53 protein-coding genes and 1 pseudogene (1 of these 54 running past the window's edge) are annotated in these 57,671 nt (G+C 40.5%); 22 read left to right on the top strand and 32 right to left on the bottom strand.

What is annotated here, in order from left to right; genetic code table 11:
• Positions 1-1,078, top strand: partial view of a S8 family serine peptidase gene (locus CWB85_RS14755; RefSeq protein ID WP_138555303.1) — the 3' portion only. It extends 209 nt beyond the left edge of the window; only the last 1,078 of its 1,287 coding nucleotides appear in the window; the start codon falls outside the window, past its left edge; the stop codon is at positions 1,076-1,078.
• Here the strand turns inward: CWB85_RS14755 and CWB85_RS14750 are convergent.
• Together CWB85_RS14750 and CWB85_RS14745 are read right to left on the bottom strand one after the other, a co-directional pair.
• Positions 1,075-1,995 carry a surface lipoprotein assembly modifier gene (locus CWB85_RS14750; RefSeq protein ID WP_138555302.1) on the bottom strand — a complete coding sequence of 307 codons (921 nt, stop codon included), beginning with the start codon at positions 1,993-1,995 and terminating at the stop codon, positions 1,075-1,077. The genes CWB85_RS14755 and CWB85_RS14750 overlap by 4 nt on opposite strands.
• A gap of 46 nt (positions 1,996-2,041) precedes the next feature.
• On the bottom strand, positions 2,042-2,788 hold the full coding sequence (locus CWB85_RS14745) for a hypothetical protein (RefSeq protein ID WP_138555301.1): 747 nt from the start codon (positions 2,786-2,788) through the stop codon (positions 2,042-2,044).
• Between the two features lie 1,018 nt (positions 2,789-3,806).
• Between CWB85_RS14745 and CWB85_RS14740 the strand changes: the two genes are divergently transcribed.
• Together CWB85_RS14740 and CWB85_RS14735 are read left to right on the top strand one after the other, a co-directional pair.
• Positions 3,807-4,316: a DUF3859 domain-containing protein gene (locus tag CWB85_RS14740; protein ID WP_171039024.1), complete on the top strand. Its 510-nt coding sequence runs from the start codon at positions 3,807-3,809 to the stop codon at positions 4,314-4,316.
• A 402-nt stretch (positions 4,317-4,718) separates the two neighbouring features.
• Entirely contained in the window at positions 4,719-5,186 is a 468-nt protein-coding gene (locus tag CWB85_RS14735) for a nuclear transport factor 2 family protein (protein ID WP_016707605.1), read from the top strand.
• A 261-nt stretch (positions 5,187-5,447) separates the two neighbouring features.
• On the opposite strand, the gene CWB85_RS14730 is transcribed toward CWB85_RS14735, so the two are convergent.
• From CWB85_RS14730 to CWB85_RS14705, 6 genes are all read right to left on the bottom strand, one after another.
• The gene (locus CWB85_RS14730; protein ID WP_138555299.1) at positions 5,448-6,626 is read right to left on the bottom strand and encodes an alginate export family protein; all 1,179 of its coding nucleotides are present in this window, start codon (positions 6,624-6,626) and stop codon (positions 5,448-5,450) included.
• 40 nt (positions 6,627-6,666) lie between these two features.
• Positions 6,667-7,500: an ABC transporter ATP-binding protein gene (locus CWB85_RS14725; RefSeq protein ID WP_138555298.1), complete on the bottom strand. Its 834-nt coding sequence runs from the start codon at positions 7,498-7,500 to the stop codon at positions 6,667-6,669.
• A gap of 23 nt (positions 7,501-7,523) precedes the next feature.
• On the bottom strand, positions 7,524-8,480 hold the full coding sequence (locus CWB85_RS14720) for an ABC transporter permease (protein WP_249314882.1): 957 nt from the start codon (positions 8,478-8,480) through the stop codon (positions 7,524-7,526).
• Between the two features lie 100 nt (positions 8,481-8,580).
• Complete coding sequence (locus CWB85_RS14715) at positions 8,581-9,978, bottom strand: CmpA/NrtA family ABC transporter substrate-binding protein (RefSeq protein ID WP_212748237.1); 1,398 nt, start codon at positions 9,976-9,978, stop codon at positions 8,581-8,583.
• Between the two features lie 421 nt (positions 9,979-10,399).
• On the bottom strand, positions 10,400-11,461 hold the full coding sequence (locus tag CWB85_RS14710) for a CmpA/NrtA family ABC transporter substrate-binding protein (RefSeq protein ID WP_171039023.1): 1,062 nt from the start codon (positions 11,459-11,461) through the stop codon (positions 10,400-10,402).
• A 9-nt stretch (positions 11,462-11,470) separates the two neighbouring features.
• Entirely contained in the window at positions 11,471-12,100 is a 630-nt protein-coding gene (locus CWB85_RS14705) for an ANTAR domain-containing response regulator (protein ID WP_249314880.1), read from the bottom strand.
• A gap of 326 nt (positions 12,101-12,426) precedes the next feature.
• On the opposite strand from CWB85_RS14705, the gene CWB85_RS14700 reads away from it, so the two are divergent.
• Positions 12,427-13,431 carry a transposase gene (locus tag CWB85_RS14700; protein ID WP_171039022.1) on the top strand — a complete coding sequence of 335 codons (1,005 nt, stop codon included), beginning with the start codon at positions 12,427-12,429 and terminating at the stop codon, positions 13,429-13,431.
• 372 nt (positions 13,432-13,803) lie between these two features.
• Here CWB85_RS14700 and tyrS read toward each other — a convergent pair whose 3' ends face one another.
• The 3 genes and pseudogenes from tyrS to CWB85_RS14685 all read right to left on the bottom strand — a co-directional run bounded on the left by tyrS (position 13,804) and on the right by CWB85_RS14685 (position 16,975).
• A complete protein-coding gene (tyrS, locus tag CWB85_RS14695) occupies positions 13,804-15,060 on the bottom strand; it encodes a tyrosine--tRNA ligase (RefSeq protein WP_138555295.1) in 1,257 nt (418 codons plus the stop codon).
• A gap of 75 nt (positions 15,061-15,135) precedes the next feature.
• Positions 15,136-15,939: a LuxR family transcriptional regulator gene (locus tag CWB85_RS14690; protein ID WP_138555294.1), complete on the bottom strand. Its 804-nt coding sequence runs from the start codon at positions 15,937-15,939 to the stop codon at positions 15,136-15,138.
• Positions 15,940-16,079: 140 nt separating this feature from the next.
• A pseudogene (locus CWB85_RS14685) lies at positions 16,080-16,975 on the bottom strand (LysR family transcriptional regulator).
• A 116-nt stretch (positions 16,976-17,091) separates the two neighbouring features.
• Between CWB85_RS14685 and CWB85_RS14680 the strand changes: the two are divergent.
• The 4 genes from CWB85_RS14680 to CWB85_RS14665 all read left to right on the top strand — a co-directional run bounded on the left by CWB85_RS14680 (position 17,092) and on the right by CWB85_RS14665 (position 21,309).
• Positions 17,092-18,264 carry an MFS transporter gene (locus CWB85_RS14680; protein ID WP_138555311.1) on the top strand — a complete coding sequence of 391 codons (1,173 nt, stop codon included), beginning with the start codon at positions 17,092-17,094 and terminating at the stop codon, positions 18,262-18,264.
• A 168-nt stretch (positions 18,265-18,432) separates the two neighbouring features.
• Positions 18,433-19,251 carry a 2,5-didehydrogluconate reductase DkgB gene (dkgB, locus tag CWB85_RS14675; protein ID WP_016707592.1) on the top strand — a complete coding sequence of 273 codons (819 nt, stop codon included), beginning with the start codon at positions 18,433-18,435 and terminating at the stop codon, positions 19,249-19,251.
• 112 nt (positions 19,252-19,363) lie between these two features.
• Positions 19,364-19,876 carry a YdcF family protein gene (locus CWB85_RS14670; protein WP_016707591.1) on the top strand — a complete coding sequence of 171 codons (513 nt, stop codon included), beginning with the start codon at positions 19,364-19,366 and terminating at the stop codon, positions 19,874-19,876.
• 179 nt (positions 19,877-20,055) lie between these two features.
• Positions 20,056-21,309, top strand: coding sequence for a VCBS domain-containing protein (locus tag CWB85_RS14665; protein ID WP_138555293.1), 1,254 nt, complete (start codon positions 20,056-20,058; stop codon positions 21,307-21,309).
• 164 nt (positions 21,310-21,473) lie between these two features.
• Here CWB85_RS14665 and lipA read toward each other — a convergent pair whose 3' ends face one another.
• The 13 genes from lipA to leuS form a co-directional block, all read right to left on the bottom strand.
• Entirely contained in the window at positions 21,474-22,439 is a 966-nt protein-coding gene (gene lipA / locus CWB85_RS14660) for a lipoyl synthase (RefSeq protein ID WP_016707589.1), read from the bottom strand.
• Positions 22,436-23,089: a lipoyl(octanoyl) transferase LipB gene (lipB, locus tag CWB85_RS14655; protein WP_029216058.1), complete on the bottom strand. Its 654-nt coding sequence runs from the start codon at positions 23,087-23,089 to the stop codon at positions 22,436-22,438. Before lipB ends, lipA begins: the two co-directional genes overlap by 4 nt.
• A 19-nt stretch (positions 23,090-23,108) precedes the next feature.
• Positions 23,109-23,387, bottom strand: coding sequence for a DUF493 family protein YbeD (ybeD, locus tag CWB85_RS14650; protein ID WP_016707587.1), 279 nt, complete (start codon positions 23,385-23,387; stop codon positions 23,109-23,111).
• Between the two features lie 341 nt (positions 23,388-23,728).
• Positions 23,729-24,889, bottom strand: a complete 1,161-nt coding sequence (locus tag CWB85_RS14645) for a serine hydrolase (RefSeq protein ID WP_029216057.1) — start codon at positions 24,887-24,889, stop codon at positions 23,729-23,731.
• 117 nt (positions 24,890-25,006) lie between these two features.
• Positions 25,007-25,786 carry a septal ring lytic transglycosylase RlpA family protein gene (locus CWB85_RS14640; protein ID WP_016707584.1) on the bottom strand — a complete coding sequence of 260 codons (780 nt, stop codon included), beginning with the start codon at positions 25,784-25,786 and terminating at the stop codon, positions 25,007-25,009.
• A complete protein-coding gene (rodA, locus tag CWB85_RS14635; RefSeq protein ID WP_085999740.1) occupies positions 25,786-26,892 on the bottom strand; it encodes a rod shape-determining protein RodA in 1,107 nt (368 codons plus the stop codon). The genes CWB85_RS14640 and rodA overlap by 1 nt, the downstream gene beginning before the upstream one ends.
• Positions 26,889-28,769 (bottom strand): penicillin-binding protein 2, encoded by a 1,881-nt coding sequence (gene mrdA, locus CWB85_RS14630; RefSeq protein ID WP_138555292.1) that lies wholly within the window; start codon positions 28,767-28,769, stop codon positions 26,889-26,891. The genes rodA and mrdA overlap by 4 nt, the downstream gene beginning before the upstream one ends.
• Positions 28,770-28,778: 9 nt before the next feature.
• Complete coding sequence (rlmH, locus tag CWB85_RS14625) at positions 28,779-29,249, bottom strand: 23S rRNA (pseudouridine(1915)-N(3))-methyltransferase RlmH (protein WP_016707581.1); 471 nt, start codon at positions 29,247-29,249, stop codon at positions 28,779-28,781.
• Positions 29,250-29,290: 41 nt separating this feature from the next.
• A complete protein-coding gene (gene rsfS / locus CWB85_RS14620) occupies positions 29,291-29,608 on the bottom strand; it encodes a ribosome silencing factor (RefSeq protein WP_016707580.1) in 318 nt (105 codons plus the stop codon).
• 53 nt (positions 29,609-29,661) lie between these two features.
• A complete protein-coding gene (nadD, locus tag CWB85_RS14615; protein ID WP_138555310.1) occupies positions 29,662-30,297 on the bottom strand; it encodes a nicotinate-nucleotide adenylyltransferase in 636 nt (211 codons plus the stop codon).
• A 16-nt stretch (positions 30,298-30,313) separates the two neighbouring features.
• Positions 30,314-31,351 (bottom strand): DNA polymerase III subunit delta, encoded by a 1,038-nt coding sequence (holA, locus tag CWB85_RS14610; protein ID WP_138555291.1) that lies wholly within the window; start codon positions 31,349-31,351, stop codon positions 30,314-30,316.
• Positions 31,351-31,845 (bottom strand): LPS-assembly lipoprotein LptE, encoded by a 495-nt coding sequence (locus CWB85_RS14605; protein ID WP_016707577.1) that lies wholly within the window; start codon positions 31,843-31,845, stop codon positions 31,351-31,353. Before CWB85_RS14605 ends, holA begins: the two co-directional genes overlap by 1 nt.
• Before the next feature lie 2 nt (positions 31,846-31,847).
• Positions 31,848-34,436 carry a leucine--tRNA ligase gene (leuS, locus tag CWB85_RS14600; protein WP_138555290.1) on the bottom strand — a complete coding sequence of 863 codons (2,589 nt, stop codon included), beginning with the start codon at positions 34,434-34,436 and terminating at the stop codon, positions 31,848-31,850.
• Between the two features lie 185 nt (positions 34,437-34,621).
• Here leuS and CWB85_RS14595 point away from each other — a divergent pair, with 185 nt between their 5' ends.
• The 4 genes from CWB85_RS14595 (at position 34,622) to CWB85_RS14580 (ending at position 38,436) form a co-directional block, all read left to right on the top strand.
• Positions 34,622-35,080 (top strand): zinc ribbon-containing protein, encoded by a 459-nt coding sequence (locus CWB85_RS14595; protein WP_016707575.1) that lies wholly within the window; start codon positions 34,622-34,624, stop codon positions 35,078-35,080.
• Between the two features lie 79 nt (positions 35,081-35,159).
• The gene (locus tag CWB85_RS14590) at positions 35,160-37,568 is read left to right on the top strand and encodes a Lon protease family protein (RefSeq protein WP_016707574.1); all 2,409 of its coding nucleotides are present in this window, start codon (positions 35,160-35,162) and stop codon (positions 37,566-37,568) included.
• Between the two features lie 2 nt (positions 37,569-37,570).
• Positions 37,571-38,047: a BamJ family beta-barrel-assembly machinery protein gene (gene bamJ, locus CWB85_RS14585; RefSeq protein WP_138555289.1), complete on the top strand. Its 477-nt coding sequence runs from the start codon at positions 37,571-37,573 to the stop codon at positions 38,045-38,047.
• Between the two features lie 23 nt (positions 38,048-38,070).
• Positions 38,071-38,436: a hypothetical protein gene (locus CWB85_RS14580; RefSeq protein ID WP_138555288.1), complete on the top strand. Its 366-nt coding sequence runs from the start codon at positions 38,071-38,073 to the stop codon at positions 38,434-38,436.
• 40 nt (positions 38,437-38,476) lie between these two features.
• Here CWB85_RS14580 and CWB85_RS14575 read toward each other — a convergent pair whose 3' ends face one another.
• Complete coding sequence (locus CWB85_RS14575) at positions 38,477-38,722, bottom strand: hypothetical protein (protein ID WP_171039021.1); 246 nt, start codon at positions 38,720-38,722, stop codon at positions 38,477-38,479.
• Between the two features lie 90 nt (positions 38,723-38,812).
• Between CWB85_RS14575 and CWB85_RS14570 the strand changes: the two genes are divergently transcribed.
• The gene (locus CWB85_RS14570; protein WP_138555287.1) at positions 38,813-39,337 is read left to right on the top strand and encodes a hypothetical protein; all 525 of its coding nucleotides are present in this window, start codon (positions 38,813-38,815) and stop codon (positions 39,335-39,337) included.
• A 129-nt stretch (positions 39,338-39,466) separates the two neighbouring features.
• Positions 39,467-42,706 (top strand): S41 family peptidase, encoded by a 3,240-nt coding sequence (locus CWB85_RS14565; RefSeq protein ID WP_502705317.1) that lies wholly within the window; start codon positions 39,467-39,469, stop codon positions 42,704-42,706.
• 85 nt (positions 42,707-42,791) lie between these two features.
• Here the strand turns inward: CWB85_RS14565 and CWB85_RS14560 are convergent, their stop codons facing one another.
• On the bottom strand, positions 42,792-43,442 hold the full coding sequence (locus CWB85_RS14560; protein ID WP_138555285.1) for an NAD(P)H-binding protein: 651 nt from the start codon (positions 43,440-43,442) through the stop codon (positions 42,792-42,794).
• Between the two features lie 212 nt (positions 43,443-43,654).
• Between CWB85_RS14560 and CWB85_RS14555 the strand changes: the two genes are divergently transcribed.
• Both CWB85_RS14555 and CWB85_RS14550 read left to right on the top strand, forming a co-directional pair.
• The gene (locus CWB85_RS14555) at positions 43,655-44,365 is read left to right on the top strand and encodes an enoyl-CoA hydratase/isomerase family protein (RefSeq protein WP_016707569.1); all 711 of its coding nucleotides are present in this window, start codon (positions 43,655-43,657) and stop codon (positions 44,363-44,365) included.
• 97 nt (positions 44,366-44,462) lie between these two features.
• Positions 44,463-45,038: a hypothetical protein gene (locus CWB85_RS14550; protein WP_138555284.1), complete on the top strand. Its 576-nt coding sequence runs from the start codon at positions 44,463-44,465 to the stop codon at positions 45,036-45,038.
• Positions 45,039-45,105: 67 nt separating this feature from the next.
• On the opposite strand, the gene CWB85_RS14545 is transcribed toward CWB85_RS14550, so the two are convergent.
• The 3 genes from CWB85_RS14545 to CWB85_RS14535 all read right to left on the bottom strand — a co-directional run bounded on the left by CWB85_RS14545 (position 45,106) and on the right by CWB85_RS14535 (position 47,989).
• Complete coding sequence (locus CWB85_RS14545) at positions 45,106-46,077, bottom strand: glutathione S-transferase family protein (RefSeq protein WP_138555283.1); 972 nt, start codon at positions 46,075-46,077, stop codon at positions 45,106-45,108.
• A 20-nt stretch (positions 46,078-46,097) separates the two neighbouring features.
• Complete coding sequence (locus tag CWB85_RS14540) at positions 46,098-46,940, bottom strand: pirin family protein (RefSeq protein WP_016707566.1); 843 nt, start codon at positions 46,938-46,940, stop codon at positions 46,098-46,100.
• Between the two features lie 71 nt (positions 46,941-47,011).
• Positions 47,012-47,989, bottom strand: coding sequence for a YihY/virulence factor BrkB family protein (locus tag CWB85_RS14535; RefSeq protein WP_138555282.1), 978 nt, complete (start codon positions 47,987-47,989; stop codon positions 47,012-47,014).
• 190 nt (positions 47,990-48,179) lie between these two features.
• Between CWB85_RS14535 and CWB85_RS14530 the strand changes: the two genes are divergently transcribed.
• Positions 48,180-49,271 (top strand): mechanosensitive ion channel family protein, encoded by a 1,092-nt coding sequence (locus CWB85_RS14530; protein ID WP_138555281.1) that lies wholly within the window; start codon positions 48,180-48,182, stop codon positions 49,269-49,271.
• A gap of 166 nt (positions 49,272-49,437) precedes the next feature.
• Entirely contained in the window at positions 49,438-50,310 is an 873-nt protein-coding gene (locus CWB85_RS14525) for an MYG1 family protein (protein WP_138555280.1), read from the top strand.
• Between the two features lie 74 nt (positions 50,311-50,384).
• Here the strand turns inward: CWB85_RS14525 and CWB85_RS14520 are convergent, their stop codons facing one another.
• Both CWB85_RS14520 and CWB85_RS14515 read right to left on the bottom strand, forming a co-directional pair.
• On the bottom strand, positions 50,385-51,902 hold the full coding sequence (locus CWB85_RS14520) for a DUF3360 family protein (RefSeq protein WP_138555279.1): 1,518 nt from the start codon (positions 51,900-51,902) through the stop codon (positions 50,385-50,387).
• A gap of 330 nt (positions 51,903-52,232) precedes the next feature.
• The gene (locus tag CWB85_RS14515; protein ID WP_138555278.1) at positions 52,233-52,631 is read right to left on the bottom strand and encodes a YkgJ family cysteine cluster protein; all 399 of its coding nucleotides are present in this window, start codon (positions 52,629-52,631) and stop codon (positions 52,233-52,235) included.
• A 688-nt stretch (positions 52,632-53,319) separates the two neighbouring features.
• Between CWB85_RS14515 and CWB85_RS14505 the strand changes: the two genes are divergently transcribed.
• From CWB85_RS14505 to CWB85_RS14490, 4 genes are read left to right on the top strand one after another with little or no spacing between them, the layout of a single operon-like run.
• The gene (locus CWB85_RS14505) at positions 53,320-53,736 is read left to right on the top strand and encodes a tetratricopeptide repeat protein (protein ID WP_138555277.1); all 417 of its coding nucleotides are present in this window, start codon (positions 53,320-53,322) and stop codon (positions 53,734-53,736) included.
• 36 nt (positions 53,737-53,772) lie between these two features.
• Positions 53,773-54,204 (top strand): GNAT family N-acetyltransferase, encoded by a 432-nt coding sequence (locus CWB85_RS14500; RefSeq protein WP_138555276.1) that lies wholly within the window; start codon positions 53,773-53,775, stop codon positions 54,202-54,204.
• Between the two features lie 16 nt (positions 54,205-54,220).
• Positions 54,221-54,439 carry a DUF6500 family protein gene (locus CWB85_RS14495; RefSeq protein WP_016707557.1) on the top strand — a complete coding sequence of 73 codons (219 nt, stop codon included), beginning with the start codon at positions 54,221-54,223 and terminating at the stop codon, positions 54,437-54,439.
• A gap of 2 nt (positions 54,440-54,441) precedes the next feature.
• The gene (locus CWB85_RS14490) at positions 54,442-55,005 is read left to right on the top strand and encodes a YgjV family protein (RefSeq protein WP_016707556.1); all 564 of its coding nucleotides are present in this window, start codon (positions 54,442-54,444) and stop codon (positions 55,003-55,005) included.
• 38 nt (positions 55,006-55,043) lie between these two features.
• Here the strand turns inward: CWB85_RS14490 and CWB85_RS14485 are convergent, their stop codons facing one another.
• Positions 55,044-57,026: a pectate lyase family protein gene (locus CWB85_RS14485; RefSeq protein WP_138555275.1), complete on the bottom strand. Its 1,983-nt coding sequence runs from the start codon at positions 57,024-57,026 to the stop codon at positions 55,044-55,046.
• Between the last annotated feature and the right edge of the window lie 645 nt (positions 57,027-57,671).

Genomic DNA, 57,671 nt, shown 5'->3' with positions numbered 1-57,671 from the left:
ACTGCCCATAGTAAATAAATTAAACGAGCTCGTATTCGTTGAGGTTGAAGTGGAACAGGGTTTTCGTGCGGTTGAAAGGCAGTGGGTGATATTGGCTGATCAACATCATCAGGCTAAGCTTGCCCAGATCGGTGCGCAAATAGTGAACCACAAACAATATGAAGGGTTAGGACTCACCTTAGTGAGTTTTGTTGTTCCGCCAAGCTATGACTCTAAAACAAAGTTGCAAGCGTTACTCTCACTTGATGAGTCAGCGTTACTTGATAGAAACCATATTTACCAAGCGCAAATGAGAGCTCAGCAAGGCTCTTTGACTAAGCCGCGCAAACCTTGGTGCGAGATCCCAGTAAAGGTCGGTATGATTGATAGCGCGGTTGATATGGAGCACCCTGGTTTTGCTGCAGCTCAGATAAAAACACAATCATTTTTACCAAACCAGTTGGCATCTCCAAGCCAGCACGGTACGGCTATTGCTGGCGTAATGGTTGGTAAGCATGCACAGTTAACCCCGCGATTAACCCAAGCTACTTTATACAGTGCAGCGGTGTTTTATCGTCAATCTGATTTATCGCAAGGGGCAACGTTAGCGGCGATTGTTGATGCATTGAACTGGCTGGTATCCAGTGGCGTGCCCGTTATAAATATGAGTTTTACCGGCCCTGATAATGCTATTTTAGCTGCGGCTATTGGTGTCACCACTGCTAAGCAAGTAACCTTAGTGGCTGCTGCGGGCAATGAAGGGCCTGCAGCTCGACCCCTTTATCCTGCGGCATATGAAAACGTCATTGCGGTGTCTGCGGTAAATAAAGAAGGGGCTATTTATCGTTGGGCAAATCAAGGTGATTACATTGATTTTACAGCGTTAGGTGTGAATGTATTGACCTTGCAAGCTGGAGAGGGACTTGGTCGTGAGTCGGGCACATCTATGGCTGCGCCGCATATTTCAGCGGCGGCTGCGTGTTTAGCTGCTAAGTCTAAAGCCCCCCCAGAAAGTATTTACGGGCAATTAGAACAACTTGCAAAAGACTTAGGAGAGCCAGGCAAAGATGCTGTGTTTGGCTATGGTTTGATTGATTAAAAGGTCGCTTTTAACGATACCGAAGCAATACTTTGAGTATAAGTGTTAGCAGCCAATTTTGATTGGTAGTCGCCGAACTCGGCTTCGGTGATAACACTAAGTGAGTCAAACAAGGCTAACTGCCAAAATGCTTGTATAACACTGCGCTTCTCATCTCTTGAAGCCTCACCCTCAGTGTCAGTGAGTAGTTGCTGTGCCAGTTCTTGATAATCTTTATCTTGATAGCGCCAGCCTATACCGGCCTTATTTTTTAGCTTAAATACATTGAAGCTGTGACTTAGACGTGTATTGAATGACCAACCTTGAAAATTAAATTGCTCAGCTGCGGCATCTTCTTTATCTAAGCTTGCCCCCAACATCAGCATGGTCGCCCCTTGGTTAATAAAATAATATAGGTTGACATCTAAGCCTAAGCCGTCTGCATCGCGCATCGACTGGGTGGCAAATTGTTTTTCAGCAGTGCGAATCGCGGTACGTAAGTAAGTGGTCGGATTGAGGTAGTGACTGATATACAGGCTTGCTTGATTTAAAGTTAAGAAGGCTTGCTGTGCAACTTTTGCAGACGCCCCGTCATATCGGATCCCGAAATCAGTGTTCGATAGTGTATATTTTGTGTCTAGGCTGTATTGATGCAATGCCAAGTCATATTGATCTAATTCATGGTAATTTGTTTGCTGGTATTGATAGCTGGGTGTGAACTTAAGGCTATCGGTGGCGTTTAGTTCAGCATTGAGGCCCGCTGCGAGCCTTGTTCCAGTGTCACTTTGTGAAGAAATAACATCCAGCTCTTTAATGGTTAAGTCTGAATTTGTGGTTAAGCCAACCTCTGCATTAGCATTAAAGGTTGCATCTGCAGCGAGTAGCTGAATGCTTGCCGTTAAAGTACTTAACGCTATGAGTGTGTTGAATGTTCGCATATTAACCTCCTCAAGGTGCGCCGGGTAAACCCGGCACGCTATTTTATTAAAGACCTAAATTCAGACTGTTTTGAATGTTATTAACAACTTCGGTGGTCGTTGCCGCAGTGACTTGTTCAGCAACTTGCTGATTAACGCTGTTGCTAACAGTTGATGAAATGGTTTGCTGAACACTACTTTGTACAGAACCCACTGCTGCTTGCTGCATGTTGCTTGTAAGCGCTGATTGCACACTATTGCTGAGCAGCGATGCTTGACTTATGCTCAGCCCATTTACATCACTCAACGCAGTTTGTGTTAATACATCTGTTTCTTGGTTCAGTTGACTTTGCACAGAGCTGGCTTCGTTTTCAGCTGTGTTTGAGGTTGTTGTATTGCTAACTAACGTTGTTGCAGTCTCTGACATAGGTTGCCCTGTTAGGCTTACTACATTCGTGGTATCTGATACAGCAGATACAGAATTAGCTAAAGCAAACTCTGACGGTGCTTGTGTAGCCTGTTCATTACTGCTTTGGGCCGCTGCTTGAGAGTTTGCATTAGCATTATTGCTATTTTCGGTATTGGCTGACAGTGATGGTTCTGACGTTGAAGCTGAGCCTGAAGCTTGGCTAGATAGCATCACATTTGTATTGGTGCCCACGGTTTGATTTGAGTCTGTAGAAACCTGACTATAATTAGCCGCTTGTTGTTCGCTTGCAACTGACAGTTGTGCGTTTGTAGCTGATGAAGCCGCTGAAAACCCTGTTGCAGTTACCACACAGATTGCAATTAATGATTGTTTAAAGTTTGTCATTGTCTTTTCCTCTTTTTGCCATTTGACATAGAGGTAACGAATCAAAGATAAACTTATTCCAAAAAATTCAATTTTAAGATAATTAGAAATGTAGCACTATTGCTCTACGTAGCATATGACTACGCTGTTTAAAAATATCCAACCCTACTGCAAGCTAAGTTTTTAATAAAGCCATGTACTTGTTCTTACTTCTATCGATGGCTCACTTTGGGGCAGAAACGAGTTACGCTTTAATGTCCGCTATTGGCACATAGCAGCCAATTAAACTTGGCAGTATTTTTATGTGGTTGGCTTCATAAAGCCTGTATTTGGTAACTTTATGCCATTATAAGCTTCAATATTATGCCAACTTACACTTCAATTGCTACGCTGTAGCCCAGTAAAAAGGTATGTTCTTATGCCAGTTTATGCTTCAAACAACATTTGGGTGTTGTACATTCCCATTTTTTACCCATCTAAAATTTACTAATACTAATTTCTTATAATACGCTTTCTGGTTAATCCTCATCAAAATTGTAATAGCATCTTTTTTAATCAAATAGGCATATTCTTTCATCATACTTTTGATGTAATACCAATCGACTTAAATATTTAACCATTTTAGCGGGCTAAATAAAGCGCAAACTGCGTTATAAATTTTTTGGGTCTAGAATCTGTATTACTCTTAAGCGCAGCGTCTCTGAACCTCTTTGTGAATAATTCAATTAAAGATCTTTTGCACAAAGAGAAGGGAATGAGAAGTAAATGAGAATGAACTTGAAGGCTAATATTGATATGTGAAAACACGATGAGCTAATAAAGGGTTAGCTGCTATCTCTGACAAATAAGCCACTCAAACACCTGTTATACCTTCTAAAATACCAATTAAAGCAACAGCAAATGCTCTTTTTATATTTTACGTAAAGTCAGTTGTCGATTGAATCAAAATAGGAACTCGGCTATGGTTAATGCATCAATAAAAATAAATTAAAAACGAGTTATGCTTCAGGCTCGTTATTGCTTCAAGAAGGAGTGTAATTTGAAATTTAATGTAGTTTTTGGACTTTTTTTTCTTTTAATCAGTATGTTTACTTGCGCAGTAACAGTAGATCAAAGCACTATCAAATCCCAAGTTTTAGATTATGCTTACGTAGCCAAAATAGGAGGAAAGCTGGTTCAAGATAATACTAGGGTTTCTAACTTTGTAAATAAAGATTACGAAATTAAGGTCTTAAAAAAAACGTGGGTCATTCCTGCAAAATTAGGCACTGGTTTTTATATAGTTGTTGGCTTTGGTTATATTCCTTCTAGCGTTCAACACTTTGATCTTCAAATAAACTACCCAGAAATTACCTTACCATCAGGTGAAAAGAAATCATCTATTTATAGGCAAATTGATGTTAGTGGACACGATGGAACCTTTGTTTGGCCTTTTGATTACTATTTTGATCTAGACTACGAAGTTGTGCCGGGAAAATGGGATATAAGAGTTTTTTCTGAAGGTAACTTAATTCATTCATCCGGTTTCACGGTAATAGATAGTGAATAAAGTGGCTATAACACATATGAGCCTAACTATATCAATAGTTACCAGTATCCTTTTTGAGCGTTTTTATAAATGGACGGTCCATTCAAAATTAACTCTAATTCAATAAGCAAATTCGTTTACTTCGTCTTTCGATGTGGTTGTTAAGTAAGTAGCTTACATTACTAGCACTGCATTTGTTTATTTTCCTCTTAAGCGCAGCGTCTCTTAACCTCTTTGTGAATAATTCAATTAAAGATCTTTTGCACAAAGAGAAGAGAATGAGAAGTAAATGAGAATGAACTTGAAGGCTAATACCGGAGTTTTTCAAGTCAGTTGTCGATTGAATCAAAATAGGAACTCGGCTATGGTTAATGCACCAATAAAAATAAATTAAAAACGAGTAATTTAAGGCAAGGAGTACCAATGAAAAAATGTTTATCAATTTTAACTATCTTAATTTCTGTTATTTCAACAGCGACTTTAGCCAGTAGCGATGAATTTGATTACGATAACTTTGTTAAAAATTATCATCAAGCTATGACAAACACACAAAAACCTAATGCATCTAAAGATGATTTAGAACAGTATTTGTCACTATTAACTGATGATGTTGGTAACCAACATTTTCCAAATGCGCCTGATGACTCTAGAGAGCCAGACGGCAAAGAACTAATGCGTAAAGGAATGTCTCGTTATTTAGGTGTACATACAGAATACAAAGGTAAAATAATAGAGTATATCGTTGGTTATAACGTGGTAGCCCTTAAACATGCGTTCTCTGCAAAAGGCTTACGTTCTGACGGTTCAGAGTTTAGTTATAGCAAAGAAGTTTTAGATGTTTTAGAGCTTGAAGATGGTAAGGTATCTGTAATTCGTAGATACGGGCAATAGTTCACATCACATATATGAGCCTAACTCTATCAAGAGTTACCAGTATTTTTGACCGTTTTTATAAATTAAATTATAAAATAGGACAGGCACAATTTTTTGCAACATTCACTAAGAAGCAAAATAGCAAAAATATATGCCTTGTCCTTATTGCCTTTTTATCTTCTTCACTTTACCGAGCGTAGCCACTAAACCCGATTATGGTAATTTATACACCAAGTAGTTCATCAGCTTAAAGAGGCTACTTATTTAATACACACGGTATTAAAATTTAGCGCCCAGCCACAACCAAATTTTATCAGTATCTACTTTACCAGCACCAACATCACCTGCCGAATAGGCGGCATATTTAATACCTACGGTTAGGTTTTTCGCAAATTTTCTAGTAAATACAGCGTTAATTTCACTTCCTAAATTATCAACTGTTGGTGTTGCTTCGTCTGCACTGTAATCATGATAAACCAATGACCAAGCACCACCGAGGACTTTCCCTGAAACTGAGGCGTATAAATCGACTAAACCTTCCTTTGGTGTCGTTAAAAATTGGTCTGCCCAGCCGTTGAATTTATGCAAAGTTGCCAAGGGGGTTGAAAAACTATATTGAGCATTATCACTGCCGAGAACTTCGCCGCCTAACTTTACAGTCACAGTGTTAAAGCTATAGGCGCCTTCAAGGGCAATATAATCTGCTGTGTGATCACTGCCATTGTCGTTAGCTTGTTGACTTGCATATTCAGCTAAATAGGCAAAGTTATCTTTTTTACCTTTGAAGCTTAGTCCGTAGGTATCTAAGCTATTTGGTGTGCCTTCATCGACTTCTAATAGGTAGCTATAGCCGGTGAGTAGTCCTAACTCTGTTTTATAATTTATATGTAACAGGTGATCATTGGAATGCAGATCTTTTGCTTCAGCAAATATACGGTTACGTTTGTTTATGTAGCTATAACTTGTGTTTATTTTGCTGGTTGCAGTGTAATTAAGGGTTGCGGCATCAAAAGTTTGCCTATCTTGGCGCCAGCCAACATGGCCCACATAGCGTTGATTGTCGAGGGCAATAATTTGGCGGCCTACTTTTGCGGTGAGTTTGTCTGATTTATATTGCAAAAATGCTTGGTCAAGCTCTGTGCTTTCTGGATCGGCGATAACGGAATAAAGTAGGTTGTTGCCGATGGCATCGTTATAATTATCAACCCCTGCGAGCTGTCGTGAATCTTCAAACTCAATTACCCCAGAAAAACCTTGGTAGTCGGCGCTGGTATAATTTAAGCGTGTACTTATTGTTAAAGCTGATGCGTCTTTTAAGATGTTGTCTTGCTGTACCCCTTCATAACGTATGTTGAAGTCGAGAGTTGTTTTTGATTGCGTATCGGCGTAAGTCGTTGCTGTTGTACCAGCTAATAATAGTAAGGTGGTTACTTTTGATAGTTTTGCTTGAAATGTCATGTTTTTCCCTTAAATTTTTTATGTTTTAATTTTTTAGCTCTTAGGCAACATCAGATTGTTTTTGCTTAGGGGTTGCTGTTGGTATCACTTCTATTTTTCTTTGTTTTTCATACAAGAAAGTTAATACAGCTGAGCGCAGACGGTTATATTCTGGATTTTCGGCCAAGGCTAAGCGGTCTCTTGGGTGTGGTAAATTTACCTCTAATATTTCGCCAATTGTTGCCGCAGGACCATTGGTCATCATCACGATGCGATCAGATAATAAAACGGCTTCGTCAACGTCATGAGTGATCATGATCACGGTATTATTGAGCTTTTGCTGAATTTCCATTAGTGAGTCTTGCATGTGAGCGCGAGTTAATGCGTCTAAGGCCCCAAAGGGTTCGTCCATTAAGAGTACTTCGGGTTTCATTGCAAGTGCTCTTGCTATACCGATCCGCTGTTTCATACCCCCCGATATTTCGTCAGGGCGCTTATCTTTGGCATGATCCATGTGTACTAAATTTAGGTTGTGTTCTATCCATTGTGTCATTTGGGCTGGAGACATTTCATTTTTGAAAACACGTTTTACAGCCAGTTCTATGTTTTCATAGCATGTGAGCCAAGGTAATAAAGAATGATTTTGAAATACGACTGCTCGCTCAGGCCCAGGCTCAGTCACCTCTTTATTATTTAATAATACGCCGCCTTTGGTTGCTTTATGTAAACAGGCAACAATATTTAGAACCGTTGATTTACCACAACCGGAGTGGCCAATTAAAGAGATAAACTCGCCTTTTTTAATTTGCAGATCAACATCCTTCAATGCGGTGAAGTCACCTTTTGGGGTCGGGAATACCATATCTACTTTGCTGATATCTAAAATTATACTCATTTTATTTCCTCAGAATTTAGTGGCTAACGTTGCGCGCTTGATTTGTCCCAAGAGAGCTTTTTTTGCAGCTGTAACATAGTGCGATCTAGCATGAAGCCAATCAGACCAATCACAATGACGGCTGTCATAATACGGCTGAGTGATTGTGAGCTGCCGTTTTGAAATTCATCCCATACAAATTTCCCAAGCCCTGGGTTTTGTGCCAGCATTTCGGCGGCAATTAAAACCATCCAGGCAACACCTAATGACATTCTCATACCGGTAAAAATGGCTGGGATAGAAGCAGGAATAACAATTTTTTGAATATGTACTAATCTTGGCAGGCTTAACACTTTACTTACGTTGACCCAATCTTGGTTCATTGATGCAACACCAAACGAAGTGTTAATAACCATTGGCCAGATGCTACACAGCGTCACGGTGATCAAGGAGTTGATGAATGATTTGGCAAATAAAGGCTCTGGTGATACATACAAGGCACTGACGACCATGGTCACCAGAGGTAGCCAAGCTAAGGGAGAAACGGGTTTAAAAATTTGAATAATAGGGTTGATTGCCATGTTGAGGTTTTTACTTAAACCAATGGCAATACCTAATGGTATGGCTATTATTGCGGCTAATAAAAAGCCACTTAGTACAGTAAGTAAACTTGTTATTATTTGATCTAAAAATGTTTCCTTACCTGTATAAGCACGTATTTTTGGCCCGTAGCTTGGATCTTTTGCCATCCGCGCTTCATTTCTTTGTTCTTGGCGTAAATAAAATGCAGTCTCTTTTTCGCGCTCAGTATTATGTTCATTAATCAAGTTACTTATTTGTGTTGCAACTGAACTTGGCCCAGGAAACTTACCTAATGAGGTATCGATGCTGCTGGCTGTGAGTGACCAAAATAATAAAAAGCATATAATACCGACTGTCGGTAGAACTATTGCTTTTGCCTTTGTGGTAAAAAATGCAGTAAAAAGACCCTTAATAGTCATGGGTTGGCTCCCCACTACTTTTTTGCTCAATATTGCTGTCATGATCGTTCCTTAATGCACTGTTAAGCTGTGCATTACTGTTATTAATTAGATTAAAAGATTAAAGCTTGTCACCCGCTTTTAAGCCTATCTTGAATTTATTGATGTAGTCGTTTGGCGCTGTACCGTCGTAAACAATATTGTCGATAAAGTGTTTTTGCGGCTCGCGATAGCCATCTTCATCAACGAGATCTGCAAAATCGCTTTTTAATAACAGTTTGTCTGCAACTAACGATTGTGCTGCTGCCATGTAAATATCTGGACGGTATACTTTTGCTGCAACATCTTTGTACCAACTGTCTGGCTTGTCTTCGCTGATTTGCCCCCAGCGACGCATTTGGGTTAAATACCAGATAGCATCAGAGTAATACGGGTAGGTTGCGTTGTAGCGAAAGAAGACGTTGAAGTCAGGTACTGCGCGTTTATCGCCTTTTTCGTATTCAAATGTACCTGTCATGCTGTTTGCGATGACTTCGCGGTCAGCGCCAACATAGTTAGATTGTGATAATATTTTTACAGCTTCGGGGCGGTTAGCATTGTCGTTTTCGTCTAACCATTTTGCTGCACGAATGAGTGCGCGGGTTAAGCGGATGGTGGTATTTGGGTACTTTTCAGAAAAAGCTTTAGTAATACCAAATACTTTTTCAGGATTGTTTTTCCAAATTTCATAGTCAGTAACCACTGGTACACCGATACCTTTAAAGACAGCTTGTTGGTTCCAAGGTTCGCCCACGCAGTAGCCATAAATAGTACCGGCCTCCATGGTTGCGGGCATTTGCGGCGGTGGTGTGACAGATAATAATGCTTGTGCATCAATTTTTCCTGATGTGTCACCTTTATGAGGCGCATAGAATCCTGGGTGAATATTGCCTGCCGCTAACCAGTAACGAAGTTCATAGTTATGCGTTGACACAGGAAAAACCATGCCCATATTGAAAGGTTTACCTGCATCTAGGTATTTTTCTACTACGGGTTTTAGTGCATCGGCTTTGATTGGATGAACGGGTTTACCGTCAGCTTGTTTGGGAATATTGCCTTTCATTTGTGCCCATATTTCATTGGAGACGGTAATCGCGTTACCATTTAAATCCATTGAGAAGGGGGTAATTATCTCGGCTTTTGTACCATATCCAATGGTTGCTGCTATGGGTTGCCCGGCAAGCATGTGCGCGCCGTCTAGTCGGCCATCAATAACACCATCAAGGAGTACTTTCCAGTTCGCTTGTGCTTCAATGGTGACGTATAAGCCTTCGTCTTCAAAAAAGCCTTTTTCGTAAGCGATAGCGATGGGGGCCATGTCGGTTAATTTTATAAAGCCAAATGTTAACTCTTCTTTTTCGGGGTAACCTAACTCAGCAGCCAGTAAAGATGTGGTGAGTAATGAGCCTGATATGCAAATACCCGCTATCACAGCGTGGCATAATTTTTTGCATTTCTTTTTTAAGCGTATTTTCAACATACTTTTCTCCAAATAAAAAAAAAGCCCACAGCAACGCAGATAAATCTGAATTGCTGTGGGCTACTATGCCAAACTAAAAATGACTACGGCTTTGCAGTGCGATTAGTTTTAACGGAATAAGTTTTTTAAATTAGTTTATTAAGCTGTTAATAAAACCGCTGTTGGCCTCATTAACATAAACATCATTTACTTGGATAAAGCATAGTGTATGCCATTTTTTAAATGTTCAATCTATACAGTAGGTTATGTTTTTTTCGTGGGGTGATTTACTCGTTGTAATTTTGAATTATGATTCATTAAGGGGAATGGCTTGCATTAAGCTGGTGCATTTTTGAAAGTCTGCAAGTCAATTTGGTTATTGATACTCTGCGCGAAAATATCTTGCACAGAGCAGGCCATAGTTAAGGGATATGAAACGGCTTTATTTGTGCTGAAAAAGGTCTTTGCGATAAATAGTCGCAATATCTAACTGGGCGCGTTGCTCAGAACTGATATGGCCATTGTTTAACATCATGTCAGCAATTTTTTCCCCGTAGTGTGACTCTGGTGCATTAAAATCAGTATTGTTTAAGTCCGAAAATTGGTTATAACTTGGCACTAAGCGGGGGGGATGATTATTAAACGTTAAGCAACTGCCTAGTAAGGAAGGGGCGATCACATCGATTGGAGTATCTAAATACTTAGCGCGAGTTAAAAGTCGGGCAGCTTCAAAACGATTGGGGATGCTTTCTAGCCATTGGCAGGCTTCATATAAAGCGCAGATCAATGCCTTGGTGGTATTTGGGTATTGTTGTTGCCAGCTTGCCATTAGGCCGAGTACTTTTTCGGGGATATCTTGTAATAAATCTGCCGATGTTACGCCTGTAACACCTACGGCTTCTCTTACAGCTTTGGCATTCCATGGTCCTCCTACACAAAAACCATCTAAATCACCAGATTGCAAAGATGGCACCATATTTGATGGTGGTACTATCAGCAAATTAATTTCAGATACTGCTATGTCACTACGTTTAAGCCAGTCTGTCAGTTGATAATAATGACAGCTGTATGGAAAAACGACAGCAAAAGTTAGTTTTTCATTTATCAGTGCTCTTTGAGCTATTTCATGCTTGAGAATATTGGCCTCGAATGGCATAGGTAACTGAGTTACTTGATGTTGTGCGAGGATTTTATTATACAATGAACTGGAAATGGTTATGCCGTTACCATTTCGACTTAATATCAGTGGTGTTATAACCGTTGAGCGCTCTCCGTATAGACCAAGATTGCTTGCTATTGGCATAGGGGCAAGCATTTGGGCTGCGTCAATAACACCTGTGTGTAGCTTGTCTCGTAATGTGGCCCATGAGTTTTGTTTAGATAAAGTAACTGTAAGTCCCCATTTAGCAAAAAAGCCCATCTCATAAGCAACAACAACTGGAGCGCTATCTGTTAAGGGCATAAAACCGAGGGTTAACTCTTTTTTTTCAATATTAGAAATCATTTTGGTTCTCTAAAGAATGCTGGCAACAGATAAAATATTTCTAGCGACATCATCCATTTTTTGACTATTGTCCATCGCTGTTTTTCGAATGAAATGATAGGCCTGGGTTTCAGACAATTGTTTGTTTTCCATCAACCAGAGCTTTGCTTTTTCAATGTTTTTTTGACTCGATAATTTTTGCTTTGTGGCAGCGAGTTCTTGCTTTAGATCTTGAAATACGGCAAAACGAGCGATCGCTACATCGATAATTGACCGCACGCGTTGATGGCTTACTTCACCAATAACATAGGCACTCACACCTGATTTAACCAATTGATTTATTGTGGTGCTAGGATTTTGATGTTCAGAAAAAACCACAATGGGCTTGGGGGCAAATTGTGATATTTGGTTTAGGTTTTCAAGCATGTCGCGATCAGGTGATTCAATATCGATTATGATAATGTCAGGATCAAGTTGCTCTACATCTTTGAGTAAAGGCATGCCAGAATGGGCAATATGAAAAATATCATAGTGATCATTACTTAATACATTCATCAAAACCGTTGCTTTTGCTTGGTTATTTTCTGCCAGTAGCACCTTTAATTTAGTGGGGGCTGCTTGCTTGGTGACTGATGATAAAGTAAGTGTGTTCTTTTTCAATTTAGTTAATACAGGAAATAAGAGACTAAAGAGAAACAAGCAACATTTATGCCTTGTGACAAAGTTTTTAAATATCATGACGTTAAATTGCAACGCTGGCGATTGCAAAACGATTGTGCGATTTAATGATGCAATGATGCGCCATAATCGCTCACAGTAACAACAGATGTTTTAATCCACTGTAAAATAAAAGAGAAAAATAAAAGGACAGGCACAAATTTTTAGTAAGTAAGGAAAGCCAATTGCAATGAATGCACACGAATGTTTTGCAAAATCCACAGCATTAACTACTGTTATTATATACAGTGATTAATGAGCTTTATCTTATGACTCGTGCGAGAAAAAACCTTATTGATTTAGCATCCACATCATACTACCACTTAATAGCTCGCTGTGTCAGGCAAGCATACTTATGTGGTAATGATAAACATACAGGAAAAAATTTTGATCATCGTAGGGAGTGGCTTATAGAACGAATAAAGTTATTAAGTAGCGTGTTTGCTATTGAAATAGCAGCTTATGCGATTATGAGTAATCATTACCACTTAGTAGTAAACGTGAATAGGCGACAAGCACTGGAGTGGTCTGATATTGAAGTCATTGAGCGCTGGTATCAACTTTATAATGGCCATATATTAGTTGACCGCTTCTTAAATGGTGAGCAGTTTGATGAAGCCAATTTACTATTTTTTAATGAGATAATCGCTAAATGGCGAGAAAGGTTGTATGACATTAGCTGGTATATGAAAAACCTTAATGAGTACATAGCCCGTGAAGCCAATAAAGAGGATAACTGCACAGGCAAGTACTGGGAAGGACGTTATAAGTCACAAGCTTTATTAGATCAAACAGCAGTGCTTAGTTGCATGGCTTATGTCGATTTAAACCCCATCAGAGCAAATATAGTAGATACACTTGAGGACAGCGATTACACTTCAATTCAAGAGCGACTAGCGCATTTAAAAGCCTTTACCACAAGTGCAGTTAAAGCAAATAAATCCTTAAAGAAAAACGATAGTATTCAGCATGAAAGTCAACCTGCACAGCTAAAACCATTTGGTGGTAATCATATAAAACACACAATCCCTATTGCCTTGCTAGATTACATTGAATTAGTGGACTGGAGTGGTCGTCACATAGATCCAAATAAAAAAGGGCATCTCAACAACACCGTGCCGAAAGTACTGCTCACATTGAATATAGATGAAGCGCAATGGCTTGAATCTGTAAAGCGATTCAGGCATCAATATTCAAATTTTGCAGGCAGCAAACAGCGTCTAAAGCAACATGCGGCAAGCAACGATGTCAAATGGTATAAAGGGGTGGGGTAGCACTAAGTTTGCCATGTAATTGAAAAATAATCTCCGATAAAGCACCCGTCTAGCAAAGGCTTGCTCTGCAGCCTAATATTCTATCCAAAAATGTAAAGCTTTGAATAATCTCTGTGAAAAAACTGAAAATGTATAAAAAAGACGGGTGAATGTTAATAAACTTGAAGTGATTTTTGACACTAGTACAGTTAAAGTATAAAAGATGCCTGTCCTTTTGTTTCTTTATTTTATGCCTGTCCTCTTTATTATTTATTGTTATTCTTTTTATCTACATGTTGTGAGTGATGTTTAACTGTATATTTTAAGGAAAGTGGGGCAAAAGATACGTAATGCCCCGATTTGTAGCTCTGTACTTTTATAGTGAAAACGATTTTACGACATCACTCTTTTAATTAAACAGACGTGTTTTTTGCCTTTTTGAATTAACCAGTATTGATCAAATAACGGCAATTGCATTGCTGTACTTTCGATTTGGTTAACTTTTTCACCATTAACGCTTATTGCGTTATTACTAATGAGTTCTCTGGCTATGCGTCTAGAGCTTGCGAGATTAGCTGCAATTAATAACTCAACAAGGTCGCTTTGAGGTGATTGTATACAGGGGACGCCATCAAATTCGAGCTGCTTTAATTCACTTAAACTTAGCGTTTGTACACAACCACTAAATAGCGCGTCAGTGATGCGTTCGGCACTTGCCAGTGCAGCTTCGCCGTGAACAAAAAGCGTTATTTGTTGAGCTAAAATCTTTTGTGCTTCGGGCTTAGTTTGGCTGAGCTCATCGCAGGCTTTTATATTATCAATTTCATCGCAGTTTAAAAAAGTGTAGTAGCGTAGAAAGTTGTATACATCAGCATCATCAACGCTGAGCCAAAATTGGTAAAACGCGAACGGGGAGGTTTTTGTTGGATCAAGCCACACAGTACCTGTTTCAGTTTTACCGAATTTTTTGCCATCTGATTTTGTGATCAATGGTAAAGTTAACCCATATACAGTTTCGTTATTTTGTCTTCTTGTGAGGTCTATACCACTGATAATATTTCCCCATTGATCATTGCCACCGATCTGCAATCGACAATTAAACTGTTTATTAAGTTGTGCAAAATCAAATGACTGCAGTAGTGCGTAGCTAAACTCGGTGAACGATATTCCTTGTTCTGGACGATTAAGTCGCTGTTTCACTGACTCGCGGTTGATCATTGAGTTTATTGAAAAGTGTTTTCCGATATCACGGAAGAAATCAATAATATTGATGTTGCTCATCCAGTCGGCATTATTAGCAATCAGCAATGGTTTCTTGTCGCTGTACATTAATTGTTGTATTTGTTGGGTCAGTTTTTTAACCCATAGAGCCACTGTTTGCTCAGTGTTTAAGCTGCGCTCAGTTGCTTTAAAACTGGGATCACCAATCATGCCTGTTGCCCCACCAATTAAAGCAATTGCTTGATGGCCTGCATCTTGAAAACGCTTAAGCATGAGTAGTGGCACTAAATGACCGATATGTAGGCTATCGGCAGTAGGATCAAATCCGCAGTAAAGCACTTGCGGTTGTTGTAAAGCTTGTTGCAGTTGTTCTAAATTACTTGCTTGGGCAATGAGCCCTCTGGCTTGTAGATCATTTAATAACGTCATGTTTCTGTCCGTCTAAAATTTTATTCAGACTAATAATCAGAGCGCCGGTTTACTATATCCCAATAGGGATAGTTTTTACTTTGGTAGGGTAATTAGGTGGTTATAAAACAATTGAAAAAACTCACTTAAAGATGCAATGTTGAGCTGCTGGTAAATACGTTTTCGGTGATTTTTAACTGTTCCTTCGCTGATCGCCAGCTTTAATGCTATTTCTTTACTATCGTAGCCTTGTGCAATTAGCACTGTTATTTCTTGCTCTCTTTTAGTTAGTATATCCCGACCAAAGGTCGTTAATGCATGTTGCACTGAGGCATGCAACTGAGTGCCGCCTAAATGGTCTTTGATCGGCTCAGCTAAATGAAAGTCGGCTCTTTTCCAGTGCTGTCGACATAAAGACTCGATGATACAAAAATATGGTTTAAGCTCAGATAGTCGCTTTATACTGATATGGTTTTTATCATTTATAAAACCTAAGCAAATGATCACCCAAAGTTCAGGCTCTATTTCGATGAATATACCCAGTTCATCTTTCCACCCAGTTTGTTGGTAAAAGCGTTGGCAATAAGCGTGGTAGTCTAAATCTTTGCTAATAACTTCTTTAAGTGTATAAACTCCTTGCTGCTGATGAGTATTTAAATACCGTATAAAGGGATCATTTTGATAATCATTGGTTAAATAACGCTGAAACAGTAGTTCCCGCTCTTTTTCAATTGAATCATACAGATAAATAGGGCGTTTAGCTTCTTTACAACCAAGTATTACTGCACAATCAAACGCTAGGCATGCATGGGTCAGTTGCATTATTTTGGCACTAAATTTAGGTGTATTCAGTGCTGAGATAGTTTCAGATACTAGGCTGAGAAAATGGTTATCTGGCATGATTTATCGTTTATAAAGTGCTGCATGTACACACAGTTTAATGAGTTACGCTTAATTAACCAAGGGGTTAACGCACGCGCGTTTGGTCGTTATTTTCATTTATTATGAGCCGCGATTTTCGGCTCTATTTTAATTCAAGCTTATAAACTTAGCCGTGGTTGTATAAAGTCTAAAAATGCCGTAATACGAGACGACACTGCACCGCTTTTATAATACACCCCATGAACAGGCTCGCGATTATTTGGTGTAATGAGCGATTCGGGTAGTAGTTCGATTAGCTTATTTTCTTTTATGTCATCAGTTACCATAAAGTTTGAAAGTAGGGCGATGCCTTGGTTTGCAATACACAGTTGTCTGATTGTTTCGCCACTACTTGCACAAAGATCAAAGGTTAATTTTACAGGCTCAAGCAATGGCCATTGATTGAGCTTTGCAGCATCAGTAAATCCTAACAGGGTATGGTTTTGCAAATCCGCGCTAGTACGAATGGGTGGGGCATGTTTTAAATAATCAGCCCCAGCTACTATTCGTAGTTTACTATTTCCTAGCTTACGAGCGTGCAGATTTGAGTCTTTTAACTCACCAATACGAATGGCTAAGTCGGTTTTTCGCTCTAATAAATCAATAATATTATCGTGTGATGTAATGTCGAGTGTTATCTGTGGGTAGTGTTTTCTAAACTCTGGAACTAATGGCATAAGCTGATGCAGTACAAATGGGCTTGCGGCATCGATCCGCAGGCGGCCACTCGGTACCTGTTTTAATAGCTTAATAGCTTAATAGCTTCTTCGCCTGAATAAAGTGTATTTAACCCTTCTCGGGCGTATTGAATGAAGGTATGACCTTCTTCTGTCAGCTCTATGCGGCGTGTTGTTCTATTTAATAAAGTAGATTGCAACGTGTTTTCTAGTCGAGAGACAGCCCGCGATACTTTTGCAACGTGCTGACCCAGTAAGTTGGCAGCGGCAGAAAAACTACCACAATCAACCACAGTGATAAAGGTTTCTAGATCTTCTGTTTTAGCGTGCACAGCCATTAAAGTTACCACTTTATATTTGCATAATTGACAAAAGTATTTTGTCATTTACGCTATTTTTTGCAAATGTTTTTTTAGCCAAACTGTGCACCTACTTTAATTGTGAGGATGTAATGATGCCATTGGCTTTATGGGCGCTTACTTTAAGCGCGTTTGCGATAGGAACTACAGAGTTTGTGATCGTTGGTTTAGTACCTACCATTGCGGGAGACTTAGGTGTTAGTCTGCCCTGCGCAGGGTTGTTAGTTAGTTTATATGCTGTGGGTGTCGCTATCGGTGCGCCAGTATTGACAGCTTTGACTGGGCGATGGAATCGCAAAATTGTATTGATGAGTTTAATGACGTTATTTGTGATCGGTAATTTGCTTGCATGGCAAGCGCCCAGCTACGAAACTCTGATCATAGCGCGCATATTAACAGGGCTTGCTCACGGGGTGTTTTTCTCTATTGGCTCAATGATTGCTACCGGTTTGGTTAGTAAAAATAAAGAAGCAAGTGCCATTGCCATTATGTTTACAGGCCTTACTGTTGCATTGGTAACCGGTGTGCCATTGGGTACCTGGATTGGTCAGCACTTTGGCTGGCGGGCAACATTTTTAGTGGTGTCGATGCTTGGCTTAATTGCATTAATTGGTAGCGCTATGTTGGTACCTAACAATCTAAAGCAGTCAGCACCGGCAACATTTAAAGAACAATTACACGTGTTGATCAAACCGCGTTTACTGCTGGTTTATTTAATGACAATACTTGGTTATGGCGGCACGTTCACCGCGTTTACGTATTTAGCACCTATATTAGAGCAGCATACAGGGTTTACGCCTTCAGTTATTGGTTTAATCATGTTGGTTTATGGGGGATCTGTAGCAGTAGGAAATATATGGGGTGGAAAACTAGCTGACCAGCGTGGGCCGATCAGTGCGCTAACGCTTATTTTTAGTGCACTTAGCATTATTCTATTGCTATTTACTTTTACGATGGGCTCAAAAGTTGCTGCGGTTTTGACTATTTTAGTCTGGGGCGCATTCGCATTTGGTAATGTTCCAGGATTGCAATTGTATGTTGTTAAACAAGCGCAACAACACGCACCAAACGCGGTAGATGTGGCATCAGGGTTAAACATTGCTGCGTTTAACATTGGTATTGCCCTAGGGTCAATTATTGGCAGCAGTGTCGTAGAGAATATGAGTTTGCAAGACACTGCGTGGATTGGTGCTGTTATTTCAGTGTTGGCACTGTTGGTCACTCGTTACAATGGCTTATTAGACAAGCGTGAGTTGCAGCATACATAAGGTGTTTTCTTTAACTTCACACCAGCTCTTGAAACTAAAGTTAATGACCTCATACCTTACTTGAGGTCAAAATTTTAAATTAAAAAGTAGTAGGTGTATTTCGAAAAACTTTAGTTAGAAATTTAACAAGTTTGTATTTTAAACCGATTATTTTAGAAGGATTAAATCATGACACAGCGTGTAACAGAAATGCCGGAGTTAGGCATGGGAACATTTCGTCTTGAAGGTAAAACCGCGTATGAATCTGTAAAAATGGCATTAGAGGTGGGTTTTCGCCATATTGATACAGCACAAATTTATGGTAACGAAGAGCAGGTTGGCCAAGCGATAAAAGACAGTAATATTCCACGAGATGAGTTATTTATTACCACTAAAGTGTGGAATAACAAACTCAACAAAAATGATTTTATAGACAGTGTGCAAGAGTCGCTGGTGAAACTTAAGCTTGATTCGGTCGATTTATTGTTGATCCATTGGCCTGCGCCATCAAACAATGAACCAATGAGCGAGTATTTAACGCAATTATTAAAGGCAAAAGAGCTTGGCTTAACTAAGCATATTGGGGTTTCTAACTTCACCATAGCGAATTTAAAAGAGGCTATGCAAACACTGGACTCACGGGAAATATTTACCAATCAAATAGAAGTGCACCCATATTTAACTAACACTAAACTACGGGCATTTTGTCAGCAACATGACATTCATGTCACTGCTTATATGCCATTTGTAGTTGGTAAAGTGTTAAGCGATGAAACAATAATTGATATTGCTAATAAGCACGGCGCAAGTCCTGCGCAAGTGGTGATTGCATGGGAAAATGCCAACGGTATGACCACCATTCCATCATCAACTAAGCGTAAAAATTTAGTTGATAACTTTAATGACAAAGCATTAAAACTGGACGAGGAAGATATTGCCCGTATTGATGCGCTCGATTGTAGTGATCGCCAAGCAACGCCAGACTTTGCCCCTGAGTGGGATCAATAGGCTTGTTTGATAATATTAATTAAAAGTGCAGCCGGTCTGCACTTTTATTCTAATTAGCAAAATAAAGAATATTGTTTAGTGAAATGGTTGAGTTTCAGTAACAAGGATCAGTATGAGCAGTGTAATTATTCTGTTAGGTGCACCTAATAATAGCGATGGTAGTTTAACGGCGATTGCCAAAAGCCGGTGTGACAAGGCGTATCAAGTATTTTTGCAGCAGCCATATTCTAAATTACTTTGTACTGGTGGTTTTGGGGCACATTTCAATACGACTAATACTGCACATGGCGATTTAACTAAAGCTTATTTAATTAAACTTGGCGTGCCTGAAAATGCATTTTTGCCGGTTGCGTTAAGCCGCTTTACATTTGAAGATGCCACACTTGCTGAGCCTATTTTAGCAAGCGCTGAGGCCAAAAAAGCTATCTTAGTTAGCTCTGAATTTCATATAGCGCGCGTGTATTATGTGTTTTCGCATGTTTTACCGCATATTGAGTTTAGCTGCGAAGCGGCAATTACGCCATTACCAGAGGCAGAACTTGAACAACTAGTCGCCCACGAAAAACATGCTATGGAGCGAGAAAGAAGTAATGTGGAAAAACTTAAAAGCCCTCATACTCATTAGCCCAGCTTACATAAGTTATTTTAGTACATCTCCTTTAGTAATATTGCAACCCAAACGACGAGCTAGAAAAATCAAAAGTTAAATTTTTGTTGTTAATTGGTAAGTTAAAATTTATATTATTGGCATACCAATTATGTGAGTGACTGCCTGTGATTAACTGTAATTCCAAACTAAGGACTATGTTTTATGTGTCTGTTTTATCAAGTGCTCTAGCTGGGTGTGGTAGTTCTGATACTAAGAGTACAGCCGATACTGCAATTGCTAAGCAAGATCCGGCAGTTATAAGTGGCGAAAAAATAGGAAAGTTAAATAACACTACAGTTTTAAATATCAATGGTAAGTTAAATATTACTGATGCGCAGTCTGGGGAAGATTTCTTTAATGTTCAGACCAATTCACCTTCATCTTATGGTTTTTTTAATCTTGATGAAGAGGGGAATTGGTCATATTTTGTGGATGTTGATAACCATGATATTTCTACTTTAGCAAAAGGCCAGTTATTAGAAGATGTTGTTACGGTAACTGCTATTGATGGAACAACAGCACAAATCACAATTACAATTGAAGGAGGTGATAGAGACGCTTTAATGGGGTTTATTGCAATATCTGAGGTTGTATTAAAATCGGATGGTGTTGATCAAGGAGCCGATGCGTACACTCTAATTGAGAATGTATTTGCTAAAGGCTCTATTGAGTCTCCTGATATGTATGAAGGAAACCACCAAGGTGTGTTACACATTATAGAAGATACAGATACGACAGTTGGAAGTCATTTTGTTTTTTTAGCGCATCGTGATGACGATCAAGACAAAGATAGCGGTCCAAGTGATAGACAACGCAACGAAATCAAAGCATATGATAAGTCACCAGATTCGACGCTCGCTTATAAAGATGAAACATTCCAATATAGTTGGAAATTTAAAGTAAGTAGTGAGCTTGAACTCACGAGTAAATTTAGCCATTTCTTTCAAATAAAGGCACGAAACGAGAGTAACGACAATACCAATGGTAATGACGATCAACCCATAATTACTCTCTCTGGAGCTCAAAAAAACAGTACAGGTAATCAATTACAAGTACGCTATAGTGCCGGCTTTGATGAAAGTGGGAAGAGCACAGGGCTTGATAAAAATCTTATTGAAACTGATTGGTCACTGATTACAGATGAATGGGTTGAGGTGTTTGTGCAAGCAACTTTTAGTGAAAATGGTCAGTTTGCAATGACATTAACCCGTTTAAGCGATAAACAAGAGATATTTAATATTCACGAACAAAATATAGATATGTGGCGTGGCTTTAGCGAGAAAGACTTTGCACGGCCTAAATGGGGCATATATCGCTCAATAGTTGAAACAGACAGCCTTCGCGTTGATGAAGAGCAAGTAAGATTTGCTGATTTTTCGATTAAAAAAGGAACTTTATCCGCTGAGTGATCTCGTGTAAGGCCTAGAGTATCGAGTTAAATATTTAACCATTTTAGCAAGCTATAATAGTTAATAACCCAACAGTATTGCGATAAAAAGGCGCATCAATCGCATAAAAAAGCCGTTAGTTGCTTATGCATCACTAACGGCTTTTTCAATCGTGACCGAGGTGGTTACTTTACTTCTTTGCCTGCGGCTTGTTGATCAGCGTGGTAGCTTGAACGAACAAATGGCCCTGATGCTGCATGAGTGAAGCCAATTTCATCGGCGTATTCTTTCAGTGCGTCAAACTCAGCTGGTGGCACGTAGCGTTTGACCGGTAAGTGGTGCTTAGAAGGTTGTAGGTATTGACCTACAGTAAGCATGTCGACGTTGTGTGCACGTAAATCACGTAACACTTCTTCGATTTCACTAATTTCTTCACCAAGACCAACCATTAAGCCAGATTTAGTTTTCACTTCTGGGTGGGCTTCTTTAAAGCGACGCAGTAATTCTAATGACCATTTGTAGTCAGCACCTGGACGGGCAAGTTTGTATAATCGTGGGGCAGTTTCAAGGTTATGATTGAAAACATCAGGTGGTGTTTCAATTAAAATCTCTAGTGCGCGGTCCATACGGCCACGGAAATCGGGTACTAAAATCTCAATAGTGATTTTTGGATTATGTTTGCGAATTTCGCGAATACAGTCAGCAAAATGTTGTGCGCCGCCATCACGTAAATCATCACGATCTACAGAGGTGATCACTACATAGCTTAGCTTCATGTCTTTAATTGTTAATGCGAGTTTTTCAGGCTCCGCGGCGTCAGGTTTTAATGGACGACCGTGTGCAACATCACAAAATGGGCAACGACGCGTACAAATAGCGCCTAAAATCATAAAGGTTGCTGTACCGTGGTTAAAGCATTCAGATAGGTTAGGGCATGAAGCCTCTTCACACACTGAATGCAAACCATGTTTACGCATGGCTTGTTTAATGCCGTCGATACGTTCGGTTGATTTAGGTAAGCGAATTTTTAGCCATTCTGGCTTACGCAACATCTCGTTTTTTTCAGTCGGCAATACTTTGACTGGGATCAACGCCATTTTTTCAGCGTCACGCAGTTTTACCCCTGGTTCCATCTTGACTGGTTTATTCATTCGTTTTCAAACCCTTCAGTATACTTAACGGCAGTTGCATTAAGTTTTTTTATCATGTGTTTTACGAGTCCAGTACCTGCTTGTGCAAGATTTTCTGGGCCGTTTAAGTCGGTTGTTTGCACCATATTCATGCCCGCATAACCACATGGGTTAATGCGCAGAAATGGGCTCATATCCATGTTTACATTCAGTGCTAGACCATGAAAAGAACAACCGCGACGAACGCGAAGCCCTAATGATGCTATTTTGCTGTCGTTAACATACACCCCTGGTGCATCTGCTTTGGCGTAGGCTGCAATGCCATAATCATTGAGTGTATCGATAATACACTCTTCAAGCCAAGTGACCAGTTCTCGCACGCCAATTTTTAAGCGACGTAAGTTAAATAAAACGTACATCATTTGCTGACCTGGTCCGTGATAGGTGACTTGACCACCGCGATCAACTTTGATCACTTCTATGTCGCCTGGCGCAAGTAGATGTTCATCTTTACCGGCTTGGCCTTGCGTGAATACGGGCTCATGTTCAACGAGCCAGATTTCATCTGCATCATGTTCAGTACGTACGTCGGTATAGTTTTGCATTTTTTGCCATATTGGCATGTAACGCTGTCTACCTAGTTGACGGACGATTAGGGTGTTTTCGCTCACTGCTGACTCCGCTTTGCGCTTAAAGCATGTGTCGTACGTCATCAATCGCACTGATAACGTTGTAAATTTCTTCAATATGAGCGCCGCTGGTTACTGTAACTACAAGGCTAACTGACTCGTAATTACCTTTACTACTGGGTTTTACTTTAGGAGCATAGTCGCCAGGTGCAATAGGTTGTAACTTAGTTAGAATTTGATCTGTTAAGTTGACGTTTGCCAACCCCATTACACGAAATGTAAATGGGCAAGGGTACTCTAAATATTCATCAAATTTAGTATTTTTTACCGGTGTAGCCACGACGTTGACTCCTCATACTTAATGTGTGTTTAGTTTTACTTAGCTAAACAATAAACCGTTCTGTTAATCTGCTCTCGACCATAATAACAATTGCATTATTAGCGCATTGGCTTGAGTGCTTTAAATTACCACCAATCACGGTAAATTTTTGATGTAAAAACAAGTCGATAAGCTCAATACTTAGCTGCACTAAGCGATGTTTTTTGCACTATAATTGCTTACATAAGTAATGTAATTGCTATTCAGATTATTTGTCGGTTAGATATGGGGCGCATTCTACCATTTTTAAAGCAAAAAAAAACGCCTTGCAGTGCAAGGCGCTTATATTCTTTAACTATGTATTACATTATTTGTAAACGTAGGTAATCATAAATTTTACTAAAGAAGCTACCTTCTTCAACTTCTTCAAGTGTTACTAGCGGATACTGCGCAATAACTTCGCCTTCTAACTGTAACGATAAAGTGCCTACCGTAGAGCCTTTAGCTAGAGGAGCTTCTAATACTTTATCAAGTTTGAAGTCTGCTTTTAAATTTTTACGCTGACCACGCGGAATAGTAATTGGTGTATCCTCTAAAATACCGAGAGATACGTTTTCTTTATTACCCATCCAAATACGTTGCTCAGCAAAGCTGTCGCCTGCTTTATATGGTGTAATTGTTTCAAAGAAACGGAAACCATAGTTAAGTAACTTTTTGCTTTCAACTTTACGAGCTCGCTCACTCGAGGTGCCCATAACAACAGCAATTAAACGCATGTCGTCTTTAGTCGCTGAGGTAACTAGGCTGTAACCTGCCTCTGAAGTATGGCCTGTTTTGATACCGTCAACGTTTAAGCTTTCATCCCATAACAGTGAGTTACGGTTGTATTGTTTAATACCATTAAAAGTAAATGATTTTTCTGCATACACGGCGTACTCATCTGGTACATCACGTATCAGCGCTGCGCCTAACGTTGCCATATCGCGTGGTGTTGTGAAATGCTCATCGGTATCTAAACCATGGCTGTTAATAAAATGAGTATTGCTCATACCTAATTTATCAGCGTGTGCATTCATTAGATCCGCAAATGCGCTTTCGCTCCCAGCGATATGTTCGGCCATAGCTACACAGGCATCATTGCCAGATTGCACTATGATTCCATGATTTAGATCATCAACACTAATTTGCTTACCGACTTCGATAAACATCTTTGATGATTCAGGGAAGTTTTTAGCCCACGCTTTTTCACTTACCGTAACCATATCAGTTGGTGCAATGTTACCTGCTTTGATCTCGGTGCCGATCACATAGCTGGTCATCATTTTAGTTAAACTAGCTGGAGCAAGGCGGGTATCAGGCTCGCCTTCGGCAATCACTTTGCCTGTTGTAAAGTCAACAAGAAAATAACCTTTTGCATTAACTTGAGGAGGGGCTGGGATGATTTGGGCGGTCGCTGAGAAAACGGCAGCAGAGCATACTAAGGCGCACACACCGTTGAGAATTTTGTATTTAATAGATTTCATCATACTCATTAATGGTTAAAGTTAAAGATTCGCGTTACTCCATTCTATACCCAAACGACCCCGAGATGCGAGTGTCGTTTTTAAACTAACTCACTGGGGGGAGTTTGGGTATTAGTCTTATTGACTGTAAAGCAAGAACGCGTTTTGAAATTGATCCAGTTTTAATTTTTCAAGTACTTGCTGTGCTTGTTCAGCGTCTTTAATTGGTCCTAAGCGCAATCTATAAATTGCATCTTTTTCCACGATATTGGTGGGTAATTGATATTGCTGTCTTAGGGTGTACGCCAGTGCTTCAATATTCTTTAAGGTACTTCCTGCCGCCACTTGGATGTAACTCTGGCGCGCAGTTGAATCGGCCATAGTAACCGCCTCAAGCTTAACCTTCGCTGTACCATGATGGTAGTAACCCAGTTTGTACGCAGCTGCGTAGGATAAATCGATTAAACGATCATCATGAAATGGACCACGGTCATTGACACGGACAATGACAGATTTCCCGTTACTGGTATTGGTTACTTTTACAAAGCTAGGTAAAGGGAGCGTTTTATGCGCTGCGGTCATCGCGAACATATCGTACACCTCACCATTGGAGGTATGATAACCATGAAACTTACGGCCATACCAAGATGCGATACCTTCTTCACTATAACCAGTTTCATCTAACATTGGAGTGTAGTTTTTACCGAGTACGGTGTATGGACGGCCTGCGCTAGCACTTTTGGTAACGGGGACTACAACGGCATCTTGCATTTCTAATTCGGTTGGTACACGCAACGGTGCAGCGTCATGGCGCATACTATAACGGCTGCTATGATCGGTTTTACTACCTGAGCTACTGCATGCGGCTAAAAAAATGGTGAAAAAAGTGAGCGTAATTAACTTTACTAAAGAGTGCATTATTTCAGTAACATCCTTTTATCCGTAGCGATAGACATAATAATGCCAAATCCTGCCATTAAGGTGACCATCGAAGTACCGCCGTAACTTATAAGCGGTAGGGGTACACCAACAACAGGCAGCAGGCCTGATACCATGCCTATATTTACGAACACATAAACAAAAAAAGTGAGGGTGAGGGCACCGGCTAATAACTTGCCAAAAGCATCTTGCGCATTAACCGCAATATACAAGCCACGGCCAACGATAAATAAGTACATACAGAGTAATAAGCACACCCCAAATAAACCAAACTCTTCACTTAATACTGAAAATATAAAATCAGTGTGGCGCTCAGGTAAAAACTCTAATTGTGACTGCGTACCTTGTAACCAGCCTTTCCCTTCAATCCCCCCTGAACCAATGGCAATTTTTGATTGAATGATATGGTAGCCAGAGCCAAGCGGGTCACTTTCAGGATTAAATAAGGTTAAAACGCGTTGCTTTTGATAGTCATGCATGCCGTAGTGCCAAAATGGCCAGGCAGCAAGTGCCACTAAGGCGCTTAAAAAACCAATTAACCGCCAACTTAACCCAGATAAGAACAACACAAATACACCTGAGCTGGCTATCAATATTGAGGTGCCTAAGTCGGGTTGTTCTTTAATAAGCAATGTTGGGATCATAACTATGGCAAAACCAACAACTAAATGCACGGCTTTAGGCGGTAAGTGATTACGGCCAATGTACCAAGCAACCATCATGGGGACGGCTATTTTCATGAGCTCAGATGGCTGAAAGCGGGTAACTCCTAAATCAAGCCAACGTTGGGCGCCTTTTGAACTGACACCAAAAATTAACACACCAACAAGCATTAATAAACCAGCACAATACAGTGGGAAAACTAAGCGCTTTAGTGTGGCAGGTGAAAGCTGTGCTAACACAAACATGCCAATAATTGCGCCAGCCATACGCGTGGCATGGCGGATCATCATTGCGCTGTCTTGGCCGCTGGCACTGTAGACAATAGCCAAACTGGCAGCCATTAAGGTAAATAATGCCAGTAATAATGGCAGATCTAGATGCAATTTATCCCACATAGAACGTTTATCATCAAGCTGCATTATGGCGCCTCATTTTGAGCGATATTGATGGGATTAGCCGAGAAATAGTAATCCATTAACTGACGGGCGATAGGTGCACCTACGGTACTACCACCGCCGGTATTTTCAACAACGATAGACACCACAATTTGTGGGTCATCATAAGGTGCAAATCCAACATAAATGGCATTGTCACGGTGGCGCTCTTTTAGCGATTTTGCATCATAACGCTCACCTTGGGCAATACTAACTAATTGAGCAGTGCCTGTTTTACCAGCAGGGTCATAGCTTACCCCTCTAAATGCTTTATGAGCAGTACCGGTCACTTTGGTAACTGTATTATGCATCGCATCTAAGGCAATTTGCCAATGGTTTGGATCCTTGAGTATCACTGGTGGCTTTTCTTCATTATTAATTTGTACAACCTGATTTTCTTGCTTAGCAACTTGCACTAAGTGAGGAGGGCGGTTAATCCCTTTATTTACTAAAATATTGAGTGCATTGGCAATTTGCATTGGTGTGGCTGTCCAGTAACCTTGTCCAATGCCGACTGAAATTGTATCTCCTCGCCACCATGACTCTTTAAATCGCGCTTCTTTCCATTCTTTTGAAGGGAGAATCGCGGTGGTTTCTTCATGAATATCGATACCGGTTAAATCACCAAAACCAAATTGCGCCATAAAGTCACTAATTTTAGTGATACCTAAACGATAAGCCGTATCATAAAAATACGTATCACATGATTCTTCAATCGCCTTGTAAACATCAACATGGCCATGGCCCCAGCGTTTCCAATCTCGCCATTTATGGTCCACATTCGGTATTTGAAAAAATCCGGGGTCCCAAATAGTGGTATGCTCGGTGACTAAACCCTCTTCAAGTGCCAAGATAGCTAAGTGAGGTTTGACCGTAGATGCGGGAGCATAGCGCCCTTGTGTGGTGCGATTGATCAGTGGTCTATCTGGATTTAACAACGCTTTGTAATTTTTGCTGCTAATACCATGAACAAATAAATTGGGGTCGTAGCTTGGGTTAGAATATAACGCCAATACGCCACCGTCTTTGGCATCCATGACAACCACAGCGCCACGCATATCTTTAAAGGCATGTTGTGCAATTTGTTGTAATCCGATATCTAAAGTCAACACTAAATCGTGGCCGGGTTGTGGTGGTGTCATACTTAAGGTACGAATTACGCGGCCACGGTTATTTACTTCAACACGTTGTGAGCCAACTTGACCATGTAGCAATTGCTCATAGTATTTTTCAATCCCCAGTTTGCCAATATCATGGGTGGCACGGTAGTTAGTGCCTTGATCTTCAGACTCGAGTTTAGCCAGTTCTTTTTTATTGAGTTTAGCAACATAACCTAACGCATGGGTTAGGGTGTCAGCATACGGATAATAACGTGCTAACCGTGCTTCGATGCTAAAACCTGGGAATTTATGCTGATTGACCGAAAAACGGGCCACTTCAAGCTCTGTTAAGCGTGCTTTTAGTACCTGGCTTTTAAAACGGCGGTTATGTTTGATATCGTCTATAAAATCGCTTTTTTGCTGATCTGAAATATCAATAAATTGCGTTAAGGCAGACAGGGATGCATCAAGATCATCCACTTCTTCAGGAATAACCTCTAGATTATAGACGGGTTTATTTTCAGCGAGTAATACACCATTACGATCGTAAATTAGACCGCGATTAGGTGCGATCGGAATAACTTTAATGCGGTTATCGTTAGAGCGAGTTTGGTAGTCTTGATGATCATCTACTTGAATGGTGTATAAATTTGACAATAACACCGCAACTAAAATAGTGATAAACACAAAGCCCACAAAAGCACGGCGAGCAAATAGATTTGCCTCTGCAGAGTGATCCCTAATCGTGGGCCTGTGTTTTCGCATGCGTGATGACTACTCGCGATGATACGGGTGGTTATTGTTTAAGCTCCAGCCTCTATAAAGACTTTCTGCAACAATAATACGCACCAATGGATGGGGCAGGGTCAAATTTGAGAGTGACCACTTTTGCTCTGAAGCTGCAATACACTCTGGTGCTAAGCCTTCAGGTCCGCCAATTAGCAAACTCACATCGCGGCCATCCAGTTGCCACTTTTCCATGTCTTTTGCTAATTGGTGAGTATCAAGCGCTTTACCTGTTACTTCAAGTGTAACAATACGATTGCCTTTCGGGATGGCGGCTAAGGTTTTTTCACCTTCAATATGCAGTATTCGCTTAATATCTGCATTTTTGCCACGTTTACCCGCGGGTATTTCAATTAATTCCAACGCCATATCTTTTGGAAAGCGGCGCTGATATTCAGTAAAACCCGCTTCTACCCATGCTGGCATTTTGGTACCAACGGCAATCATTTGTATCTTCACGTGTTACATCCAAACTCTAGTAAAATTAGTGAGCGTTTAGCTTAGCTCCATAGTTTTTCGAGGTCGTAATAGCTACGTGCGTGATCTTGCATTACGTGTACGATTACATCGCCTAAATCAACCAGTGCCCATTCACCATCTGTTTGGCCTTCGTAACCGAGTGGTTCTTGACCTGCGTGACGAGCTTCTTTTGCTAAATGGTCTGCAATTGACAGTACATGACGCTTTGATGTGCCAGAGCATACAACCATGTAGTCGGTAATGTCTGAGCTTGCAGTTACGTCTATATTAACCACGTCACGTGCTTTCATATCGTCGATTTTGTCTATTGCAAAGGCAAGTAGTTGTTTCGTATCCAAGGTGTTATCTCATTAAAAAGTGAATAGCTGTTATTTTATCACGCAACCAGTATTTATTCATCACTTAGATAAAGTTGCTGTTGTTGAATATACTGACCCACTGCCTTAGGGAGAAGTTCATTGTAATTTATACCTTTTTTTATTGCATCACGTATATCACTTGAGGCAATGGCCAGTTCTTCACCCGTTAAAAAGTATAATTTGCCGCCCGGTTGTGTTGTGAACTCGGTGCTATCATTGCATTCGCTGGCTTGTTGGTAGGCTTTTAATTCACCATGAGCGCTGCATTTTAGCCCCGGACGTTGAAAAACCACTATATGGCATAGCTGGGTAATTGTTTGCCACTGATACCATTTATCTAAGCTATTAAAGGAGTCCATACCAATTAAGAACAAGATTGGTTGTTGAGGGTATTGCGCACGTAGCTCTTGCAAGCTTAATAATGAATAGGATGGGCCTGTGCGATTTAATTCTCGTAAGTCGAGTTGAAAATAAGGGTATGGCGCAATAGCAGCCTTGAGCATTGCAATTCGATGTGCCGTACTGATCCCTGGAGCCGCTTTATGGGCCGGGATTGCACATGGCATAAAATACAAGGTTGCTAAGTTAAAGTGTTTTACACAATGCTTGGCCATATTAATATGACCTAAGTGAACGGGGTCGAAAGTACCACCAAACAATGCAATCATCATAAACGCCTAATAATTAGTTGAGTGGATGCGCAGGCAAAGGAAACGCTAATGGTTGGCAAAAAACTAAACAAATATGCGCTAGCGCTTGATAGGGTTTAACTAAATTACCTTGCTTATAACTGGCATCAAATTGTGCCAAAAGCTGAGTAATTTGCTCAAGGGTTGCGATTGATAAACGACTAAGTGCTTGTTGAATTGGCCCTTGTTGATTTTTCCAAATTGCTTTTTGTTTAAATAAACTTGCTAACTGTTCACCTTGTTGTAAGCCTAACTGCAAGGTAAGTAACAAATTTGCTTCTTTAGTAATAGCCCATAAAATACTGACAGCTTCGGTGTTATCACCTGCCAGCTTATTCAGTACTTTAATTGCTTGGCGGCTATTACCTTGCAGCAATGCATCGGTTAGATCAAAAATATCAAACTTGGCTTGATTTAATAACCCTTGCAATACTTGTTGCTGATCAATCGTCGCAGTGCCATGCAACAGTGACAGTTTTTCAAGTTCTTGAAAGCAGGCTAATAAATTACCTTCAGTCGCTTCTATTAAAGTGCGTTTTGCGTCGTTTTGCATATTGATCTGCAAGCGCTGGCATTGCTCGTCTAACCAACGACTTAAATGGTTGCCAGTGAGTGGGTAGCAGGGGACAAAAATGCCGAATTTATCCAACGCTTTAAACCAGGCACTGCGTTGAATATCTTGGCTGGCTTTTGCACCTGTAATGATCAGTAGGGTATCAGGGTTGTTAAGTTCAACTAACTGCTTAAAAGTTTGACTACCAACAGTGCCTGGTTTCTGAAAGTTTAGATCCAGCTCTATTAACGTACGAGCACTGAATAATGACATGCTTTGATATTGTGCAATCAGCTCTTGCCAATCAAAGCCTGGCATTAAAGTAAATTTAATAACTTCATCAAAGCCTTGCTGTTTAGCTGTGTGGCGAATTTGCTGGGCGCATTGTGCAACTTGAAAGGGTTCTTCACCAAACACTAAATAAAAAGGCTGCATGCCTTTTTTTAATTCATTCGGTAATTGATTCGCGTAACAGCGCATTACAGTTGCGACAGCTCTCGAGTGATACGACGACTGGCTTGCATACGAATTTCATTAAGCAATAGCTCCAATTCCTTCGCTTTAGCAAGTGCGTTATCAGGGTCGTCTTGGTAATTACGATACAGCTCAAAACTCTGTTCGATGGCATCTTTACCTGGGCGCTTGAGTAGATAACGTACGCTGTAAGCTAGTTCGTACTCGGCAACTTGGCCATTTTTAAATAATGACAATGTTTGACGTTCTAAACGGTCTTTAAATAAATACAGTTGCGCTACGTCTTTTTTAGGCGTGCTGAGTAACTCAACTTTGCTCAATGTCAGCTCTTTTTCAAGCATCGCGAATAACGCTGATTTTTCATCATCACCGCTTAATGTGAGGGTGGTTAAATCATCCGGTAGGCTTGATGCTTTTTTAAGATGAAAGCCACAGCTTGATAACAAAAAACAGACTAGCGCTAAGGCTAGTCCGTTTTTTATGGCATGAATAGCAGCCATAATTAGTTAGCAACCACGTTAAGTAGTTTACCTGGTACGTAAATTACTTTGCGGATAGTAACGCCATCAGTGAATTTAGACACGTTAGGCTCAGCAAAAGCTTGAGCTTCTACTTGTTCTTTAGTGGCATCGGCTGGTACGGTCAATTTAGCACGCAGTTTACCGTTAACTTGCACGATGATAAGCTTTTCATCTTCAACAAGGGCTGATTTGTCAACAACAGGCCAAGATGCAGCTAAAATATCACCTTCTTTACCAAGCTCTTGCCACAATTGATGCGACAAATGCGGAGTGATTGGCGCAAGCATGATTAATAATGCTTCAAGTGCTTCGTTAGCAATCGCAACATCTTGTTTATCAGCTAAAGGTGCTTTTAACAATTTGTTTGAGATTTCCATAATTGCAGCTATCGCAGTATTAAATGTTTGACGGCGCTCAATATCATCAGTCACTTTTGCAATCGCTTTGTGCAACTCACGACGTAAAACTTTTTGATTGTTGTTGAGAGCTGATTTATCAAGGGCTTGGAAACCAACAGTATTGACGTCAACAGCGTATTTCCAAATACGTTTGATAAAACGATGCGCGCCTTCAACACCTGAATCAGACCACTCAAGCGTTTGCTCCGGTGGTGCAGTAAACATCATAAATAAACGTACCGTATCCGCGCCGTACTGGGCAATAACTTGTTGCGGGTCGATACCGTTATTTTTCGACTTCGACATTTTGCTCATACCCGATGAGAATACGGGTTCGCCGTCGGTTTTATGCCACGCTTTAGTAACACGGCCTTTTTCGTCGGTTTCGGTTTCAACATCACTTGGTGAAATCCACACATCGCCGCCTTTCTCATCTTTACGATAGAAAGTTTCAGCCAATACCATGCCTTGACATAATAAGCGATCAAATGGCTCATCTGAGTTTACTAGACCAAAATCACGTAATAACTTGTGGAAAAAACGTGAGTACAATAAGTGTAAGATTGCGTGTTCAATACCACCGATGTATTGGTTTACTGGTAACCAGTAGTTTGCCGCCGCAGGGTCAAGCATGCCCTCGTCATGGCGAGGGCTACAGTAACGTGCGTAATACCAAGAAGATTCCATAAAGGTATCAAAGGTATCTGTTTCATGAAATGCAGGCGCGCCATTGACTGTTGTTTTAGCCCACTGTGGATCTGCTTTGATTGGTGAGGTAACACCGTTCATTACTACGTCTTCTGGTAAGCGTACCGGCAGCATATCTTCAGTTGCAGCAAGCTCGTTACCGTTTTCGTCACTAAGCATAGGGATTGGCGAACCCCAATAACGCTGACGGCTTACACCCCAGTCACGTAGGCGGAAGTTTACTTTACGCTCACCCACGCCAAGGGCTTCAAGTTTATCGGCAACAGCGTTAAACGCGCTGTCAAAATCAAGGCCATCAAATTCGCCTGAATTAACTAACACGCCTTTTTCAGTGAATGCTTCTTCTTTTAAGTTAACTTCAAGCTCAGAGCCTGCAGCAGGTGCAATTACCTGTTTGATATCTAAACCATAAGCGCTTGCAAATTCGTAGTCACGTTGGTCGTGTGCAGGTACTGCCATTACAGCGCCTGAGCCATAATGCATCAATACAAAGTTAGCAACCCAAATCGGCACTTGCTCACCGGTTAATGGGTGAGTTGCAAAAAAGCCCGTTGCAATGCCTTTTTTCTCCATGGTTGCCATGTCTGCTTCAGCAACTTTGGTGTTTTTACACTCTTCAACAAAGCGTGCTACTGCATCGCTATTTTTAGCTGCTTCTTGTGCAATTGGGTGGGCACCGGCAACAGCGAGGTATGTAACTCCCATAAAAGTATCAGGGCGAGTTGTATATACGCTAAACTTTTCGTTGTTATCTGTACGGGTAAACTCGATATCTAGCCCTTCAGAGCGGCCAATCCAGTTACGTTGCATGGTTTTAACTTGCTCAGGCCAATCTTCTAACTTGTCTAAGTCGTCAAGTAGCTCTTGTGCGTAGTCAGTAATTTTAATAAACCATTGTGGAATTTCTTTTTGCTCAACCACAGCGCCTGAGCGCCAACCGCGACCATCGATCACTTGTTCGTTTGCAAGCACGGTTTGATCCACTGGATCCCAGTTTACCGTTGACATCTTTTTGTATACTAAGCCTTTTTCGTACAGCTTAGTGAAAAACCATTGTTCCCATTTGTAATAGTCAGGGTGGCAGGTCGCGATTTCACGATCCCAGTCATAACCAAAACCTAATTGCTTAAGTTGGGTACGCATGTAATCAATGTTTTCGTAGGTCCATTTTGCTGGGGCTGTTTTGTTTTTAATAGCCGCATTTTCAGCAGGTAACCCAAACGCATCCCAACCCATAGGTTGCATAACGTTTTTGCCTTGCAAGCGTTGGAAGCGAGAAACAACATCACCAATTGTGTAGTTACGCACATGGCCCATGTGGAGTCGGCCACTTGGGTAAGGGAACATAGAAAGGCAATAATACTTTTCTTTGCTTTCATCTTCAGTGGCTTTAAATACTTGGTTTTCTTCCCAGTAGGCTTGGACTTTTGACTCTATGTCTTGTGGGTTATATTGCTCTTGCATCTACGATTCCAGACTTCTTGCAAACTAATAAAAAATTGTCGATAGGATACCCCAAAAAAAGCGCTATTCACAGCGCCAAATTGGCGCTTTTTATAAATTCGCAACTAAATTAGTTTTCAGGGCAGGTTAACCTATACTTATCTAATCTGAGTGTTGATTTTTCATCATTTTTCTAGGAGCACACAATGGCTGATTATAAAACGTGGTTAACAGACTTGAGTACGTGGTTAAAAGATGTAAAAGAGCACGAGCTGAAAGATGCAATGGACAAGTTCATTGAATCCGAACAAGCGCTCAAAGATTTAGGGCAACAAAAACTCACTTTATACCGAGAATATTTAAAGCGTGATATTGACCATATTCAAGAACATGATCAACACTATGATTCTCTTGCGTGGCAAGAACTTAAAGAGTCTTTGTGGTTTGAATTATCTCATATTGAAGACAAAACTCAGCTGGAGTGGCGCGCATTAGATCAAGATTTTAAGCACAATGGGGTCTATCACCAAGGTGAATGGATAGCCATGGGCACATTAGTATGTAAGAATTGCCAACATAGTTATGATATTTACCATGCAACGCAAATTACAGCTTGTCCTGAATGTGATGGTATTTACTTTAGCCGCAAGGCACTACAACCTTAAATGTTTAGTGAGCAGTGCTTTTATGTGTACTGACACCACCCTAAAATCAACGAATATGTTGGTATAAAAAGAAGTTAGAATGACGAAAAAATTGCTGCCATTACCTGTGTCGGCCCTTGCGCCGACAATTTCACTTAATCATGTGCAAACGTGCATGAGCAATCCATATCCAGAAACCTTGACTTTTATTGGTCAACAACGTGCGCAAAGCGCACTTGATTTTTCACTGGGAATGGAACTACCTGGTTACAACGTATATGTAATGGGCGAAGCCGCTCATGGTCGTTTTACATTAGTAAAAGATAAGCTTGAAGCGCACAGCAAAGGGCGTCCGACACCAAACGAATGGTTATATGTCAATAATTATGATGACCACCGTGAGCCTATTGCGTTATTTATGCAAGCAGGTCAAAGCAAACAACTTGCCGATGACATTGACTCATTTATTGACGAAGTACTCGACACCTTTCCAGCGGCATTCGATAACCCAGCTTATCAGCGTAAAAAGAAAAAAATCGATCGTGAATTCAACGACGCCTACGATAGTGCAATTACTGAAGTTGAAATAGCAGCTTTGGAACAAAGCGTTGCCCTAATAGAAGAAAAAAGTGTGGTGGGTTTTGCCCCGCTTATTGATGGCAAACAGTTAAGTGATGCTGAATTTGCTGAGCTTGATGATGAATTACGTGAACAATTTTATGAAGTTATCGAAAAGCTCGAAGATGCGTTAATTGAAGCGCTTATTGAGCTACCACGTTGGAAGCGCGAATCATCTGAAAAACTGCGTAATTTAAAAAAATCGACAGCTGAACTTGCCACCAAACCCTTACTTAAAGATCTTGAACATAAATATGCCGCTCACATCGGCGTGCTACGTTATTTAAAAGATATTCGCGTAGAAATTATCGACGCAGTGCTTGAGTGGCTTGACGACGAAGATGTAAGCGATGAAAACAAAGAAGACTTTGACCGCAAAGGCATGTTAACAGACTTTTTTGCGCCTAATATTTTGGTGGAGTTTAAAGAAGGCGATGCAGCGCCGGTCGTGTATGAACCAAATCCAACCTTTGGTAATATTTTTGGCAAAATTGAGTATGCGACCTCACAAGGCTCGTTGATCACCAGTTATCGTTCAATTCAGCCAGGTGCGTTGCATCGGGCGAATGGCGGTTACTTGATCATGGACGCTGAAAAAGTAATGGCGAATCCACAAGTATGGGATGGCTTAAAATTATCTCTAAAAACCCATCAAATTAAAAATGACTTACCATATCAAGACAGCGCCGTTGGCAGCAGTTTTACGTTACGCCCGCAGCTAATTCCGCTGGATGTGAAAATTATTTTATTGGGCTCTCGCGAGCTGTATTACACCATCGGTGAGTACGACGAAGAATTTGCTGAGTTGTTTAGAGTGCTTGCTGATTTTGATTATTACTTACCTAGCAGCGATAAATTGCAGTATCAATTTATTACTAAAGTGCTTGAGTATTGTGAAGGGACGCTAAAGTGTAGCTTAACGGAATCAGCAATGGCGCGTTTACTTAAGTTTAGTTATCGCCAAGCAGAGCATCATAATAAGTTATCGGCTCGTTTTGCCGATGTATTGGAGCTAGTCGCAGAAGCCAGTTTTTATACCAAGCAAGATAATCTTAGCCTTATTGATGCACATCACATTGATGAAGCTATTGAAGGTAAACAATATCGCACCGGGCAAATAAGTGAAAACATGCTCAGCGATATTAAAGAAGGGCACACATTAATTGCCACCGACGGTCATGCGGTAGGTAAGGTAAATGGTTTAACTGTGTTGCACATAGGTGATACTTCTTTTGGTACACCTGCGCGTATAACTGCCACTGTATATGCAGGCGCTGATGGGGTTATAGATGTTGAGCGCGAAGCTGAACTTGGCAAAGCGATTCACTCAAAAGGCGTGATGCTATTGACGGGATACTTAGGCAATAAATACGCCCAGCAGTTTAGTTTAACGCTCAGCGCCAATATCGCTATTGAACAAAGCTATGGTTACATTGATGGCGATAGCGCATCGCTCGCGGAGCTTTGTGCATTGATCTCCGCAATCACCAGCCTGCCTATTAGCCAATCGATCGCATTGACTGGATCAATTAACCAACATGGTGATGTGCAAGCCATTGGTGGCGTAAATGAGAAAATAGAAGGCTTTTTTAAGCTGTGTAAAATGCGTGGTTTAACGTCTGAGCAAGGTGTCATCATTCCTAAGTCGAATCAAGTCAACTTAGTGCTAGATGATGAAATTCTTAATGCGGTAGAGTTGGGCAAGTTTCATATCTATGCCGTTGAAACTGTTGACCAAGCACTTAACTTATTAATGGATATTCCCGCTGGTGAGCTTAAAGACGGACAATACCCAGACAATTCAGTCAATGGTATTGCTTTGGCACGATTAAGTGAAATTGCTGATATCGTTAATGGCGATAACGACGAAAAAGAACACGAGAAAGAATAGTTATGATCAACATTATGTTGGCGGTGATTATCGCCATTTTATGCTTTTTAATTTTTCAAAGTAGTAAAAAAGCAAAGCAACAAGCACTTGAAAATGCGCAAATAGAGGCCGACTTTTTAGTGGCTAATAGTAAGGTGGAGGGCGTCGTTGAAACTGCCTCAGGCCTGCAATATAAAATTGTGCAGCGCAGTGGTAATGAAGCAAAACCGAGCCCAACCAGCATGGTGAACGTGCATTATCACGGTACTTTGCTTGATGGCACTGTATTTGACAGCTCTGTCGATCGTAATAGCCCGATCAGCTTTGGCTTACACCAAGTGATAAAAGGCTGGACAGAGGGCTTACAATTGATGAGTGAAGGCGACAAATTTACTTTTTATATTCCTCATCAACTTGCCTACGGCGAAAAGCGAGTGGGGAGCATTCCTCCTGCGTCGTTACTTATATTCGAAGTCGAGCTGATTAAGATCGAGTCATAAGCGTATCTAGACGGCAATATGAGATGACTGAGCTTAATTATAAAAATTATACGCTGCAAGAATTACTTGAAGCGCAAGAAACTATTGATCAAGAACTGTTTCCTTTGCGCTATCAACAACTTTGCACAGAAATAAAACTAAAACAGAGCGACCCTCACCAAATAGGTTTAGTAGAACGAAAAGAATATTTTAATAATCTTATTTTCGCCAAAATTATCATGGCGCTACTTAGTTGGTTTCTTGCGTCTGAACTTTATTCTTCTTGGCAGTTAGGTGTTGTCTCATTTAAAAAAAGTGATTATAGCTTAGCTGATAACCCACAGATGTTTTTTTTTCTTAACTTTCACGAACTCTTTTTTGTTACTTGTTTTTTTGATGATGCTGTTTAAAAATAGCTGGGTTAAACAAGCTGAAATGAAAAGTTAGTTTCTATACTGGGTTATAGCTTAAGTTATATAGCTTGTGGCCGATACCTTTATACCCAAACCATCTCAAGATGCGAGTTTCAGTTGGAATTAAAAGCGATTTAGGCAAGGCATTGATTGCAAGTAATAGTGGTTCTATTGTTAAAATCAATAACGCAGTATAAATCGCTTTTAAACCAACCCATTGGGCGTTCCACAGGCATTTACTCTCAGCGTTGTTACTTCTTAAAAGGGACTGCCATTCTTGCAAAGTAACGCCTTGATATTAAGTCCCTGTGAAACGCTGAATTCTGCATTTTGAGGTGGTTTGGGTATATTAAGACCATTTCAGGATGAAATAATGAAGATATCACCGGTATTTAACCTTCCCGAAGCTAAAAGCTTTCAAAGTAACTACGAGAAACATTTAGCAGAAAAGCGTGTGCAAGAAGATGATGAGCCTCAATATACGCTGTCTGAGTTTTTAGATGCCAAGGCGCAACAATACAGCGATGAAGATGCCAGCTTTGCGGGACAATATGAAAACTTAGAAAAAGTATACGACGATTTAGAGCAAAAGATTAATGTACTGCAAGCGCAAATTAGTAAACTCAAACAAGACCCAATCCAACGCCACCTGCAGCTAGAAAGTGCCACTGCAGAGGTGGTTAAATCTGAACAAAGTACAGTACAGCAAAGTTTAAAAATAGCACCTGAGCATACGGGCGTTAAGCGCTACAGAGAATCCCAGCAACAAGAACAAATAGATATCTTGATGCAGCAGCTTAATGAACTGCAATCTAAGCAAGCAGAAGTTAAGCAACAGATGATGGATATGGTCATTACAGAACTTAAAAAGCGAGATAACGAAGAATATAAACTTTAAACAGTGTATATAACGTTATTTACACTCTGTTACAGTAATTTATCGCACAAAGCTGCAATCCATCCTTAAGTTGTTATTATGATATAAAATAACAACCGCTCACTAGTTGGGCATAGAAGGATGGTCTCGTTGAAACTACGTACTTTATTAACGGCACTCGCTGTTGCAGTTACGCCTGCAATCTCATCAGTTGCGCTCGCCTACGAAACACACGATACGCGCTTATTGCGTTTCCCGGATATTCATAAAGAATCAGTCACCTTTGTTTATGCAGGTGATATTTACATCGCTAATATAAAAACGGGCGAAAGCACACGCTTAACTGATCATATTGGTTTTGAAACCTTTCCTAAGTTTTCCCCTGATGGCAGTAAAATAGCTTTTTCAGCGCAATATAATGGCAGCCGCCAAGTGTATGTGATGAACCGTGACGGCTCTCAGTTAAAACAGTTAACTTATTATAATGATGTAGGGGTGATGCCACCGCGTGGTGGATTTGATTATCGCGTACTTGATTGGACGCCTGACGGTAAGCATATTGTATTTAGAGCTAATCGTACGCCCTATGGTAAACGTGTTGGCCGCCCTTATATGGTACCAGTTGATGGCGGGTTGGAGCAGCCATTAGCAATCCCTGAAACGGGTGGTGGTATGTTATCGCCTGATGGTAAACAGTATTTATATACCCCCATTGATCGCGAGTTTCGTACTTGGAAACGCAGCCGCGGTGGTCGCGCGCAAGACGTATGGATTTATAACTTAGAAAATAATACGTCAAAGCAACTAACCAATGATCCTGCAACTGAGCAGCAACCGACCTGGGTGCATGACAACATTTACTATGTTTCTGATAAAGACTATACCCTAAACTTATATAAGCACCAAGACGGCAAAGCGCCTGTAAAAGTCACTAATCACAGTGAGTTTGATGTACTTTGGCCATCAGCTGGGCCTGATGCTGTCGTCTATGAAAATGGTGGTTATTTATATCGCTTTGATGACGCCTCTGGACAGACACAAAAACTGACTATCAATGTGCAGGGTAACCGTGAATACACTATGCCATACAGCAAAAATGTAGCTGGTTTTATTGATTCAATGGATATATCCCACGATGGTAAACGCGTGTTATTTAGTGCTCGTGGTGAGTTGTTTTCAGTGCCTGTTAAACATGGTCCAACCCGTAATCTCAGTTACACGCCAAAAGGGCGAGAAATTGCTGCATCGTGGTCACCGAATGGCCGTTATGTCGCCTATATGAGTGATGAAAGCGGTGAATACGAGATTTACTTACAAGACCGCGCCAACAACAATCAGGTTAAACAGCTAACGAGTAATGGCACTATTTGGCGTTTTGACCCAGTTTGGTCGCCGGATAATAAAAAGCTCTTGTTTGCTGATCAAAACCATACGCTTTGGTGGCTTGATATAAAAACGGGCAAGCAACATAAAATTGATACCGCAAAGTATGAAGAAGATGGCTTAACCACGTATATTTGGTCACCAAATAGTGAAGATATTGTGTTTGTTAAAAACAACGAAAACCGTTATGCGTCACTTTGGCATTACAATATCAAAGAACAAGATTTAACGCGTTTGACTGACGAGATGAGCAGTGAGAGAAATCCAACGTTTTCGCCAGATGGCCAACAATTGTATTTTACCTCTGAGCGTGATTTTAATTTAACGTTTAGTAGTTATGAATTTGACTACATGTTTAATAATGCCACACGCATTTACGCGGTGGCGGTAAACAATAAAATCAAACCGCTGAATAGCCCTTTGACCGATGAAATCAGCATTGTTGATAATAAGGAAGATGACGATGATACCTCGTCTAAAGCGCCAAGCAATCGTATTGATAGCAAAGGTTTTATGCAGCGTGCAGTGGCCCTCAATGCACCCGCTGGCAACTACGGTGCATTAAGCGGTGTTAAAGATGGGGTATTAACTTTATCAGGCGGTGAACTCAAGCTTATCCCCAGTGCTGTGGATGGTGAGATAGTCACTGTTGCTGGTGGTGTTAGTCGCTATAAAGTATCAGCCAATAGCGAGCATATCATTGCCCGTGCTGGCGATAACTACAGTGTTATTAAGCCTGCTGCAAAACAAGATTTAAAAGCCACGCAACTGAACCTTAATGACATGATGCTAAAAATTGACCCGCAAACCGAGTGGGCACAAATGTACCGTGAAGGCTGGCGTACTCTGCGTGATTGGTTTTATGACGAAAATCATCATGGTCAAGATTGGGATGCGATTTTAAAACGTTATCAGCCGATGGCGGATGCAATCGCACATCGCGCTGATCTCGATTACGTGTTAAGTGAAATCGCCGGTGAGATTAACTCAGGACATATCTATGTAAATTCTGGTGATATGCCGCGTTCTGAACGTTTGCAACATGGTTTACTTGGTGCTGAAATTAGCGCGCATAAATCTGGTTATGTAAAAATTGAGAACATCTTTAAAGGTGAGAACTGGCACGAAAACTTCCGTTCACCACTAAACGAAACGGGCGTTAACGCAAGCGTAGGCGACTATATTATTGCGGTGAATGGTCGCTCAGTAAAAGACGTCGTTAACTTTTATGAGTTACTTGAAAACACCCAAGGCAAACCGGTTGAGTTATTACTGAGTAAGTCGCCAAGTGTTAAAAGCAGCTGGAAAGTGTCTGTTAAACCGATTGCCAGTGAAACTGGTTTACGTTACTTACAGTGGACGCAAAGCCGTGCTGAGTATGTAGATAAGCTTTCTGATGGGCGCATAGGGTATGTTCACTTACCTAATACCCATTACGAAGGTAACCGTGCATTGTTTAAAAACTTTTTACCGCAAACAACAAAAGAAGCAATGATCATTGATGATCGTTACAACGGCGGTGGGTTTATTCCTGAGCACATGATCACTTGGCTTGCGCGTAAGCCGCTTAACTATTGGAAGCGTCGTGGTGTTGAACCGACTAAAACTCCGCAGTTTGCCCATGATGGACCAAAAGCCATGCTGATCAATGGTTATTCAAGTTCAGGTGGTGACGCATTGCCGTATTATTTCCGCCAAGCAGGCTTAGGTAAACTCATTGGTACCCGTACTTGGGGTGGTTTAATTGGTATCTCTGGTAATCCAAGCCTAGTTGATGGTGGCTCAGTGATTGCTGCCACCTTTAGAATACTTGACAACGACGGTAACTGGATCATCGAAAACGAAGGTGTAAGCCCAGATATCGAAGTGATAGACCGTCCAGAACTTATTCAAGCGGGGCAAGATCCGTCGGTTGAACGTGCCGTTGAAGAGCTGTTAAAAGAGCTTAAAGCAAATCCGAAAAAACCGTTGGTTGTGCCACCGGCACCAACCGAGTTTGGTAAGTAAATCGTATTATTTAAAAGCCAGCGTATGCTGGCTTTTTTATCGATTTTTTACGCTAAGTTTTGTATTTAAATACGCGTGTGTCAGTTTAACTCTCAAACAACTCATTTAATGTGAAATATTCAACCCCCACACCTTCTTGTGTGCATACGTTACACATCTTTACAGCGACTTGTTCGCCCGAAATCGGCTTAAACTTTTTAAGTCCTGGCAGCATAGACAAAACGGGCAAAAGTACACTCCCTATTTTTTCACCGATACGAAAATCACCATCGCGTTGGCCAAGTAACAAAGAAGGTTGAATAATGCTGATGCGTTTGAACGGTAGTTTCTTCACTGCATTTTCAAGCTCACCTTTCATTTTCAAATATGCGTTACTACTGTGTGCATTTGCACCACTGGATGACACCAATAAGTAATGCGTAACACCCATATTTACCGCGAGTTCAGCAGCTTGAAATTGGTAGTCAAAATCAACCTTACGCTGCGCAGTAATAGAGCCCGCGGTTTTTTTTGTGGTGCCCAAACATGAAAATAATACATCGCCTTTAAATAATGGTGCGTGCTGGGCTAAATGGTCAAAATCAACCACATGGTTCGTTACTTTTTTATTTTTGCATGGGACTGGGCGGCGAGTGAGCGTAATGACTTGGCTGATATGTACATGCTCTACAAGCTGCTTAACTAATTGACTGCCGACTAAGCCTGTTGCGCCAATAACAATTGCGGTTTTGTTCATATTTTCCCCATTGGTTGCACTACACTCTATTTAATAAGCGCCTTTGTTATAACACGTTTTAGGTCGTTATTGCGAAAAAGACCGAGTAGGGAATAATTAAAAAACGAAGCTACAACATCTATATTAAGCATGGCATTATGTATTACTGTGTTTACTGCGTTGTAACTATGGCAGTAACGTGATAATCGATAATTATAGGCGGGCGTTTGACGATGATGACATTAACCACTCATGATACAGTTGCTGTGTTAACCCTCACAAACGGTGAGAATCGCCATAACCCACAGTTTGCAAAGCAATTAAAGCAAACACTGGTAGAGGTTGTTGCAGATCAACACCATAAAGCCTTAGTGATCACCTCAAGTGATGAAAAATGCTGGAGCTTAGGCATTGATACCGAGTGGTTGGTACCTGCGATGAAAGCTAAAAAAGCCGATGAAATACGCACTTTTATGTATGACATGGACGATGTATTTAAAACCTTATTACTGTTTCCTATGCCAGTAATAGCAGCGATTAATGGCCATGCGTTTGGTAATGGCGCTATTTTAGCGTGCGCGTGTGACTTTAGATTTATGCGCGGCGATCGTGGTTTCTTTTGCTTTCCTGAAGTGGATTTATCAATTCCATTTTTACCGGGTATGATCGCCTTTGTAAAAAAAGCCATTCCTTATTACCGTTTTAATGAAATGAAGTTAACCGGTCGACGCGTTACAGGGACTGAACTTGCAACCGATCATGTTATTGAAAAAGCCTCAGCAGATCATCACAGCTTATTTACCGATGCAATGGCGTTTGCCGCGACGTTCGATAAAAAGCGCGCTATTTTTGCCGAGCATAAAAAACGCTTACACAAAGAGATCGTTCAAATCATCGATGAAGAAAATAAACCTTTTATAGAGAATTTAGCTTTAATGGTTTGAATGAGGTAAGTTTTACTCAAATTACACTGCACCAGATTGTATATTAAACACTATTTACACCACATCAGGTCATAATTTATAAGGATTTTAAATTTCTATGGCAAAGCCTCAGCCTTTTTGGATTATTTTAATACTATTGCTCACCTGTTTTTTGCCCTTAGGTTTTTTTATCTGGTATGAAAGTGTTGATCCCGCATTTATTCCTAACGCTAATTATAATTTTATTCTTAAGTGGGTTTTGCCCTCGCTTACAGTGCTGACGCTTGGTTACTTTTTTAGTCGTTTTAAAAACTTTTCTGAAGTGAAAAAAAGCCTAGATGCGCATTTTATTGCTCAGGGGCGCTTAGTTAAGTATTTTACGCTGCTTTTTTCGCCAGTATTTATTTACTTCTATTTTTGGACGTTTATTAATATCCCAATACAGTTGTGGGCACAGTACCGTTTAGCAGAGTATTGGTCGCAAGAATATTTATTAGTAGAGGCAACAACATGTAGTAGTGACTATGAGGCGCATTGTGTAAAGCTCAGGTTTGCCGATTTAGCAAATGAAGAAACATATTCAGTACGATGGTATTTAGATAAAGCCGAATTATTAACGCTCAAGAACAAAAGAGTAAACCTGGTCGGAGAGCAAAGTTATTTTGGCTTTATTATCAATGAAATACAATGGTGAGTTGTTTTAAAAACAACACGTTTGATTAACCCCTGCCATTTTACAGGGGTTAATTTTATGGGTTAAGTTAGCCGCGCTTATGTTGGCGCGAAAAATCTATATTGGGACCTTTTGGCACCACTTGGGTGGGGTTTATCATGGTGTGGCTAAAATAGTAGTGCCGTTTAATATGATAAAAATCAACCGTTTCTTTTATTCCGTCAACTTGATAAAGCTCGCGTAAATACTCACTCAACGCAGGATAGCATTCGATGGTACGCAGGTTACATTTAAAATGCCCAACATACACGCTATCAAAACGGATCAAGGTGGTAAACAGTCGCCAATCTGCTTCAGTTAATGTGTCAGCCACTAAGTAACGTTGCTTGAGTAAAATACTTTCTACTTTATCCAGCGCGCTGAACAAGTCATTAAATGCCTCTTCATAGGCTTTTTGCGTGGTTGCAAAGCCGGTACGGTATACGCCATTGTTAATGTTGTTGTATACCAGCTCATTTATTTCATCAATTTGAGGCTGCAAGTGAGCGGGGTAAAAGTCGAGTTCATTGCCTGTTAAATGATTAAACGCGCTATTAAACATGCGAATGATTTCTGCTGATTCATTGCTCACAATTTTATTTTGCTGCTTATCCCAAAGTACCGGTATGGTAACTCGTCCAGAATAATCCGCTTTATTTTGCGTGTAAATTTGATGCATAAATTGCTTATCAAATAACGCATCCCCTGTGCTGTGATTATTTTTATCAAATGTCCAACCGTTATCGAGCATATCTGGGCTGACTACAGACACGTCAATATAGTCTTCAAGGCCTTTTAACTTTCTAAAAATTAAGGTGCGATGCGCCCACGGGCAGGCTAATGACACATACAAGTGATATCGGCCTTTTTCAGCTTTAAAACCAGCTTCTCCCGTTGCGCCTGCGCTGCCATCTTCGGTTACCCAGTTACGTAATTGTGCTGACTCGCGTTTAAACTCACCATCGCTTTTGTCGGTGTCGTACCACTTGTCTTGCCAGTTACCCTTGACTAGTAATCCCATTATTGACTCCTTATCATATTTTAAAAGCTACCAAATTTACCGCTTTGATAATCACTGATTGCTTCTTTGAGTTGTGCTTGCGTATTCATTACAAACGGGCCCATGTGGGCAATCGGTTCATTAAGTGGATCACCGGCTAAAATAAGCACCCCTGCGCCGGTTTGAGAATTAAATTTAATATCACTGCCAGGCTCTAAAATCAGTAAACTCCCCGCCATTACAGGGCCACCTTGCTCAGTGTTGATTGAGCCGCTGTGAATATAAATCATCACCTTGGTTTGAGTAAGCGGTGGGTGAGTAAATTCAGCGCCGCCAGGCACAGTAACATCCGCTAACATGCCATTGGCAGCCAGCTCCTGTAAGCTAGAAACCTGAGTGCGCTGGTTAAACTGCCAACTGCCAGCCAGTGCTTTTAGTTCAACACCTTGAGCATTTTTATGCACAGGTGCAGGGTGCTCGGTAGTATCTTGATATTTCGGTGCTCTGAGTTTTTCAGTGCTTGGCATATTGAGCCAAATTTGAAAACCATGCATGCCTTCTATCGCGTCAGCAAGCGGCATTTCGCTGTGAATAACGCCAAAGCCGGTACTCATCCATTGCACATCACCGGCGCGAATAGCTTTTTTGTTGCCCATTTGATCTTGGTGTTCAAAGCCACCTTTAATAATATAAGTAAAGGTTTCGATCCCTCTATGTGGATGCGCCGGAAAGCCCCCCATAAAATCACTGTGGTCGTCGGATTTTAATTCGTCGATCATTAAAAAAGGATCTAAATGTTTACCGTCAAACCCTGGAATTCGGCTGATGCTTACGCCATCACCATCTTGGGTGGCATGACTATTGAGTTGTTTAATTACTTTCATTGCTTTGCTCCGAATTGTGTATATGCCCATTTAAACATATTAAAATTAAACAACCATGGGTAAAAATAGCACTATTCATTCGCTTTAGAAGAATGTTCGTGCTGTTGTTTGGTTAAGTGATCGGCTACAAAGGCACCACGTTGGCCAGACTCACGATCAGGGCCAATAGTGCTATCAAGCATGGTTTGTTGTTCAGTACTGGCATTGATGGCTGCGCCGAAAATAATAATATAAGCGCTGATATACAGCCACATCAACATGATCACTACACCACCAAGCGAACCATATGTCTCATTGTATGAAGCAAATTGCGATACATAATATGAAAACCCGAGTGATGCAATTATCCAAAGTCCTGTTGCTATGATTGATCCTGTTGTAACCCAGCGCCATTTGGCGGGTTTTCTATGGGGGGCATAACGATATACGAACGCCAATGCGAAATGAAAGGTTGCAGCCAGTAATGGCCAAGTGAGTAGCTTGATTACTGTATCAATACTGTCTTTTAGGCCAACAATATTGAGCACAATAGGTAAAATACCAATGATCAACAATGCGACCACTGCAACAAAGATAGCGCCAAGAGAAAATAGAAAACGGATTAATAGTGCTTTGAAGAACTGCCTTTTGTTATGTTCATGGTAGGTAATGTTGCAAGCAGTGATCAACGCTTGGCAGCCTTTACTGCTACTCCATACCGTTAATAGAAGCGTACCTATTGCACTAATACTCAACACTTTTTGTGATTGTTGAGTGACCTCTGATACTTGCTGCATAAGGATTTCGCGGCTACTTGGTGGTAATAAGGTAATGAATTTACTAATGTGTTCACTGATATCCGCAGTCGAAGTGAAATAAGCATAAACGGAGACACAGGCAGCCAGTGCCGGGAAAATAGCCAATAACGCATAAAAGGCGACACCTGCGGCAACAAACGATAAGTTATCTTGCGACATACTGTGATAAACCCGTTTGCAGATATCCCACCAGCCAAGCAATGGAATATCTGTTGGTTTATTAGCCGTAAAGCCACGCTGTTTCTGTGTCATATTCTTTCCTTGCTTAGATTTTTTAGTCACTATTTATTAGACGTTATTTATTAAGATCATTAGACGTTAGACGGACGTTAGACATTAGAGATTAGTGCAAAGTGCTTGCCAGCTTAAACTGGCGTTTTATTTGCAATAATTTTTACTATTAGAGTAAATATTTATAGCTGATCAGCAATTAGGTATGTATATGGAAATTATAAATATCATTAAAAATCAATTGTTTATTTTATTACCTTCACTCAAGGTTAATGCCGACCCCGTTGCTATCGATCCTGTATCTTGGCAAGCAATCAATGTACAGATCGCGCATTTTTTACAAAGTGCTTGGCAAATGTTACCTGCGCTTACCTTGGGTGTTGTAGCGATAATAGTGTGTTATTTACTTGCGAGGCCGCTGTCTTATTTATTTGTTAAGCCCATCAGTTATGTGAGTGAAAGCCGGCTACTGCATGTTGTCACTCGTCGTTTCATCAGCATTGTGATTATTTTGTTTGGTGTTTATCTGTTTTTACGGCTAGCAGGCTTAAGTGAGTTTGCCGTGGCGGTGATGAGTGGTACTGGCTTAGTGGGTCTGATCTTAGGTTTTGCATTTAGAGATATTGCTGAGAATTTTATATCAAGTATGCTGTTGAGCGTACAGCGGCCTTTTCGTATAGATGATGTGATTGAAGTTGATGGTCGTTTAGGCGTGGTTAAAAAAGTTACTGCACGTGCGACTACCTTAGTTGATTTTGATGGCAACCACATTCAAATTCCTAATGCGACAGTGTATAAAAATGTGATTAAAAATCTGACTGCAAATCCCAAAATGCGTGGCCATTTTAAGTTAGGTATAGGCTATGACAACGACATACGCGCAACTCAACAATTTGCTGTTAGCCTAATGAATCAACAAGAGGCGGTGCTAAACGATCCAGCCCCGCAAGTGTTACTTGATGAACTGGGCTCTGCCACTATCAACTTAACCATATACTTTTGGGTTAACAGTGAGCAACACAGCACCGTTAAAGTGGCATCACAGTTAATGCGAGAGATGGTTAACAGCTTTATTGAGCACGGTATTAGCATGCCTGATGATGCTCGAGAGCGAATTATTTTAAATACACCAACGAGTGAGCAGCCACAAAAGCAACCGCCAGAGCCTGCAGTTCCAGAGAAAAAAGCCAAGATAACCGCTCACAAGCACACTGATATTGATGATGTGAGCAGTGATGCTGATGAAATTCGAGAGCAGGCCGATAGCTCACGTGATCCGGAGCAAGGTAATAACATAATCTAGTTCTTATTGTTATTCACTTATTTGTAAAAATAGTACGTTACTTTGTGGCCGCAGTGCAGATAGCGTATACTGCTGTGCTTGTAATTTTAACTTGCTCAAAGTGCTTAAATGGATCTGTTTAAATTACACCGTCTTCTTTTCCCTTTTCTAAAAATGACACTAAATAATGAATGATTTAACAGTAGTAACCCACAATGGTAATTTTCATGCAGATGATGTGTTTAGTATCGCAGCACTAAGGCATGTTCTTCCTGATTTTAAGCTCGTACGTACGCGTGATGCGCAGTTGATAGCACAAGCTGATATTGTTATCGATGTGGGCGGTGAATATGACCCAGAAGCTGGGCGCTTTGATCACCATCAACGTGGTGGCGCAGGTGAACGTGAAAACGGTATTCCATACTCGTCATTCGGTTTAATTTGGCAAAAATATGGCTTACAACTGTGCCATGGCGATGAAAATATCGTTAAAGCTGTTGATTCATCTTTAGTATCTACAATTGATGCCATTGATTGTGGTCATGTTGAAGGTGTGTCGCAAGGGATCAGTCTAAGCCAAACTATTTCTATGTTTAATCCAACGTGGCAAGAGGAAAGTGAGTTTGATCGTTGTTTTGATGAAGCGGTTGAGTTTGCAATGCGTATTTTATCGCGCTTTATAGCCTCGGCTAGTGGCAGTATCAATGCCAAAGCAATTGTTGCAAAAGCGATTGAAAACGCAGACGATCCTCGCGTTATAGTGTTAGAACAATATACACCTTGGAAAAAAACAGTGCATGCGTTATCGCAACAAGCGCTGTATATGGTTTATCCATCGCACTCAGGTAAATGGATTTTGCAAACAGTCCCAGTGGAGCCTGGCTCATTCGAAGATCGAAAATCATTGCCAAAAGCATGGGCGGGTTTATCTGATAAAGAGTTTCAAACTGAAACGGGTATTGATGATGCAATGTTTTGCCATAATGGCTTGTTTATCGCAGGGGCAGAATCATTTACAAGTACCATGAAATTAGCAGCGATGGCCTTAAGCGATCAGTAATAAATAGTTGTACCTAAAATAATTATAAAAAAGGGAAGCGTATTTACACGTTTCCCCTTTTTATATTATATGTATTAATGCCTAAAGTTTGGCAATAAAGCGGGAATACCTGGCAGCATACCCACCATGGCCATAACACTGGTGAGTAATACAAACATGATCAATGGGATGATCCAGCGGCTCATATGAGTAAGTTCTGAGCTGCGCTCTTTACAACCAATCAAACCTAAGTTATCGAGCAACATGGTTAGCGACCAGCCAAACGCGGGATTTACTAATGTAGAAGCAAAGACCACGATGGCAGCTGATTGCGTGGTTTTACCTTCACGGGTCATTTCCATGCCAGCTTCCAATAACGGGATAAAAACCCCCACAATTAACGCCACACACAATACTGGCTGCCAAATCGCGAGATCCATTGGATAACCCCATACCCCAGCAATCACACAAAATAATGCAGTTAAAATTGCACCAGCTGGAATAGGGCGCTTAGCAATTGCAGCTGGCACAATATAGGTCCCCCAAGATGAGGTGAAATTAGAGCCACCTAAAATAGAACCAAACGTTTGTCTGACCGAGGCACTGAGCATCGTATCGTCTATATTCATTTGCACTTTTTCAGTACGTTTTGGGTAGCTGATCTTTTGGAACACTTGGTGCCCTAAAAAGTCTGGGGACCACATGGCCACCGCAAGAATTGCAAAGGGTAATACCACCACAAAGCTTTCAAGGGTGGGTAAACCTAACATCCAACCGGTGTTTTCACCCCACCAATACATTGGGTTCATATTGGGTAAGCCCGGGGCGGTTTTAAATTCAAACGGCGCGCCTAAAGCAAAAGCTGTTAAGCCCCCAATCAAGCAACTCAGTGGTACAGCTAACCAACGTTTTTTAAAATGTTCGAGTAACGCATACAGTAATATAGTGGCCAAAATAACTATGAAAGCAATGTGGGTCATTTGAATTTCTTCTGCCCATGCAAACAGTTTTTTCACCTGTGATATGGTGCCGATAAAACCCAAATACAGTAATAACCCGCCGCACACGCCTTTACTGGTGAGCCGTGCTAGTAGACTACCTCCTTTACTTATCGCAAGTAGCAATCCTAACGCGCCAATGAGCAGCCCGAATGCCATAGGGTGACCGCCCGCGGCGACCACAATAGGAATTAATGGGATCAATGGCCCGTGCGTGCCTGCTAAGTTTGCAGTGGGCAAAATAAAGCCAGAAAATAAGATGATAAAAATAGCCACTATGAGCAGCTCATAGCGCACGTTTTCTAACACAAAGGCATCACTTAAGCCAAGCGGTGCTGCAAATGTGGCGGCAATTGCACCTACCATTACAACTTTGCCTATGGTACCTGCCATCGCGGGGATTGTGTCTTCAAATTCGAAACGGTAGTCGCGAAAAGGCAAATTAGGGCGCCAGCGCTTGGGCTGCATAATTTGCAGTTCATGCTCAAGGTAGTCATCTCGACTGGCAAACTCAGAACTGGGTTTATGAAGATTTTTATAGCTATCGGAAACGGTTTGAGTATCGCTTACCTGCTCAGCTTGGGATGAAGAGTCATCTTTTTGCGTTGTTGTCATTACTTCTCCTGCAACATACGTTGCTTACTCAAAATAAAAAAGCAGCTTTTAAAGCAACTCATTGAGATGATTTAAATGCTATATATTGAACTGTCACAGTAAAGTAGCCGCGTAAGAATTACGATTAGGCAAAGGTCGAGCATAGTGCTGCAAATGGTGTATGTGTTAAGTTAAAAACTGTCGAGTGCGAATTGTTATTGTTGTTTTAAATCATGGTTTTAAGTGTGTTTTTAGCGTCAAAAGTTGAAAGAGACTGTTTGGTAGCGCAATTGCTGGCTAATCAATTGGCTCTAAACCTTTAGTCTAATAAGCGCAGTAAAGTGTTAATAATCAATAACCAGCAGGACGGCTGTCTTGCATTATTAAATCTAACTTGGCTTGTGCTTTTTTGTCGCTTTCTAAATCAATGATTTCGATCATTTCACATTCGTCCCTTAGCATTTCGCTGATCAGGCTAGGGTAGTGACGACAATCTTCTGGTCTATCTAAGTAAATACTGCAGGTGTATTTATTTGCTTCATGGGGGGTTGCTTTGGGGGTAAGTTCAAGAAAAGGGCATCGGCTTAGTTTTTCCCCAGTGTGTGGGTCGTGCCATATTTGCTTATTTTTAACAAATGCGAAAATATCCGGATTAAAAATTTCCCACAGATCTATTTCCTCTTGTGTCGCACTGAGATCGCCATCGCCGTATTTAATACAGCATTTACCACACTGATTACATTCTTTCATAATGAACATTTCTGCAAGTTTGTGTGCTCACTATACAGCAATTGTTGCTCAAGGCAGATAAACCAGCCGATTATTATTACATGAGGTCAATTTTGTTCAATACGGCACACCGATGAAAATGAATACTCCTCTGTAAATTAATTACTTAAGTACATTTATGACTTTTTCTGTGATCATCTCAATGGCATTATTTGCCTTAGCAGCCTCTATTACGCCAGGCCCAGTAAACCTACTTTCACTAAGTTGCAGCGCTCGCTTTGGGGCAAGAAGCGGCCTGATCTTTGTAACGGGGCGAGCTTAGGTTTTATCGTATTGTTTTTATTTATTGGTTTTAGTGTGCACTAGCTGAGGGATACACTGGTGTGTAGTCGGGAGCATAAGGTTTACTACAGTCAAATAATACCAGTTCAGTATATTAACTTACCTCGGATTTTAAATACTGTCTACAAAAGCAACTGTGCTTGTATGTGTTGTTTCTATTAAAGACGCTTAGGTAAATGGCTACTCTTATAAACCACTATTATAGAATATAGATCTTAATTTTAGCCACGGATAAACGATCTCGCTTAGGGTGAATCATTTCAGCGTAGAGTGTATTAGAATAACCAGTTATTGGCCTTAAATAGATTGCTAAATTCAGAACCCTCTATTTATTGAACTGTAATTTATAACAAAAGGTAATGATAAAATGATGAATACAAAACTGTATAAATCAGTGTTGGAGCTCGCAGGAGAGCTAATGAATGCAGCGCAACAGCAACAGCAAGCGAGCTTTGATTCACTTTACGAGCAGTTAAAAGCACTGTGTATCGAACATGAAAATACTGAGAAAGATCATCCTGTTCAGTGGGAAACACTGGCTGATTTTACCGATGAATTTGCAGATGCCTTGTTGATCTATGAAAAAGCGTTAGCCAAAGCAACAGCTATTAATGCAAAAGATTATATGTCGTCTATAGGTTACGCTATGGCAACTATGCATGTCGAACTTGGGCAAACCGAAGCTGCGATTGCCAGTTTACAAGCTGCGCAAGTTAGCGCAAATAAAATTCCTGATAAAGCGCTGAAAGCTGAAATAGCTGAGTTATTAGACAGCTTAAAATAGAGTGTTTAATGGGTTATCTGGAAGAGAGGGTATTAAATGGAAGTTACACTAGGCAATAGCGCGGAATTAATTGCCCAAGCGCATGCTATACGCCATCAGGTATTTGTGGTCGAACAAAATATTCCACAGCAATTAGATTTAGATGGCTTAGATACTGAAGCAGTTCATGTTGTAGTGACTGATGCCGGCTCTTTAGTTGCAACAGCACGATTACTCCAACGTGATAAGTCGTGTGCTGTTATGGCCAGAATTGCGGTGTTAAAACAATACCGTGGAGCGGGGGTGGCAAAGCGGGTTATCAATGCGCTGTTATCACATGCAACAAAGATTGGCCTTACTGTGATTGAAATTCATGCCCACGCTTATTTACGCGATTATTACCAACACTTTGGTTTTCATTACGTTAAAGATGTCGAAGTGGTGGGCGAGCACCCATTAATTGAAATGCACTACTGTTTAAACCATTAACGGAGTAAATGTATACATGCGCCAAGAACTAAGAGATAAAATTCATACTGTGTGCTCAAAAAAAATAGCGGCGAAAGGCGACAATGTGGGGTTGTCTTTTTATGCTTTTTTTGCAAATAAAAATGATGACCCTGAGTTATTAATGGAAGCCGCGACTTGGTGGATACATACTCATCAATTAGATCATTTTGTTAAAGCACAAACGATTAAAATGATGATTGAAAATGATATGTAAGTGTGCAGCTTTTTGCAGGTGATTTAGATATCTTTCATAGGGGTATTTTGCTGGTGGCAGATGCATTTATTGCTCAAGGTTTTGGTTTTTTAAGTTTTTTATTGGCGATGCTGTGTTTTATGCAAAAAGATGATCGCCGTCTTAAACTGATCATGATTGTGATGAATTTGAATCATGCATTACATTTTTACTTATTAAATGCAGTAACATCTTCTTTATGCTGCTTATTTTCAGCAGCACGAACTGCGGTTTCGATAAAATCTAAGGCAACTTGGCTGGCGTGTATATTTGTTACATTAACTGCTTTGATTGGCTATTTTACAGCGCAGCAGTGGACTGAATATATTGCTGTGTTAGGTGCATGCCTAGGCAGTTACGCTTTGTTTTGCTTAACTGGGATCACCATGCGCTGGGTTTTATTATCAGGTTCATGTTTATGGTTGATAAATAATATTATTGTCGGTTCAATTGGTGGTGTGCTGTTAGAGGCAATGGTTATTGTTATTAACTTAATGACTATCTATAGGCTGAATGAACAACGATCTACGCTAAAGGAGTCAGTGTAAAATGAAGGACTTAATACAAGTCCTCCATAGCTAATTGATTATTGTCTGATTAACTCAAACATTTGATTTTCAGCGCCTGCTATACATGTCCATTGCAGTATATTTGTCCCATCGCTTGCTTTATTACCATCTACATCTAAACATAACTCGCTATTTCGATTGATAATACGCCATTTGCCAGCACCTGCACTTTGGAAACGAAATTGCTGATTATAACTTCCTGTATAGTTCCAGATATTGATATTCTCACCTGGTGTAGTTGAATGAGAATATACCTCTAAGCCTTTTGATGGAGCATTTACAGGCGAGATTCGATGCCAAACACCATCAACAGTTGTAATTGCAAACTTTTGACAGTCATTATTCAACCATGACCATTGCCTTACATTGCTTCCATCTGCCGTTTGGCAATTAGCAATATCTAAAGAAGTACCACTGTGTTTTGGTGTAATACGATAAGTACCATTAACTAATGTATTAGTCACATTGCTATTGGCCCCATCACTGTAGCCATTGTAGACTTCGAATTCTGCAATTTGAGGAACACCATTGGCAGAATGCACCACAAAACTGACTTTGGATAAGTTAGTATTTGAGAAGCTGATCACATTAGGTACTGCTCCACCATTTGCCAGTGTTACGCCAGTGTCATAATTTACTAATGACCAAGCCGTGATCTGTCCTTTAGTCGCCGCTGTTTCGATAACTCTCACGGCATTTATTGTCGTGTTGAGGTTTTTAATATTTATGCTACCTGTTGTAGACGAAGGCGACCAGTATGTAGAAAAATCGCCATCATTCACATTACCATAGCTTGAGCCACTGGCTTTTGAGCTACCATCAACACCAGCGTTGAGTGCTAAGTTTTCGCTAGAAGGAGTCGGCTCAGGGGTTGGTGTTGGATCTGGTGTCGGATCTGGCGTTGGATCGGTAGGCGGCGTAGTACCACATTGGCCGTTAGATGTTTGTAAGCCCTTATTTGCTCCTGCTGTTGCGGTAATAATGCTGGGAATACACTGAGCATTATCTAATTGATAGCTATAAGGGATAGTGATCGTTGTCGTCGATGTTGGGTTGGGACCTGCAGGATGCAGTTTACTTTCATCGTCAGACCAATCGATGTTATCCCAGATATTGCCACTGACTTGCCAGTAACCCATATCATTTGTATAGAAAGTACCAAGTGGGTCTTTGGAGTTTTTAAAGTAGTTATTTTCGGCGCGCATTTTACCGCCAATGCGAGGGTTCATACCTGATGAAACAAGTCCATTGTAATAGTTATTGTAAGCATGTGCTGTGGCGTGTCTCAATAAAGGTGTACGCGAATTGATGTTTTCATAGTAATTGTGATGAAAGGTCACAGGGCCGTTAGAATCGTCACTATCACTTGAACCAACCAAACCACCGCGTCCTGAGTTACGTAAAATACTGTACGATAATGTCACGTACTTTGTGTTACTTTTCATGTCGAATAAAGCGTCATAGCCTGAACTTTCACCACCGCTAGCTTCCAGTGTGACGTGGTCAACCCAGATATTACTGACATTTGACTCCATACCAATTGCATCTCCACCATTAGAAGTTGGAGAGCCTGACTTTTTGACATTTCTGACGTGGACGTTTTGAATAATAATATTTGAAGAGGAGCGAATATGAATACCCAGTTGATCAAATAGAGCGCCGCTTCCCACCCCAATAATTGACACATTACTGATTTCTTTTAGTTCAATTAGATCCGGTCCAGTGTTACAGCTGTCCCCTGAAACTTTACTGGTATTACCATGATTTATTGTGCCTTCAACGTGAATAATTATCGGCGTATCACTTGATGCACGATTACACAGAGCTTGATGAATTTGTGTGCCAGTTGTGGCATACACGATATCACCGCCAGCTCCTCCCGTAGTTCCACCATTTATTGCTGCAAAGCCTGAAGCGTTTGCAATGGCTGCGTTACCATAGATTGCGGCTGTAATGGCTAATGCCCGTGCACAGTAGTTAAAAAGAGTACTTTTCTTCATTGTAGTTCCTAATTATTGTATGTTCAGATCAAAACAATTAAATAAATTGTTAAAAGTGTTAACACAATCAAGGTTTTTAATGCTTGTACATCAGTGCTACCGGTGGCATTATTGCGCTAAATACTTTATTACGCAACGCTAATTACTGAATTTTTAGTTTTAAGTTCACCATTTTGGTTTACTTAAATTACATTTAAATTATTTTTATAATTTAAAATCAATAGTTTAATTTTTTTTGTTATTATTTAAAACAAATAAAAATAATAACAATTTATTTTTGTATGTTTATTTAAGGTGGTTAAGCTCTGTGGTTTTTTTAATTAACATTTGTACCTTTTGTGTTCTTAAGATCAGAAAGGTGAGGTGTTAGATTTTATGCGAATAATACTCGAGCTATTTAATATAAATCCTGTATTTAGATAACAAATAACAGTGTTGTTTGTTCTTAAAGCTAAGTTTTAGCCATAAATGCCTGATAATACCAATCGACTTAAATATTTAACCATTCTAGCGGGCTAAATAAAGCGCTAACTGCGTTATAAATTTTTCATGTAGAACAACTACATGTCAAAATTTATGCCTTGTTATCACTCCATTTATCTGTCGCTATAAATGGTCAGTAACTTAACACGATTGGTATAAAAT

Source organism: Pseudoalteromonas sp. S1727 (assembly GCF_005886375.1).
Classification (GTDB): domain Bacteria; phylum Pseudomonadota; class Gammaproteobacteria; order Enterobacterales; family Alteromonadaceae; genus Pseudoalteromonas; species Pseudoalteromonas haloplanktis.
This window is presented reverse-complemented; position numbering and strand designations above follow the sequence as displayed.

Bases quoted from the DNA above. Each gene is read 5' to 3' on its own strand.
- CWB85_RS14750 (WP_138555302.1), bottom strand. From the start codon at position 1,995: ATGCGAACATTCAACACACTCATAGCGTTAAGTACTTTAACGGCAAGC.
- CWB85_RS14745 (WP_138555301.1), bottom strand. From the start codon at position 2,788: ATGACAAACTTTAAACAATCATTAATTGCAATCTGTGTGGTAACTGCA.
- CWB85_RS14735 (WP_016707605.1), top strand. From the start codon at position 4,719: ATGAAAAAATGTTTATCAATTTTAACTATCTTAATTTCTGTTATTTCA.
- CWB85_RS14730 (WP_138555299.1), bottom strand. From the start codon at position 6,626: ATGACATTTCAAGCAAAACTATCAAAAGTAACCACCTTACTATTATTA.
- CWB85_RS14725 (WP_138555298.1), bottom strand. From the start codon at position 7,500: ATGAGTATAATTTTAGATATCAGCAAAGTAGATATGGTATTCCCGACC.
- CWB85_RS14720 (WP_249314882.1), bottom strand. From the start codon at position 8,480: ATGACTATTAAGGGTCTTTTTACTGCATTTTTTACCACAAAGGCAAAA.
- CWB85_RS14715 (WP_212748237.1), bottom strand. From the start codon at position 9,978: ATGTTGAAAATACGCTTAAAAAAGAAATGCAAAAAATTATGCCACGCT.
- CWB85_RS14710 (WP_171039023.1), bottom strand. From the start codon at position 11,461: ATGATTTCTAATATTGAAAAAAAAGAGTTAACCCTCGGTTTTATGCCC.
- CWB85_RS14700 (WP_171039022.1), top strand. From the start codon at position 12,427: ATGACTCGTGCGAGAAAAAACCTTATTGATTTAGCATCCACATCATAC.
- tyrS (WP_138555295.1), bottom strand. From the start codon at position 15,060: ATGACGTTATTAAATGATCTACAAGCCAGAGGGCTCATTGCCCAAGCA.
- CWB85_RS14690 (WP_138555294.1), bottom strand. From the start codon at position 15,939: ATGCCAGATAACCATTTTCTCAGCCTAGTATCTGAAACTATCTCAGCA.
- CWB85_RS14680 (WP_138555311.1), top strand. From the start codon at position 17,092: ATGCCATTGGCTTTATGGGCGCTTACTTTAAGCGCGTTTGCGATAGGA.
- dkgB (WP_016707592.1), top strand. From the start codon at position 18,433: ATGACACAGCGTGTAACAGAAATGCCGGAGTTAGGCATGGGAACATTT.
- CWB85_RS14670 (WP_016707591.1), top strand. From the start codon at position 19,364: ATGAGCAGTGTAATTATTCTGTTAGGTGCACCTAATAATAGCGATGGT.
- CWB85_RS14665 (WP_138555293.1), top strand. From the start codon at position 20,056: ATGTTTTATGTGTCTGTTTTATCAAGTGCTCTAGCTGGGTGTGGTAGT.
- lipA (WP_016707589.1), bottom strand. From the start codon at position 22,439: ATGAATAAACCAGTCAAGATGGAACCAGGGGTAAAACTGCGTGACGCT.
- CWB85_RS14645 (WP_029216057.1), bottom strand. From the start codon at position 24,889: ATGAAATCTATTAAATACAAAATTCTCAACGGTGTGTGCGCCTTAGTA.
- CWB85_RS14640 (WP_016707584.1), bottom strand. From the start codon at position 25,786: ATGCACTCTTTAGTAAAGTTAATTACGCTCACTTTTTTCACCATTTTT.
- mrdA (WP_138555292.1), bottom strand. From the start codon at position 28,769: ATGCGAAAACACAGGCCCACGATTAGGGATCACTCTGCAGAGGCAAAT.
- nadD (WP_138555310.1), bottom strand. From the start codon at position 30,297: ATGATTGCATTGTTTGGTGGTACTTTCGACCCCGTTCACTTAGGTCAT.
- holA (WP_138555291.1), bottom strand. From the start codon at position 31,351: ATGCGCTGTTACGCGAATCAATTACCGAATGAATTAAAAAAAGGCATG.
- CWB85_RS14605 (WP_016707577.1), bottom strand. From the start codon at position 31,845: ATGGCTGCTATTCATGCCATAAAAAACGGACTAGCCTTAGCGCTAGTC.
- leuS (WP_138555290.1), bottom strand. From the start codon at position 34,436: ATGCAAGAGCAATATAACCCACAAGACATAGAGTCAAAAGTCCAAGCC.
- CWB85_RS14595 (WP_016707575.1), top strand. From the start codon at position 34,622: ATGGCTGATTATAAAACGTGGTTAACAGACTTGAGTACGTGGTTAAAA.
- CWB85_RS14590 (WP_016707574.1), top strand. From the start codon at position 35,160: ATGACGAAAAAATTGCTGCCATTACCTGTGTCGGCCCTTGCGCCGACA.
- bamJ (WP_138555289.1), top strand. From the start codon at position 37,571: ATGATCAACATTATGTTGGCGGTGATTATCGCCATTTTATGCTTTTTA.
- CWB85_RS14580 (WP_138555288.1), top strand. From the start codon at position 38,071: ATGACTGAGCTTAATTATAAAAATTATACGCTGCAAGAATTACTTGAA.
- CWB85_RS14570 (WP_138555287.1), top strand. From the start codon at position 38,813: ATGAAGATATCACCGGTATTTAACCTTCCCGAAGCTAAAAGCTTTCAA.
- CWB85_RS14560 (WP_138555285.1), bottom strand. From the start codon at position 43,442: ATGAACAAAACCGCAATTGTTATTGGCGCAACAGGCTTAGTCGGCAGT.
- CWB85_RS14555 (WP_016707569.1), top strand. From the start codon at position 43,655: ATGATGACATTAACCACTCATGATACAGTTGCTGTGTTAACCCTCACA.
- CWB85_RS14550 (WP_138555284.1), top strand. From the start codon at position 44,463: ATGGCAAAGCCTCAGCCTTTTTGGATTATTTTAATACTATTGCTCACC.
- CWB85_RS14545 (WP_138555283.1), bottom strand. From the start codon at position 46,077: ATGGGATTACTAGTCAAGGGTAACTGGCAAGACAAGTGGTACGACACC.
- CWB85_RS14540 (WP_016707566.1), bottom strand. From the start codon at position 46,940: ATGAAAGTAATTAAACAACTCAATAGTCATGCCACCCAAGATGGTGAT.
- CWB85_RS14535 (WP_138555282.1), bottom strand. From the start codon at position 47,989: ATGACACAGAAACAGCGTGGCTTTACGGCTAATAAACCAACAGATATT.
- CWB85_RS14530 (WP_138555281.1), top strand. From the start codon at position 48,180: ATGGAAATTATAAATATCATTAAAAATCAATTGTTTATTTTATTACCT.
- CWB85_RS14525 (WP_138555280.1), top strand. From the start codon at position 49,438: ATGAATGATTTAACAGTAGTAACCCACAATGGTAATTTTCATGCAGAT.
- CWB85_RS14520 (WP_138555279.1), bottom strand. From the start codon at position 51,902: ATGACAACAACGCAAAAAGATGACTCTTCATCCCAAGCTGAGCAGGTA.
- CWB85_RS14515 (WP_138555278.1), bottom strand. From the start codon at position 52,631: ATGAAAGAATGTAATCAGTGTGGTAAATGCTGTATTAAATACGGCGAT.
- CWB85_RS14505 (WP_138555277.1), top strand. From the start codon at position 53,320: ATGATGAATACAAAACTGTATAAATCAGTGTTGGAGCTCGCAGGAGAG.
- CWB85_RS14500 (WP_138555276.1), top strand. From the start codon at position 53,773: ATGGAAGTTACACTAGGCAATAGCGCGGAATTAATTGCCCAAGCGCAT.
- CWB85_RS14495 (WP_016707557.1), top strand. From the start codon at position 54,221: ATGCGCCAAGAACTAAGAGATAAAATTCATACTGTGTGCTCAAAAAAA.
- CWB85_RS14485 (WP_138555275.1), bottom strand. From the start codon at position 57,026: ATGAAGAAAAGTACTCTTTTTAACTACTGTGCACGGGCATTAGCCATT.